The sequence below is a fragment of the Neobacillus driksii genome (genome assembly GCF_013409995.1).
GTDB lineage: Bacteria > Bacillota > Bacilli > Bacillales > Cytobacillaceae > Neobacillus > Neobacillus driksii.
Window position 1 is genome coordinate 1 of the sequence record NZ_JACCBX010000017.1, and the last position, 57,671, is coordinate 57,671.

Below are 57,671 nucleotides of genomic sequence, written 5' to 3' on the forward strand. Positions count from 1 at the left end.
GAAATAAAGGATGTATTTATTCGAGGAGACATACGAAAGCTAATTAATCGTGATCATACTTATCCTCATAAAGAAATGAGATGAGTCTGGCGGACCGCCAGGCTTTTTTTACTATATTCTTTCTCTTCTTCTTCGGTTTTGCCATCATTTGGTGGTTTCTCGCCTTTTCAAACATAATTTGCTAATGGTTTATTTTTGTCATCCTATCAAAATTGGAACTACATTAGGTGCAGCTGAAGGGGGATTATTTATTATGTTAGTTGCACGTTTGAAGCAAATCAGAACAAAAAAGAAAAACCGTTCAGTTGTCTGAACGGAGAAAGTTTAATTAGGTATGTTAATAAATGAAATTTAAATCCCTGTTTTAATGCCAAAACCTACTAACATTAAGCCAGTTGATTTTTGGAATACTTTCTGGAATTTGGAGTTATTCAACCATTTTTTTGCGTAGTCAATTACATAAACAAGGGTTAGAAACCACAATACAGCAAGTAAAGTAAGGATTGATGCTAACACAATCAATTGCTGATTTACATTTCCATTCAAATCGATAAATTGAGGCATGATCGTTATATAAACCAAAACAGTCTTTGGATTAAGAACATTACTAAGTAATGCTTGCATAAAGGACTCTTTATTATGCCGACTTGAAGAATTGGTAGGTGCATTCGCTTGTGCTTGAATTTCCTCTAAAGAAAACACACTTTTAGCAAAAAAACTTTTTATCCCCAAATAAATTAAGTAAGCAGCTCCCAAATATTTGATTGTACTAAAAAGAATTACTGACTTTGCAATGACAACAGATAATCCAAGAATAGCAATAAGCGTCCAAAAAGAAAGTCCCGTTGCCATTCCGAGAACCGTATAACGTCCGGCTTTTGGACCATAGCTGAGCGTGTTTTTCACCAGGAGCATAGTATCTGCTCCTGGTATAACAACCATCATTGCAGCAATTGAAATGTATGTTATTAAGCTATCCATGTTGTTTCTCCCTTCCTTTTCCAATAGTGACTACCAAAGTAACTACTTATATGAGTATATCAGATGAATTTGGAAATAATCAACAGATTTTGATAAAATATTAGTTACTAAGGTAGCGACTAATATTATGTTGGAGGGTTTATGAAAGAAACCATTTTTGAAACATTAAAGAATCTAAATTTTACCGAATATGAAGCGAAAGCGTATCTTACCTTATTGGAGGAATCTCCATTAACTGGATATGCAGTAGCGAAAAATTCTGGTGTACCACGTTCGAGAATATATGAAGTTCTAGATAGTCTCACCATACGAGGAGATATTCTGGTTAGTCCTGGAAACACACCACAGTATACTCCTGTTCCTGCAAAGGAGTTAATTAAAAACCGTCGAAGGGAAGCAGAAGGGAATTTTGAACTAGCAGAAAAATCATTAGCGGAGTTCGAACGTTCTGCACATGACCGTGAAAATATCTGGAATATCACGGGACGTAATGAAATACTCGATAAGGTAAAAGATTGTATATTATCTGCAAAAAAAAGAATTCTCTTAGAGGTTTGGAAAGAGGAATTCGAAGAATTGGAGTCTGAACTAAGACATGCAGCAAAAAGAGGGGTCAACGTAACAATTATTGCTTATGGGGAAATCGCCTCCGATTTTGCTAATGTTTACCTTCATTATATGGGTCATGAAATTACAGAAGAGTATGGTGGACGATGGCTTGTTATTAGTGCAGATGATTCAGAAGTAGTAGCAGGTATTGTCTCGTTGGGCAAAGATAGCCGTGCAGCATGGACAAGGCATGTAGGTTTAGTAATGCCAATTACAGAAGTCATGATTCATGATTTATATCTCATGGAAATTATGGAGAAACATAGAGAACTTTTAGAGGAAAGTTTTGGGGAAAACCTCGTGAATTTACGCCATAAATTTTCTATTCACCCAGATTTTAAAAAACATTATGTAAAATAAATTTGTACTATTGTCTGTTTTATACAACTTAAGAAGAACAGCATTTCTTCATAGCAAATAGGCTGTTCTTATTCAACAAACGGGTAGCAAGAGTTAAAGATGGGGATTGCTGCGGCGATCCTTTTTTCTTGTTGTACTAACGTGGCAGCATTAGTTGAAGAAGAATTCCCCAATTATTGGTTGATTAGGTGTATAATTTAAAAAATGGAAATTGTAAGGGAGGATGGCTAGTTTTGACAGAACTTCAAGAATTAGTTAGTAAATTAGACATCGAATTCGATATAAAAGCTTTTGGAAAAGATCCTTCTTTTAGTCGATTTATACCTAATGCATATGACCCTTTAGGATTTGATTGGAAATTTGCTTTTGAAAAGGAATTTGTTGAACTTTTTAATGGTCTAATGTTAAGAGGTGCTTCAAAAGTTGAAAGAGTTTTTTTGGCTGTTTTTCCAAATGAATATGTCTTGGGAAGATTTCTGGAAGAAGGTAACGAGGGAGATTTATTGTTTATGCATCATCCCTTGTTTATGGAATGTGGAGACCCTAAAGGTAAATGGGGACAAGGATTTCTTCCCATTAAAGAAAAATACATTATGCAAATGAAAAAGAAAAAACTATCCATTTACACCTGCCATATACCTATGGATTGTCATAAAAAATTAGGCACGAATGTTGCGATTGCCAGAGCATTAAAAGCTGGAATTATTGAGAGAGAATTATTAACTGAAATTAATAATGATTTTTTACTAGTATGTAATATTGAAAAAACAAACACTGATGAATTAGTGTCAACATTGAAAGGTATTTTTGAAGTTCCCTATGTTGATTTTGAAGGTAAAAATCTAAATGAAATTCAAAGAATAGCAATTGTTGCTGGTTGTGGGGACAAAGTTGATTGGATGAAGGAAGCAGAGAGAAATGGCGTTCAAGCATATATTACAGGTGAAGTTCATTGCCATATTGATAACGATTATGGAAAACAAAGATACAAAGAAATGATGGAGTATGCTTCAAAAACATCAATGTCGCTTATAGGTGTTTCCCACTCTGCTTCAGAATATCTTGTTCATAAAACTTTGATGAAAAATTGGTTTGAAAATAACTTTGATATTAAAACGGTTTTAATTCCACAGGAAAAATGGTGGTTATAAACAATGTGGAAAATGTTTAATACAAGGACTTTTTTTCATCTTTAGCATACGAGTGATTGAGTTCAATATATTAGGGTCCTACGGCAGCCATTTTTCTTCTTGAACTAAAGTGGCAGGTTAGTGTAAGAATGAAGGGTTTTTATAGATAAGTATAGAACTGTAAAATTATGAGAAAGTTTCTAATTTAATTCATCTAAAAAATCTATAATTTTTATTGGAGGATTTCAAATGAGTAAGAAAAAATTCTATTTAATAGGTTTTTTAATTACTATTGCTTGTGCTTTTATCCCTTATCCTTATGGGGAGAAATTAGAATCCCAACAATCAACTGGTTTTCCAGCACAAGTATTCGATTTTTATACTATTGATAAGTTTCAATTTGGTTTTCAACTGTTGGGTTTTATATTTAACTTTTTCTTTTTTTACTTTTTTTTTTTTTTATTAGTGAAATTATCTTCAAAGTTTTTCGGCAAAAAAAATTTATAATCTCTAGTCTATAAGCTAAGCTGTTGCAGCGGCAACATCTTGTTGCTTTTGAGCTAACGAAGCAGGTTAGTGGAATAAAAAAAGTGAATTAATCCCTTATTATCTGTATTATGTTAACTGCATAAAGCAGTTGTATAGGGATAATAAAGCTGTTTAATTTGCAATTATTTTGCGGTAAAGAAATTAAATATCAAAAATAAAGGAAATATTTTCTTGACAGTCGAATATTAGGCAAGAACCATAATTAACTATTCCGATGAGGAGGATTCTTGTGCGTCCACGACCATTATTTATTGAAAATCCAGAGCATGCTAGGTTTGTTAGTCTTGTGCCAGATGGAGATATTGAAGAAATTCTTAGTAAGCAACGAACTAAGACCATTACCCTCTTAAGCAGCGTATCAGAGGATTCAGCGAGGAAGGCTTACGCACCAGGTAAATGGACTTTAAAAGAAGTGATTGGGCATATGACTGACTCGGAACGTGTGATGTCGTATCGAATGCTTGCCATTGCACGAAATGAAAGTGCACAACTCCCAGCAATGGAACAGGATCAATACGTTTCTGCGGCAAACTTCAACAAATTATCCTGGGAGCAGTTACTAGCAGGTTTTGACACGGTACGCTCCAACACGTTAAGCCTTATTTCAACCATTGATGATGCAGCGTGGGTTCGTAATGGAACTGTAATGAACAGCCCAGTTTCGGTAGGTACCATTGCATATGGCATTGCCGGGCATGAGTTACACCATATGAAAGTGATTAGTGATAAATACTTATAAGTCTTTTTCTATTAATGAAAAAACCTAATTTCTCATTTTATGCTGAAAAATTAGGTTTTTTAATATTGAAACTTCATTAACGTTGTATAACTGCATTTTCCTGACGCTACCCCTTTTAGCGAATTTACTATACTATCAATCAGAACAAAGGAGATAATTTATGTTGGATTAAGAAAAAAAAGAAAAAATCATTGCCTTAGTTGAGTCAGATGGTAAGAAGCATTGAAATGATGACCGCCGCTTATTTAGAAATGGCAAAAGACGGAACAGGTGACTTTATAAGCGATAAATGTGTAGATGAACTAATAAGATATTAAATAATATCCCTGGACCAGATATACTAAAAGAGATGTATAAGAAATAGCAACAAGAGAATTAAATAAAACTTCTTCTTCAACTAACGGGGGCGATGCTTCAATAACGAAGGATCGTTTTTGCCCTATTGAAGTAGCGGGTGAGTTTAATGAAAAAAGCAAAAATCTAAGGGATATTTGATAACAAAATTTCCTTTGTTACAACTACCATGTTGACAAATATCTATTTCACATATAGCATTAATAGTCCTGTCAACAGAATGTTGACGTTTAGGGAACTTTGAAAAGTTCATTCTTAAAAAAAGGGTGGATAATATGAATAAAGAGCTATTAATGGAAAGTGCACGTCAGATGAAAGCCAAAGCATACGTACCTTATTCCAAGTTTCCAGTTGGAGTAGCATTATTACTAAAAGATGGTACTGTAATTAATGGAGTAAACGTTGAAAATGTTTCACTAGGTGCAACTAATTGTGCTGAGAGAACAGCTATTTTTACCGCAATATCAAATGGTTATAAAAAAGGTGACTTTCAGGCTATAGCTGTTGCAGGTGATACGGTAGACTTTCTTCCGCCTTGCAGCATTTGCAGACAAGTTTTAGCAGAATTTTGTTCACCTGAAATGCCAGTTTATCTAACTAACGAGAAGAAAGATATATTAGAATTGACCTTAAAGGAATTGCTACCTTACGCATTTACAGATTTAGAAATGTAAATGTAAAAATAGAAAATGCTTATTGAACTAACTCATTGGTGGCAGAGTCTAATTTAAATAGAAAAGTCGATTCCCTGTGATGACTGGGAATCGGCTTTTTTATAGGTTAAAGCCTCATTATTTTTGTAAATCTGCATTTTCCTGACCTATCCTTAAAGAGAACACAATTTTATCAGTAAAACTTTAAGTTTGTGATTAAATTCACTTAACCTAAAGGGTGTGTTAACGAAAGATCGGAGCTGTCATTTTGACAACTTTTACTTATTGAGCTAACGGGGCAGCATTCCTGTAATAAAGGATAATTTTAAAGGTTGTGAAGTTATTCACTTAAAGAAACGGGGGCAAGAGTTTAAGAACTGGCTGCTGTTCCAGCTGGTCTTTTTTCTTCCTCAACTAAAGATGCAGATTAGTGGAAGATGAGTTGCTTAACCTCCCTCCTTTATCTGTACCTTATAAAAAATAAAAAACTGTCATTTTAATGCAGGACAGTTTGTTTATATAATCGTACCAAAGAAAAAAGGAGAGAAGAATTATGGAGATAACACCAGTAGTATTAATAGGAGATAGAGTAAAGATACAACCTATGGAGGATTATCACGTACAGGAATTATTTGATGCGGGAAACAATCCAGATATATGGGCACACATGCCAATGAAAGTTCAATCGATTGAAGATATGAAGTATCTTGTGAATGGAGCACTTCAAGCGAGAGAGCAAGGAAGCGAATTTCCTTTTGTTATCTTCGATAAGGATTAGGGAAAAATTGTGGGTAGCACTCGTTTTCTTAATATATCCATACCAAACCGTAACTTGGAAATTGGGTGGACATGGCTGTCTCCAACTGTTTGGCGAACTAGAATAAATACAGAATGTAAGTATCTTCTTTTGAAACACTGCTTTGAGACACTTGAGACAATTCGTGTTCAGTTAAAAACAGATAGTCGAAATGTGCGGTCTCAGCAGGCAATTGAACGGCTGGGTGCGGTAAAAGAAGGAGTGCTTCGGAATCATATGGTTATGCCTAACGGTTATTTAAGAGACTCTGTGTATTACAGTGTAATCGACCAAGAATGGGTGCTAGTGAAGGACAAATTGGAGAGTATGCTACAATAATCCCGTATCTTCGAAGTGTTGCTTATCAAACTAAAGGGTGCTTTAACTTAACAACGGAGGTAGCTGCGGCACCTCCTTTTTCTTATTGAACAAACGGAGCAGTTTTCTTGAACAATTACGACCCTAAAAAATATACATATAATAATAATTGTAAATGGGGGATGTAATGGGCTTGCAAGGGAAAGTCAGTTTAAGTGTTGGTTGGATAACTTTGTTTCTAATGGGTACAGATTTGTTTGTAGTATCCCCGTTACTGCCGTTCATTTCGGAAGCGTATAGTGTTAGTTCAGCGATGACAGGATGGATGGTAACTGTTTTTGCTGTAACATATGCTATTGCAGCACCTTTCTTTGGTTGGGCTTCAGATAAAAATGGAAGAGGGATTTTTATTACATTTGGATTATTGTTATTTTCCTTTTCTAATGCCTTAACTGCTTTTTCACCTTCTTTTACCTGGTTAATCATTAGTCGTATTTTAGCTGGTTTGGCGGTTGCTGCAATCACTCCTTTAATTTATGCCATTATTGGGGATATTGCACCATCAAATCGGAGAGGAACTTGGCTTTCTATTGTTGTTTCAGGACATTTAACAGCTCTTTGAGCAGGAGCACCAATCGGTACGTTACTAGAGAATTTTCTTGGTTGGCGTTCAGTATTTGTTGTAATGGCTATTATAGGGACTTTATTGGCGGCAGTAAATTTCAAAGCGTGGAAATATGTTCCTGGAAGGAATGTAACAAAAAATCTATTAGAAGGAAATCTGCCAAGAATACTTGGTTCAGTAAGTGTTACCACCATTTGGGCGATTTCAATGTATGCTCTTTATGTTTACTTAGGTGCGGCTCTTTATTCCGAAAATAGATTCACATCATCAGAAATCGCATTAGCTGTTACTTTTTATGGTATTGGTGCTGTTTTAGGAAGTCTTATAAGTGAACAATTCACAGACAGGTTTGGAGAAAAGAAGATTTCTAAAGCTACGCTAATTTTATTAACCCTTATACTCGTTTGTTTAGGAATATTCTTCTCATCTGGGGATTGGATTTATTTCTTTCTGTTTATATGGGCTTTGGTTGGGTATGCAGGATTTACATCATACCAAGCACGATTAACAGTCGAATATTCCAAGGAACGAGGAATTGTTATGGCGTGGAATAATACGGCTCTGTATATTGGTATTACCATTGGTTCAATCATTGGTGGTTATGTCATATCTAATTGGGGTTATCCTTTCCTGCCATATGTTTGTAGCATTGCAGCAATTATTAGTTTTGTCCTTAGTAACCAGAAAGTCCAAGAAACAAAAAAGGAATCAGCTTTTTCAGATACATGACCTCAGTAATGAAGCTTTTTGTGGAACGAACGGGTGCAATACTTAAAGATGAGATCGCTGCGGCGATCTTTTTGCTTGTTCAGCTAACGGAGCAGTATAGTTTAACAAGGAATACATATGGATTTATTGAATAATTATAGATATTTAAAAGTAAGGGGGAGGGCAAATGAGACGGTATTTTAGCCTTTTTTTGCTTACGATATTAGTAGCTGTTGTATTATTTTTTACATTACCGTTGTTGGTTGGCGGTATATTTGGTGAAGTTGAGATTATTGTAGGAACAATTTTAATATTATTAGGATCTTTTATAATAACCCAGTTATTTTACATTATTGATTTATTAAAAAACAAAAGTAGATAGCTTATTGAAGTAAGGTTGCTTTCCTTCTAGAAGGAGTAACCTTTTTTATTGAACTAAATGGCAGGATTATTGAATAAGCAAGCGGTGGGTTTTATTAAGGTAGATATTTCTAAATCGTAGAGTTCTGGCAGGTCAAAAAGGCTTCCTTGTCGAAACTTAGACATATGAAATTCATTAAATCGGAGGAAAAACGATGGCAGAAGTTTTGTTGTTACACCATGTTTTAGGCCGAACAAAGGGTATTGAAGCAATCGCCGATCAACTGAGAGATGCGGGGCATACTGTGCACGTGCCAGATTTATTTGACGGCCGCATGTTTACCTCGCTGGAGGAAGGCTTGGTATTTGTGAAGGAAATCGGATTTGAAAAAGTGACGGCGCGCGGCGTTCGGGCAGCCAGCGAGCTTTCACGCGATGTCGTCTATGCTGGTTTTTCACTCGGTGTCCCGGCAGCGCAGCAGCTCGCTCAAACTCGTGCAGGCGCCAGAGGGGCACTGTTTTTTCATGCATGCCTCCCGACCTCGGCGTTCGAATCTCAGTGGCCGGCCGACTTGCCTGTGCAAATTCATGCCATGAGTGCAGATCCTTTTTTCGTTGAAGATGGCGACATCAACGCGGCCCGTGAGCTTGTGGCGTCGGCCAATCACGCTGAACTTTTTCTGTACGAAGGCAAGGAACATCTCTTCACCGACAGCAGTTTACCGTCTTACGATGCGGACGCGACGAAACTTGTGATCAAGCGGGTTCTTGACTTTCTCGCATAGTTGTTAACGAAAAAACTTTTGCAGAGTTTGTTTGGAGTGGTCTAAAAATCAAAATGCAACATCATTACATTTAAGCATCTGGGAGTTCAACAAGAAAGCCATTTCTTTTTATCAGAGTTTTGGAATGGAAACAATCAGTAGAAAAAAATGACTTTGAGAATTGAGTAATCACAATTTATTAAATGAAAGATTTTTTACTTATGAAGTAATATATGTTTTAATCGGCCCCTCTCAAATAAATGGGAAGGGCTTATTTTCAATAAGAATATAACTTCTTCATCTATCGAAGCAGAATACTTAATAAGAAGTAAAGAAAGCACTTGAAAAACAAGTGCATTCTTAATCAATTTAGCGAAATAGATTTTTGTGTTAAAATCTTCAAGGATGAATAAAAGGAGAGTTTTACATGAATTTTTTAAAAAATACCTTATCTTATTTGGTTATGCTTCCTGCTATCTTAATAGGAACTTTTGCAATGGTTTCAAATGGTGTGGCGTCAAGCATTTGGCTTCAAAACATAGTGATCTGGTGATTGGGGACTGTTTTGGGTTCTATTTATTTAATTCGGAATAAGGAAAAAACATTAAGTAAAGGCAATTTTCTTCAAAACGTCGTAATAATAGCCTTATTAGTTTTTCCATTCTTGTTTAATGGTTCAGATGGAGTCCATCGCTGGTTAACGATTGGACCTATAAATGTCTATATAGCAAGTATTATTTTGCCACTATTAATTATTCAGTTATGGAAATTAGCATTAAATAACATCTATGCAATAGGATTATACTTTATTACTTTAATTATATTGCTATTTCATCCTGATGCAGGTCAATTAACTGCATTTGCATGTGCAACTACTATTATGTTGTGGAAAAAGATTAGTAATGGGATGATGAAGTATTTTAGTCTTATTCTTACTGTTACCTTTGTCATCATGTCGTGGGTTTTTCTCGATGATTTAGCACCAGTTCCTTATGTAGAAGATATAATCTTTTTAGTTGCAGACCTTGGAAGTGTTTGGTTCGTTTTAGGTATTTTGTCTTTACTATTATTATTATTAAGTCTATTCTTTTACTACGGTAGAAAAAATATCATTTCTTTAACTTTAGGAGTTTATTTCTTTATGGCGATGATTGTAACTTTATTTGGTAATTTCCCTTTACCAATCATGGGATATGGAATATCACCGATTATTGGTTACTTTTTTGCTATCAGTTGGCTTAAAAAGAATACTTAAAAGATTGATTACGAACGGAGTCAATCGTGAAGAGGCAGTGGAGTATCCGCTGCCTTTTTCCATCTGTAATGAAGTCATTACAAAAAGAACATTTATATCCAGATCCACTAAGTTGGTCAATTAATGCACAGGTTAAGATTTTTTGGAAGTTTGAGGGATTATTCTTTTACAAGCCTTGGATTTTTGAAACAGGGAATAAACGGAAAGGATGAAAATGTTTAAAACAGTGAAAGTTGTGGTAAACATCCAATGAGATAGGAGATGATCAAATGGATGGACAAAAACAAAGTTATTATATCAATATTCAATCCAATGAAATTTTCAGAGGACCTTACGAGGGAGAGTGGAGTTTTAAAATTGAAGCGACAGAATCTCAAATACATGTCCTGGAAAGACTTTTTGATAAAAATGACGAAACAGACTGGGAAAGTTATTTTCGATCACACATTCCCTATCTAGAATATCACCATCAGCCTCAAAATAGAGAATATGACCAGCGAATACTATTGATCTATACGATGCTCTTTTATTTAGGTGATGAAAAAGCCCGTGCACACATTATAAAAATGGGAATCCTAAAAGAAGATAGTGCAACTATTCAGCACAAAAGTTTTTAACTTACTGGAACCCTAGCGTAACATTATTAATATAGCTAATTTGTGTTTAACTTACAAAAAGCAGTAAGCGCAGTCAGTCCTATTCCTTGGGAAACTGGCCGCGTTTTTTTTGAATAATAAAGCTTTGGTTGAAGACTTAACACTTCTGGGAAATAGGCTTGGTTCAGCAACCGGTATATATTCCAATGATACGATCTTGTAGTGCCAGGTACTTTTAATTCGTTCAAATAAACCCTCTCCCTTATTTTAAGCCGTTCTCTTTTAGTACCCGCAAAGGAAATAGTATATTTAAAAACAAGTATAAAAGCAGTGCGTTTAGCAGTTCAAATCGCACTGCTTTTAGCATTTTTCTGAGTAAAAATATGGTAAAATCACAAAGAGGCTCATACCAGGGTATTTCTACAAATCTATGCAGTATAAATTTATTTACGGAGGAAAAAAAGAAATGAATGATAATAAGAAAATCCATTATGAACGTGGTACTGAGGAACTTAGAAAGAAAAATTTCCGTGCTCATAAACTTGTTCTGGAATATAACCATTGTGAAATTGAAGATTCCACAAAGAAAGAGGAAATTATAAAGGAACTGTTTGGAGGTGTTGGATTGAATCCTAGCATCGAACACAATTCCTTTGTGATTTAGGCTACAATATTTACGTTGGTGGATCATTTCTATGCTGGATATAAATGCACAATTTTAGATATGGCAGAAGTTAAGATTGGTCATTACTGGATGATAGGTCCTAATGTAGGGATTTATACTTCTGGCCATTCAATCGAACCTAAAGATAGGAACAAGAGTGGATATGGGAACCAATTACACTTTGAAACGAAGCATGGATTGGTGGAAGTTGTGTTATCCTCCCTGGAGTCACTATTGGCGATAATTCAATTGTTGCTGCTGGTTCTGTTGTTACAAAAGATGTTCCTGCTAATACAATAGTGGCTGGAAACCCAGCAAAAATACTGAAAAATATATAACTAACTAAGTCTTATGCGCAATAAGTAATGTTACATCGACATAAACTTACATGTCGTTTTTTTAGTAATTGCATTAGTAATGCCAATCACATAACAAATAGCTAGTAGCATAATTTTTAATATGCTCGTTGTTATTTAACTTGCGATTTATGGTGCCAATTTTGGAATAAAATCTTCAAAAATGCCTTTAAACTAATAAAATAGCAGAGCGAATTCATATTCGAATTACTTTGCTATTTTGGATGCTTTTATATGTTTTTTTAAGTTGCGCGTTCCTCAAAAGAGAACGGCTTACCCTTTTTTGAGCTAGTTTTCTATTTTTTTCCTAACTTTTGTGTAAAATAGAAGTGAAACTAAAAGAGAATAGGTGAGAACATGAGTCAATTATCCGATTTTGTATCCAAGCAGCATCAGCAAAATGTTGAAGAGCTAAAAGAATTACTTCGCATTCCAAGCATCAGTTCCTTGTCTGAGCATAAGGAGGACATCCAAAAAGCAGCTTCCTGGATTGCCAAAAAGTTAGAAAGCATTGGAATGGAGCACGTAGAAATTGTACAAACAAAAGGTCATCCGATTATTTATGCTGACTGGCTTCATCAGGAAAATGCGCCGACTGTATTAGTTTACGGCCATTATGACGTACAGCCCGTTGACCCGATTCACTTATGGGAAACCCCTCCGTTTGAACCAGACATCCGAGATGAAAAGATCTACGCCAGAGGGGCAACAGACGACAAAGGGCAGACATTCTTACATATTAAAGCTGTAGAAGCACTACTAAAATTAGAAAATAAATTACCTGTTAACCTTAAATTTTGCATCGAAGGTGAAGAAGAAATCGGAAGTCCCAATCTTCCACAGTTTTTATCTGAAAATAAAGAAAAACTAGCTTGTGATGTGGTGATTATTTCCGATTCGGATATGTGGGATCGAGGAGTTCCTGCGATTACATATTCTTTAAGAGGTCTGGCTGCTCTCGAGTTTTCCCTTAAAACGGCTAATACCGATTTGCATTCAGGTATGTTCGGCGGCGGAGTTCAGAACGCTAACCATTTGTTAGTTCAGCTGCTTTCTACTCTTCATGATGCAAACGGAAAGGTAAATGTTGAAGGGTTCTACGATGATGTATTAGAATTGACAGAATTTGAGAAGGAACAAATAAAAGCACTGGGCTTCGATGAAGAAAAACTAAAAAAACAGTTGGGCTTAGCGGAGCTAACAGGTGGGGAAAATAATTATCCATATCCTGAGAAAATCAACTCGCGGCCAACATTAGAATTAAACGGCATATGGGGTGGTTTCCAAGGGGAAGGTACAAAAACCGTCATTCCGAACGAGGCACATGCCAAAATCACCTGCCGTCTAGTCAATAATCAAAATCCGGAAAAAATTCAGGGCTTGATCAAAAAGCATTTAGAAGAAAAAGCACCAAAAGGATGCACAGTAAAAGTGACGCTTCAAGATACAGGTAATCCATTCTTAACACCAATCGATGATCCAATGATTCAAAAAGCGGCGGAAGCGTATGAAAAGGTATATGGAAAAGCACCTGTTTATAAAAGAGAAGGGGGTTCCATTCCGATTGTATCGGATTTCAACCATACCCTAAATTCTCCGGTTGTCTTAATGGGATTCGGCTTGCCAGATGAAAATCTCCATGCTCCAAATGAACATTTTAACTTAGAAAACTTTGATAAAGGGATCTTAACGATCTGTTCATTTTTAGAATTAATCTGAATAGATAGGTAAAGGAGGGATCGCATAGCATCCCTCTTTTTTGCCGATAAAAGTGCCAGGGTCCTTCTAAATTTTGGACGGTACCGGCACGTTTTTTATGTGGGTCTGGTGGGTTCTATTCCCACGCAGTCCCGCCAACCTTGATATATAAGGGTTATTGAGGATTTTTAATGAAGTTCGAAAAGGACAAAATTGTTCGCGAACAAGTGAAAATTTTTTCTTTGATCACGCTTTGGCACATTGATTTTTTGGTCACTTCTTAGTTTATTTAACGAGCTGCTCAAATTGATGAGCGGCTTCTTTTTGTAAATTTGGTAACAAGAAAATATGGTAGACAGCAAGAGTCTGTTAATGTAATATAAAGAAAATCATATACATATTTTAAACAGGTGTTATGCATGTAAGAATGTATAGCTTAATAGGGAAGTTCGGTGAAAGTCCGACACGGTACCCGCCACTGTAATCCGGAGCAACTTGCACAATGTCACTGCTTTATTTAAAGCGGGAAGACGCAAGGAGCATCGATGGTTAGTCAGGAGACCTGCCTGTTTAGAAAGTACGACGTGACCTACGGGATATAGGGATGTGTTTACTGAGACGGAAGTATGCTTTTTTATTAATAAAGCAGAACATACCAGTGTTTTTTGTGAGCATTTAAACCCACCAGGTTTAAATGCTCTTTTTAGTTTGGTCACTATTTTATACGATGGAGGTAAGTTTAAAGTGAAAAAAAGATCATTATGGTTTTCATTTGTTGTACTGTTAGGTTTAACAAGCTATTTTTGGACGAATTCTTATCGTCCAGCCTATGCGATGCATATTATGGAAGGATTTCTACCATTGGGTTGGGCTATTTTTTGGTGGGGGATCACCATTCCATTTGTTGCCATTGGAATACGATCGATTACCAAGAAATTAAAAGAAAATCCTGAATTGAAATCAATGCTAGGTCTGTCTGGTGCATTTGCATTCGTATTATCTGCGTTGAAAATTCCTTCAGTCACAGGTAGTTGTTCCCATCCAACGGGTGTAGGATTGGGGTCAATTTTATTCGGTCCAACGGCGATGAGTGTTTTAGGAACAATAGTCCTTTTATTTCAATCACTATTGTTAGCACATGGTGGTATTACTACTTTAGGCGCAAATGCATTTTCGATGGCTGTCGTTGGACCTTTACTTTCCTACGGAATATACAAGTGTGGAAGAAAAATGAATGTATCCGTCGCCGTTTCAGTCTTTTTAGCTGCAATGTTAGGGGATTTGGGTACATATTTAGTGACATCGGTTCAATTAGCTTTAGCTTTCCCTGCTGAGATAGGTGGATTTGTGGCTTCATTTGTAAAGTTTGCTAGTATCTTTGCTTTTACACAAGTACCCTTAGCGATTAGTGAAGGCTTGCTTACGGTGATTGTGATGAACTTACTCCAAAAATATAATATGACAGAATTAAATCAATTACCTACAATGAAGGAGGCACGGTAATATGAGAAATGGAGTATTATTTTTATTCGTAATTCTATTAACAATTATTCCTTTAATTTTTATTGAAAATGCTGAATTTGGTGGGGCTGACGGGCAAGCGGAGGAAGCGATTACCGAAGTGGCACCTGACTATGAGCCTTGGTTTCATGCGATATGGGAACCACCAAGTGGAGAGATTGAAAGTTTACTATTCTCGTTACAAGCGGCTCTCGGAGCCATCATCATCGGGTATGTCATTGGATATGGAAAAGCTAGAAAAAAGTATTCTTCAGCCAAAGAATAGCAGAATGAAGTGAAAACTATGATGAAAATTGATGATTATGCTTATATCAGCGGATTAAAAGATGTTCATCCCGTTGAGAAGGTCAGCTTTGCGCTGATCTTTCTCTTTTTTACAATTCTCTCAAAAAATATTTCGGTGGCTTGTTTTACCTTTACTGTCATGAGTATTTTGGTGCTATTCAAGGCGAAAATCCCGTTTATGGCATATATGAAACTTCTTTTCGTCCCTTTTATATTCTTAATGACAAGCTTGGTTGCCATACTATTTTCCCTAGCCCCTATTTATCAAGAAGGTCTAGAGGTGCTTTGGATGGCTAAAATAAGTTCATGGCAAATCTATATTAGTTCAAATAGTATCCAACAATCATACGAACTAGCTGCAACCATATTAGCAAGTGTGAGCTGTTTATATTTTCTTGTTTTATCAACTCCTCTTAATCAATTAATGTGGATATTAATAAAAGTAAAACTCCCCACCGTTTTTGTAGAATTAATCGGGATTACATATCGATTTATCTTTGTTTTATTGGAAAAGATGAATGAAATTTATATTGCACAATCTAGCAGACTGGGCTATCAAAATTATAGAAGCTGGTTTTCCAGCGTAGCACAGCTTATTGTCAGCCTTTTCATAAAATCGATGTACGCAGCAAAAGAACTTCAAATCGCAATTGATAGTCGAGGTGGAGATGAACATTTGTATGATGTGGATTTATCCTTGGGCTACAATCGTGGGCATTTTGTCATTATTATTATTTCGTTTGTAACACTTTTCATGATTTATGTTATGACAAAATCATGAAAGACCTATGAAAAGGAAGTATGTAGAGTGAGTGAACAAATTATAACGTTTGAACAAGTTTCTTATCAATATGCAGATGGAACAATGGCATTGAATCAAATAAATCTTTCAATTGAAAAAGGGAAGAAGATAGCCTTATTAGGGAACAATGGCGCCGGGAAATCGACACTATTTCTTCTTATGAACGGGATATTAAAGCCAACAAGTGGCAGCATTTTATACAATGGAAAGAAGTTGACATATAAACGGAAAGAGATTCAGCAATTAAGGAAGCAAGTCGGTATTGTGTTCCAAAACTCTGAAACCCAACTTTTTTCATCTACTGTCTATGAAGATATTAAGTTCGGTCCAAAAAATTTAAATTTACCCACCGATGAAGTTGAGAGGCGTGTAAAGGAAGTCATCACACTAACAGAAACGGAATCGCTTAAAGATAAACCCCCTCACTTTTTAAGTATCGGACAGAAAAAAAGGGTAGCAATTGCTGGAATTGTTGCCATCGATCCTGAATTAATGGTATTAGATGAACCAACAGCTGGGCTCGATCCTTACTATTCAAAAAGAATGTTGAATCTATTGGAAAAGATTCAACATCGAAACCGGACGATTCTATTGTCTACACATAATGTAAATCTTGCTTATGAGTGGGCAGATGAGGTCATCATCTTAAACAATGGGCATTTGCTAGCTCAAGGAACACCGGTTGAGGTTTTTAGTAAAAGAGAAATACTCGAAACAAGCCATTTACAAAAACCTTGGATTATGGAAGTGTTTGAAAAATTTCAAAGAATGAACTTATCCAATAAAAAGTATCCGAGGTCGAAAGCAGAACTGTTTGAAATGATGGAATCATGTTTTAATGGGACCAGCATTCAAGTTTAAGGTGGAATTCTGACGAGTGATCTCAGTTTATTGTGCATAATTTTTTGAAAGCACCATTTCAACCTAAGAAGGAGCTTTTATTAAATTTTCAAACAAATAGTTTGTTAACTTTCGAGATTATATGATATAGTTATAAAAAATTTAATAATACTTTAAATAAGTGCTCACATTTGTGAGGTAAAAGGGAAACTAGTGAAAGTCTAGTACAGCCCCCGCTACTGTAAGAGCTGATGAAATTACAATGCCACTGAGAAATCGGGAAGGTGTAAGAGTAAAAAGAAGCTTAAGTCAGGAAACCTGCTTATTTAAACGACACTTGCTTTTCGGAGGGAGAAGTATAGGCGGGACAATTATTCCAATTGTTTTTGTATTTCAGTATGCTTTTTTTATACTGCGATTTCACATGCCTGTATTCCTTTTAAAAGGGGTACAGGCATTTTTTATTTGGAGGTAAGCCTATGAAAAATGGAAAAATTTTTGTTGTTGGCTTCGGTCCCGGTGATCGTGAGCATATTACAAATCGAGCTGTAGTGGCATTGCAGCAAAGTGATTGTATTATTGGCTATAAAACATATGTGGAGCTAATTGAACCTTTCGTAACAGCAAAGTCCATCGTCAGTACGGGTATGACTGAAGAAGTGTCTCGTGCACAGGATGCAGTAAAGAAAGCGGAAGCTGGCCATATTGTCTCAGTGATTTCCAGCGGAGATTCAGGCGTTTATGGTATGGCTGGATTAGTGTATGAAGTGCTGATTGAGAAGGGCTGGACTGAAAAAGAAGGAATTGCGGTAGAAATTGTTCCAGGTATTTCAGCCATTAATTCTTGTGCAAGTTTATTGGGTGCGCCTGTCATGCATGATTCCTGCACGATAAGTCTAAGTGATCATTTAACGCCTTGGACCGTAATCGAAAAGCGCATTGAAGCAGCTGCGATGGCGGATTTTGTTATAGCTTTATATAATCCGAAAAGCGGCCGACGGACACGCCAAATTGTAGAGGCACAAAATATTCTATTAAAATATCGTTCTCCTGAAACACCGGTGGGACTTGTGAAAAGTGCCTATCGTGAAAATCAAAATGTAGTGCTGACAACACTGGCTGAAATGCTTGAACATGATATAGGAATGCTAACAACAGTTATTATCGGAAATTCTTCTACATTCTTTTATGACAATAAAATCATAACCCCTCGAGGTTATCAGCGTAAATATACGTTAGGGGAAGAGAAGCAAAGCTTAAAACCGCATCAGCGTTTAAAAAAGGAAGCTGAACCATGGGCATTAAATCAAGAAACAGGGGAAGCGCAAGCAGGTTATGAGCAAATTGAACGAAAAAAACAAGAAGTTAGCTCATTAGATTTGGCTTTAAAGGCTTTATCTATGGTGACTAAAACTGAAATAGTAAATCCATTGTTAGTACAACAGTCAGTCGAAAATATATTTGAATTTGCTGTTTCACCTGGTGTTGCCAATAAATTTATTACGCCAGAGCAAATGCGTGTATTAGCAGAAACCATTGGCGAGACAGGCACCATGGAATATACACCGGATCATCGTTTTTTACTAAAGATACCAACAGATCAGCCTGAATCGATTGTTGAAAAGCTTGAACAAAATCATTTAATCGTCATGCCTGTGGGCGATGTTTTAAATGTAAAAGCTTGTGATTTTTGCAACGGTGAAAAAGCAGAATCAATTCCATATGCAGAAGAAATAGGAGCAAAATTGGGGGGCTTAAAGCTTCCAAAAGAATTACATATTGGTTTCAACGGCTGCGGTATGGCCTGTTATCGGGCAGTATTCGATGATATTGGGATCGTTTACCGCAAGAAAAAATTTGATTTATTTATTGGCGCAAAGCCGGTTGGCCGTACAGCCCATGCTGCACAGCCAGTAGCAGAAGGAATTGAACCAGATCAACTGCTGCCGTTATTAACGAAAATTATAGAAGAATACAAACAAAATGCCCATCCAAATGAACGCCTTTTTAAATATTTTAAACGGGTGAAAAGAATTCAGTATTTTAACTATCAGGATATGAGCTCCAAAATTGAAGTCGAGCCGGCACCATGTGGAGATTAGGAGGAACACATGATTTTATTTTTAGCAGGCACAAGTGATGCGAGAGCACTAGCCATTCAATTGCAAAATCAAGGCTATCCTTTATTAGCAACAGTAGTCACAGAATCTGCAGCCGAAAGTTTAAAAGCCCACCATATTCCTTATCAAGTCGGTCGGTTAACAGTGGATGACATGATGACGCTTATTCAGAAGCAAATGATGACCAGTGTCATCGATGCCAGCCATCCATATGCGGAAGAAGCATCGAAAACTGCAATGGCAGCAGCAAAAGCATGTGATATTCCTTATATTCGTTATGAAAGGCCAGAAGAACAGTTTATTTCTCCATTCATTACAGAGGTTGAAAGCTATGAAGAGGCAGCCAAATTAGCTCAATCTCATAAAGGAACGATCATGTTAACAACAGGTAGCAAAACGTTGGAAATATTTACGAAATATTTAATGCGTGATGAGATCCGGCTTATTTGCAGAATGCTTCCAAATATAGGGAACATGGAAAAGTGCAATCAGTTAGGTATTAAACAAAAGGACATTATTGCAATCCAGGGCCCATTTTCGGAATCATTAAATAAAGCACTATGTGAGCAATACAATGTAACTCTAATGATCACAAAAGAAAGCGGCAAAGTGGGATCTGTAGATGAAAAAATGACAGCTGCCCTGCAATTAGGGATTCCTGTTATTTTAATAAAACGGCCAGCGATTGAATATGAAAATTTTTGTACTTCTTTCGAAGAAGTAACTCAACTATTAGGAGGTTTTATTCTTGGCAAACATGAACTTTAATACAAAATTTATACCCGTTACGGTAGATCCAGACAAGATTTATGATTACAGTTTCGCCATTATTAAAGAAGAAATGGGCGAACATTCATTTACTGATGAGCAATGGCTGGTGGTTCGGCGGGTGATTCACGCTTCAGCAGATTTTGAGTTAGGCCGAAGCATGATCTTTACACCTGATGCCATAGAGGCGGGGGTTCAATCCATTTTAGCGGGCCGTCATGTAGTGGCGGATGTACAAATGATCGAAAGCGGTTCTGGACGGAAACGATTCCAAAAGCATGGCGGGGATTTACATTGTTATATTGCCGATGATGATGTCTCAAAGGAAGCGAAGGCTCAAGGAACAACACGTGCGATTATTTCCATGCAAAAAGCAACGAGTTTACATGAAGGAGGGATCTATGCCATCGGCAATGCGCCAACCGCCTTGCTGGAGTTAATTCGTTTGATTAAAGAAGGTGTGGCAAAACCGGATTTAATTATTGGAATGCCAGTCGGCTTTGTATCAGCAGCAGAGTCGAAAGCGGAGTTAGCAGTGCTTGAAGGAATTCCATTTATTACGAACGTTGGGAGAAAGGGTGGCAGTACAGTGACAGTCGCTGCACTTAATGCCATTTCGATTATGGCGGATGAGCGTGCAAAAGAAACAAAATAAAAAAGATCCTTCACAAATGCGTCATGGCTACACGACAGGAGCTTGTGCAACAGCGATGACAAAGGCAGCACTGCAAGCTCTTGTCGTGGGAAAAGTACCTGATGAAGTCACGATTTATTTACCGGTGGGCCAGTATGCAACATTTAAAGTAACCGCATTTGAAGTGTCAGAAGGCAGGGTAATGTGTGAAACGATTAAAGATGCAGGGGACGATCCTGATGCTACACACCAGGCACGAATTCAAAGTACCGTTCGTTATTCAAAAGAAAAAGGTATCCATTTAGATGGCGGGGTTGGTGTAGGGCGAGTGACAAAAGCGGGACTTCCTGTGCCGGTAGGTCAAGCAGCGATAAACCCTGTACCGCGTAAAATGATTTGTGGTGTTGTACAAGAAGCCATTGATAAATATAAATTGGATTGTGGAATTGAAGTGGTCATTTCCGTACCAGATGGTGAAGAGATTGCTGAAAAAACATTGAATGGGCGTTTAGGCATTATTGGCGGAATTTCGATATTAGGTACACGGGGAACAGTGGTTCCATTTTCAAGTTCTGCTTATATGGCAAGTATCGTACAAGCAATCAATGTAGCAAAAGAATCAGGATGTGAGCATTTAGTCATTACAACGGGCGGACGCAGTGAAAAATATGCAATGCAGCAGTATCCTCATTTACCAGAAGAAGCATTTATCGAAATGGGCGATTTTGTCGGTTTTACGTTAAAGAATATTGCACGGAAGAAGATTCAGAGAGTCTCGTTAGTAGGGATGATGGGGAAGTTCTCAAAAGTAGCCCAAGGCGTTATGATGGTTCACTCAAAAAGCGCACCAATAAGCTTTGAGTTTTTAGCAGGCATTGCCAATAAAGTGGGTGTTGATGAGAAGACGCAGCGAGAAATTTTACAGGCGAATACGGCTTCACAGGTTGGTGAAATGCTTCAGGGAAACGAGGCATTTTTTGCAGCACTTTGCAAAAACTGCTGCTACTATGCATTGAATCATATGAATACTGACATGAAAGTGTCGACAACCTTGTATGCCATGAATGGTGACTGTTTAGGAAAGGCTGAGAATATTGACAAATTGGATGAAGATGATTGGTATAGGGGATAATGGCGCGGAAGGATTGCTCCCCCAATATACACAGTGGATCAATGAATGCGATGTACTTGTAGGCGGAGAGCGCCATTTGCAATTTTTCCCAGAATTTATAAAAGAGAAAAAAGTTATCAAAGGCGGTTTGTCGGCGTTAACAGCTGAATTACAGCAAGAAACACGAAATGTTGTTATTTTAGTGTCCGGTGATCCACTATTTTATGGACTTGGCAATGTACTTGCGAAAAAGCTACCGTTAGAGATTTATCCGTATACCAGCTCGGTACAGCTTGCTTTTGCTAAAATGCAGGAAAGCTGGCAGGATGCGTATATTGTCAGCTTGCACGGCCGTTCCATTAAAGGGTTTGCACAAAGAATTGATGGGCGTCAAAAAATTGCTGTTTTAACAGATGAAACGAATTCTCCGCAGGCCATTGCAAAATATTTAAAGCGTTTCGGCATGACAGAATATGATGCCTTTGTTGCTGAAAATCTACAAGGTGAAAAGGAGCGGTGCCGCTTCTTCACATTGGACGAAATGGAGCAAAGCTCCTTTTTTCCATTGAATGTTGTGGTTTTAAAACAGCGAGTGGCAGTCGAACGCGCCTCTCTTGGAATTCCGGATGATGCTTTTCTTCAGCGAAAGCCAGATAAAGGATTAATTACGAAAAGAGAAATTCGGACTCTTTGTCTGCAGGAGTTAGGACTTAAGGAAAATAGCATCGTTTGGGATATCGGAACCTGCACAGGTTCAGTTGCGATTGAAGCAGCGAAAATGGCTCGTGAAGGTGCCGTGTATGCAATTGAAAAAAATGAGGGTGACCTTGAAAACTGCCTGGAAAATCAATTAAAACATCGTACAGATTTTGTTGCAGTGCTGGGGAAGGCACCTGACCGTCTGGAAGAATTTCCAGATCCTCATGCGATTTTTATTGGCGGCAACGGTGGAAATATGGAGCATTTATTGCAAATATGTATTTCACGCTTACAACCAAATGGACGCCTTGTTATGAATATTGCAACGATTGAAAATCTGGCAGAAGCGCTGCGGCATCTAAAAGCATTAGGCTGTGAAGTATCGATATTACAGGCACAAATTTCAAAGAGTAAACCAATCTTAAATTTAACGCGTTTTGAACCGTTAAATCCAATCTATATTGTGACAGCAAAGAAAGGAAATGAATAATGAGAATGGGAACCTTATTTGGACTAGGTGTAGGGCCGGGAGATCCAGAATTAATCACAGTAAAAGCATTTCGCAGATTGCAGGAAAGCCCGGTCATTGCTTATCCAAAAAAATTAAAGGGCAGTAAATCTTATGCCCATCGTATTGTTGAAGTGTATATTAACCCGGCAGAAAAAGAGATGCTTGGTTTAGTATTTCCCATGACAAAAGATGAAGATACACTAAGAACTGAGTGGACAAAATCAGTGGAAGCTATTTATAGCTTTTTAATTCAAGGAAAAGATGTAGCTTTCGTGACTGAAGGGGATCCAATGCTGTTCAGCACATTTATTCATTTAATGAACTTAATGAAATCGATGTACCCTGATGTCCCGATTGAAACGGTAGCGGGTATTTCTTCGTTTAATGGTTCTGTTAATCGCTTAGGGATTGCTTTGGCTGATGGTGATGACCATGTCGCCATGATTCCTGCTACGGAGGATATGGAAGAAATGCGCCGAGTAATTGAAAACCACGATGCAATCGTCTTTATCAAAGTAGCAAAAGTTATAGACGCAATGCTCGATCTACTGGAGGAAATGAATTTATTAGAAAAAGCACATGTCGTTACAAAAGTTACATCTGATGAAGAGGTCATTTGGAAGATTAATGAACTTCGAGGTTCAGAATTAAATTACTTGTCATGTATGGTGGTGCGCAAATAATGAAGAAAATTTGGATTATCGGAGCAGGTCCAGGAGATCCTGATTTAATCACGGTGAAAGGTTTAAAGCTATTAAAAGAAGCGGATGTTGTGATGTATACTGATTCACTTGTAAGCGAAACGTTAGTAGCGGAAGCAAAGGAGTCGGCCGAAATTATCCGCACAGCAGGGATGCATCTTCAGGAAATGGTGGATTGTATTGTCGAGCGTGTCAATTCAGGCAAAAAGGTAGTACGTTTACATACAGGCGACCCGGCGATGTACGGGGCAACGATGGAGCAAGTGGCACTGCTGAAGCAGCATGAGATTAGCTATGAAGTTGTTCCGGGTGTAAGTTCTGTTTTTGCATCTGCAGCAGCAGTTGGAGCAGAATTGACGATTCCTGATTTAACCCAAACGCTTATCTTAACACGTGCTGAAGGACGAACACCAGTGCCTGAGCGTGAAAAATTACAGGCGCTGGCAAGCCATCACTGTACGATTGCCATGTTTTTAAGTGCGACATTAACAAAGAAAATTACCAAAGAATTGCAGGCAGCAGGCTGGGCAGACGATACACCAGTTGCGGTTGTGCAGCGTGCTTCGTGGCCAGACCAAAAAATTGTTCGGACAACACTGGCTGAATTAGATGAAGCAATGCGTGTCAATGGTATTCGCAAGCATGCGATGATTCTAGCAGGCTGGGCATTAGACCCGCATATCCATGAAAAAAATTATCGTTCGAAGCTATATGACAAAACCTTTACTCATGGCTTCCGCAAAGGTGTGAAGGAGAATGATTAGTTTACGTGAAGGTGAAATTCCTGTAATAGAAAAGCGCAAACCATATGCTCTCGTCGCCATAACGAAACATGGGGTGGCACATGCAAGAAGCTACGCGGAAAAATTTCCGTATGCGGACGTTTATTATATGAAGAAATTCGAACAGGGCGACGAAGACACGCGAAAAATTCAGTTATTTGATGGTACGGTTCGCCTATTATTGCCCGTTTTGTTCCAGCAGTATAAAGGAATCATTTGCATCATTTCCCTCGGTGCTGTTGTTCGTATGATTGCTCCACTTTTGATTGATAAAAAGAAAGATCCTGCAGTGTTAGTGGTGGATGATAAAGGCCAATATGTCATCAGTGTTTTATCAGGTCATATTGGCGGTGCCAATGCCTTAACCAATGAATTTGCCAATGCGATTGGGGCGGCACCCGTTGTTACAACCGCGTCAGATGTTCAAAAAACGATTCCCGTTGATTTATTTGGCGCCCAATTTGGGTGGATGTGGGATAGTGAAGAAAAATTAACACCTGTTAGTGCATCGGTTGTCAATGAAGAGCATGTTGCGATTGTGCAGGAAACGGGAGAAAAGAATTGGTGGATGTATGATCGCTCAATGCCAGACAATTTGAAAATTTATCCTACGATAGATGAAGCAATCATGGCAAAGCCACAAGCTGCACTGCTTATTACAGATCGTTTAATTGAGGAACATGAAGAGGTGCTGCTCGAGAACGGAGTTATGTATCGCCCAAAATCAATTGTACTTGGCATTGGCTGTAATCGTGGTACGGCAACGGCAGAGATTGAACAAGTCATAGATGAAACATTAGCGGAGCTGTGTTTAAGTAAAAAAAGTGTCAAAGCAGTTGCGACCATCGATTTAAAGAAAAACGAAACAGGCCTGCTTGAATTAACGGCTAAACATAACTGGCCGTTTGTAACTTACACACCTGACGAGCTAAATGAAATACCGATGCAAAACCCATCGGAAACAGTCTTTAAATATACAGGTGCATATGGGGTCAGTGAGCCGGCCGCATTGCGTTATTCGAATGCGAAAGAGTTACTGCTGGAGAAAAAGAAAAGCGGAAATGTGACTATATCCATTGCACGTGTCAACTTTGAGGAGGAAGTACGATGAATCGATTTGTTCTAGCCGGTACTGGAAGCGGTGTTGGAAAAACAACGTTTACAATCGGCATCATGCGTGCGCTTATGAAGCGTGGTTTAACAGTCCAGGGCTTTAAATGCGGCCCAGATTATATTGACCCAACATATCATACTGCTGTTACACAACGCCTTTCTCGTAATATTGATAGTTTCATGATGTCTCATGATACGGTCCGTGCCATTGTCGCTAGAGCGAGCCAAGATGCAGATGCAGCTATTATTGAAGGAGTCATGGGCTTTTATGATGGCAAATCGCCATTATCAAATGAAGGATCTGCTGCTCATATTAGTGAGATTACAAAAAGCCCCGTCATTTTAATTGTCAATGCGGCAAGTATGGCAAGAAGTGCGGCTGCGATTGTCAAAGGATTTCAACTGTTAGATGAAAATTCAAATATTGTTGGTGTTATTGCCAATCAATTAGGAAGTAAAAGCCATTTTGAAATTGTCAAAGCAGCGATTGAACAAGAATGCGGAATTCCCGTCATTGGTTATTTGCCGAAAGGAGCAGTACCAATGATGTCAAGCCGTCATCTGGGTTTAGTGCCAGCCATTGAACGTGGTGATCTAGATTCCTATTTTGATAGTCTTGCAGAAGCAATCGAAGTAACAGTGGATATGGAACAGCTGCTGGAAATTACAAAAACACAATCATTGGAAGTCATTGCATCTATTTTTGATGCAGAGGCGCAAAGTCAAGAAGTACATATTGCAGTTGCAAAGGATGCGGCTTTTAACTTCTATTATGAAGAAAATTTAGAATTACTCCGTGCATATGGTGCCACATTACATTATTTCTCTCCATTACAAAATGAGGAAGTTCCAGAAAAAGCGCAGGGGCTGTATATCGGCGGCGGTTTCCCGGAAGAGTTTGCAGAAAGCTTGGCGAAAAATGAGGAAACGAAGCAATCTATAAGAACCGCGCTTGAGCGAGGGGTGCCAACGTTAGCTGAATGCGGCGGTTTTATGTATTTAACAGAGGAAATTGTGAATCGTCATGGACAGGTATTCCCAATGCTCGGGATCATTCCAGGACGTGTGCGGATGCAGGATAAATTAGCGGCACTTGGATACCGGGAAATTACAGGTGTTCCCGGCAACTTTTTAATCAATGAAGAGGAGCAGGCAAAAGGGCATGAGTTCCATTACTCAACGTATGAGGGAGAGCATACATCACCAGCTTATTTTAGTAAAGGCCGTTTTCGTGCTCAGCAGGAAGGTTATCTACATAAAAATATTGTTGCGGGTTATACACACTTTCATTTTGCTTCGAATCCTCAGCTTGTGAAAAATTGGCTGACAGCATGTTTGGAGGATAAACAATGAATTATTTCCCACTATTAATGAATATTGACTATAAAAAGGTTGTTATTGTTGGGGGCGGACAAGTAGCTCGTCAAAAGGCAGAAGCGCTGCTGCCAACAAAAGCACTAGTGACAGTGATAAGCCCGGCGGTAACCGAAAAATTGCAGCACTACATCAATGAAGGGCTTGTGACATGGAAAGAAAAAGCATTTGAACCTGCTGATTTAGATGATGCAGCACTGATTTTCGCCGTTACAAATGACGAAGAGGTAAACAATGCAGTGGAAGAAGCGGCCCAGCATTGGCAATTACTCAGCCGTGCGGATGCAAAAGGACGTGTTGATTTCATCAATCCAGCAGTCGTTCGTCGTGGTGATTTCGTATTGACAGTATCGACGTCTGGAGCAAGTCCAGGTCTGACACGCCAAGTAAAGACGGATTTAGAAGAGCAATTTGGAGTACATTACGCGCAGTATGTTTCATTTTTAAAGGAAGCGCGTCAGCGAATTTTACAAGTATTTACGGGCGATGTGAAAAAACAGCTATTGGCAGAGCTCCTGGATCCACAGTTATTAAACTGGATGGAGCAAGGTGAAAAACAAAAATGTGAAGCGTGGCTCAAGCAGCGTATAGGAGAAAAACGGTGAGCGGATTTGTATATATTGTAGGAGCTGGCCCTGGTGACCCAAAACTATTAACGATTCGTGGATTAGAGTGCATTCAGCAAGCAGATGTGATTTTATATGACCGTCTGGTGAATGCTGAATTATTAAAACATGCGAAACCTGACGCCGAGCTGATTTATTGTGGAAAAGAACCAGGCAGGCATGGACTGATTCAGGATGAAATTCATCGTGTGCTAGTGGAGCAAGCCAATCTTGGCAAGCAGGTTCTACGCTTAAAAGGCGGTGACCCATTTGTCTTTGGACGTGGTGCAGAAGAAGCCGCGATTTTACGGCAAGCCGATATTCCATTTGAAATCGTGCCTGGTATTACAGCGGGGATAGCTGTGCCTGCTTATGCAGGGATTCCTGTAACACATCGTGATCATGCTGCAAGCTTTGCGATCGTTACAGGTCATGGGTGCCAAGAAAAGGAGCAGGACTTTTTAAATTGGTCCGCGCTTGCTCAAATTGATACGGTGGCCTTTTATATGAGCATAGGCAATATCGCGCATATTACGAAAAGCTTAATAACCTATGGCAAAAGTGAAACAACCCCTGTTGCCGTCATCGAATGGGGCACAACCAAAAATCAGCGTACGATTACAGGCAATCTCTCCACGATTGCCCAAGATATTCAAAAACATCGTATCTCTAATCCATCCATGATTTTAGTTGGCGAGGTGGTTAGTGTACGGGATCAAATTGCCTGGTTTATAGAAAAGGAGCATGAATTATGTTAGAGGCATTAAAAAAACGCCGTGCGATTCGCCAATTTGAAACGCGCGAAGTGGAACGTGACAAAATTGAGACATTATTAGAAGCAGCAACGTATGCACCAAATGACCGTATGCGTGAGCCATGGCATTTCTATGTATTACAGGGAGACAGCTTAAAACGTTATGAGCAGGTGGCGCGTGATTATTTACAAAAACGCTTCCCAACAAAACTACATTTGGTGGAAAGCTCAATGGAAGCCATCACAAAAACACCGCTTATCATTGTGGTGACATCTGCCATTGTCGAAGCTGATGAAGGTGCAACCAAAGATAATACCTTTGCAGTCAGCAGTGCGATTATGTCGATGTGGTTAATGGCCGAACAGCTGGGTTTAGGCATGGTATGGCGTACACGCGGTGTTGGCTTAGTGCATGAGACAGCTTTACATGATTTTATTGGTGCATCGGATGGGGAGCAATTAGTAGGGACGTTATGCATTGGTTACCCTGCAGAAGAATTCACTTCCGCGAAAAAGCGTACACCATTTGCAGAAAAAACAACTTGGCTATAAGGAGGCTTGTACATGGTTCGACAGGGGATGCTGTTAGTTTATACAGGTGAAGGCAAAGGAAAAACAACCGCTTCACTTGGTGTCGCATTACGCGCAATTGGCCGCGGCATGAAGGTGAAATACTATCAATTTATTAAATCACCTGAACGTACATATGGTGAACAAATTGCCCTCGGAAAACTTGGTGTTGAAACATTGCAATTAGGTATTGGTTTTACTTGGACGAAAACACCGGAGGAGCATCGCAAGGCACTTGCGAAAGCCTGGCAGATTGTAAAAGAAGAGCTAAATGATGAAACAACAGATGTTTTAGTTCTGGATGAGTTGAATAATGCGTTAGCTATTACACGTTTTCCAATCGATGATGTATTGCCATTACAAGAGGTGTTAGCGGCCATACAAAACCGCCCTAAAACAATGCACCTTGTCATCACAGGCCGTTCTGCACATCCATCTCTACTCGCTATAGCTGATTTAGTGTCAACGATTGATGCCACAAAACATTATTATGCTGATCAGGATGTCAAAGCGATGAAGGGGCTTGAGTTTTAAGCACCAAGTCGCCTTGAAGTACAGACCAAACAGCATAAAAAAATGTGAATGAAGTAGGGGCAACTGTTGCTATTGTGCAAGAATTGTCCATTTGTGTTGTGGAAATTGAGGAGAAAATTCAATGATAAAAGGAACACCTTTACAATTTGATTTTGAAAAACTGTGGAAAGAAGGCATGTTAGATTGGCATGGCAAGATGCCAGAACGAATGGTCGATGATGTGCTGGAAGAAGCATATTGGGCTCAGTCCATGAAGAAAAAAACATACAAGCAAACAGATAACTATTCAAAAATAATTTACGAAAAAATGAAACAACATATCCCCCAAAATTCAACTTGTATTGAAATTGGGCCGGGATGGGGCAACTATACCTTCCAACTCCGTCAAGATGTCAAAAGTTTAACGTTAGTGGATGGTTCTGAAAGTGTGCTTGCTTATTTATTTCAATACTTTGAAAACGATACAAATCTTCAGTACGTTCATAGTAAATGGGAAGAAGCGCAAATTGAGCAGCATGATGTTGTTATTGGGGTGAACTGCTTTTATCGTATGTATGAAATGAATGCAGCGTTGAAAAAAATGAACAGTCTTGCCAAAAAGCGTGCCATCATTGGTTTAACAACAGGACCTATTCAACCGCATTACGTTATTTTAGATGAGCAGTTTGGCTATGACATTAAACATCCTCGGCGTGATTATATTACCATCGTCAATATGCTGTATCAGTTAGGAATTTATGCAAATTGTGAAATGCTCAAGCTGGAGCGTGAGTATCGTTATGATACATTGCAGCAATTATATGAAGCACAAAGCAAAAAAATCTTATCACCTCAGTTAGATATGGCACATGTGAAAGCATCACTCGAACGCTTTATAGTAATGGAGGATGGCCAGTATGTATACCGTTACCCATTCTATGCTGCGATTATTAGTTGGGAGCCTGTGAAATTACATGACTACGTTACGTTATGACATTACTAATAGGGGCTTTAATCGGGGGCACTGTTGACATAACAAATAGGACTTAGTGGTTACATGATGATGGGAGAGGGGGAGGTCACTTTATGACAACATGGAATTTAACGCAAATGCAGCGTCACTTACTCATTTGCAATGGGGCAACCTGTATGGGAGCAGGTGCTGAGGAGGTCACGCAGCAAATTCGTGACGAAATCCGGAAAAACCGTTTAGATGAGCATATTCATACATCACGTACACGATGTAACGGCCGCTGTAAAGATAAATGCGTCGTAATTGATTACCCAAAAGGGACATGGTATTCGGTTCAAGATGAAGAAACAGCACGTGATATTGTTCATGAAGCAGTTGAACAAGATGCGATTATTTATTCAATGGAGCACGGTGTGCGGAAACGCAGCGAAAATCGAATGAAAGGAATCGATAAATACAAGAAAGGTAAAGGACCAATGAAAAAAGCTGTATTATTTGTTGGACATGGCAGCAGGCTCGAGGCAGGGAATATAGAAGTTCGCGAATTTATCGGGCAAATGAAAGAATACATTGATCCGGCCCTTTTAGTAGAAACATGTTTTTTAGAATTTGCATCACCAAATATTGAAGATGGGATTCAGCTGTGTGTTGAACAAGGTGCGGATGAAATCCATGTAATTCCTATCATATTATTACATGCAGGACACTCAAAACTGCACATTCCTGCTGAAATTGAACATGCTAAAGAGCATTTCCCAGATGTTCAATTTACCTATGGCCAAACGATTGGTGTTCATGAGGAAGTTTTTGAAATTTTAAAAACAAGACTGACTGAAGCAGGGTTTGACGTGGAACAAAAGCATGAGGATACGGCCATTTTATTAATTGGACGAGGCGGCAGCGATCCATATGCTAATGGTGATTTTTATAAAATCAGCAGATTATTGTGGGAAAAATTACATGTACCTATTGTTGAAAGTGCCTTTATGGGAGTAACGACGCCAACTGTGCAGGATGGGATGGAACGCTGCATTAAATTAGGCGCAAAAAAAATTATTATGCTGCCGTATTTTTTATTTACGGGGATTTTAATGGAAAGAATGAATAAAATGGCCGAACAGTTTAAAGAGTCATATCCGCATATATCAGTTGATATTGCTCAGTATTTTGGCTATCACCCAAAGTTAAGAACGGTACTCTTAGAACGAATGAATCAGGCCATAAACGGTACTTCGACTGGAATGCAAGATTTAGAGAATTTCCGTAAATATGCGGAAGAACATGGGTATCAACATCATCACCATCAACATAATTAGAGGATAGACAACCAGAAATGTAAGGAGTTCAAATAAAATGGCTGAGGCTCTTAAATTGATGTTTCAAGGTACCAATTCGGATGTCGGCAAAAGTGTCGTCGTGACGGCCTTTTGCCGTATATTCGCCCAGGACGGATATAAAACGGTTCCTTTTAAGTCACAAAATATGGCGTTAAACTCTTATATCACAGTGGATGGAAAAGAAATAGGAAGAGCACAAGGGGTCCAGGCCGAAGCGGCAGGGATTCAGGCGACAACAGATATGAATCCGATTCTGCTCAAGCCGAATCGGGATAACCAATCCCAAATTGTGGTCCATGGAAAACCGTATAAAAATATGGAAGCCAGTGCATATCGCAAGGAATTCTTTCAAACGGGTATTGAGCTGATTAAAGAATCGCTTGCTGTTCTGGCAGAAAAGTATGAACGGATTGTCATTGAAGGAGCGGGCAGTCCTGCCGAGATTAATCTGAATGACAGGGAAATGGTCAATATGCGGGTCGCAAGAATGGCTGACGCCCCTGTGATTTTGATTGGGGATATCGAAAAAGGCGGAGTTTTTGCCAGTTTAGTAGGAACCCTTCAGCTCATGGACCCTAATGACCGTGACCGAATCATCGGCGTCATCATCAATAAATTCCGCGGTGATATACGGCTTTTGGAATCTGGATTAACATGGTTTGAGGAATATACAGGAAAACCGGTTCTGGGAGTGATTCCTTATTTGGAGAATTTAAACATCGATGCCGAGGATTCCATGATATTAAATCAATATACATCGGTCCGAAATACCGAAAAAGAACTTGATATTGCGGTGATACAGTATCCGAAAATCTCCAATTTCACCGATGTCGATCCTTTTTTTACCGAACCTGATTGCCATGTCCGGTTTATTACAAGAGCAGACCAATTACACAGCCCAGATTTAGTGATTCTTCCTGGGAGCAAGAATACGATTGAGGATTTGCTGTTTTTAAGAAAAAGTGGTATCGCCGAGAAAATCGTGGAATTGCAGCAAAAGCACGAATCCCTTCTATTTGGAATCTGCGGCGGCTATCAAATGCTCGGTGAAAAAATCGAGGATCGGTTTGCTATTGAGTCACTTCACCATGAAATCGAAGGTCTCCGCTTACTGCCCATCAGGACGACCATTACAAAAGACAAGACGACCGTGTCATCAAACGGACTGTTACACCTTAACGGCAAACATTTCAACGTGTCAGGTTATGAGATTCATATGGGAGAAACGTGGACGACCCGAGAATCCCGGGGACTAATTGATACACAAGGACGATCAGATGGCTGTAAAACCGCAGATGAAAGAATCATTGGTACTTACTTTCATGGGATTTTTCATAATGATGAATTTCGTAAGGAGCTGTTGAATCAGATTCGCCAAGCAAAAGGATTAGAGCCGATTCATCAGCGTGGATCCTTCAACCAATTGCGTGAAGAAGCATTTGATCTGTTAGCGGATCATGTAAGGTCGCACGTAAAGCTTGATTTGATTGAACAAAAAATGAAGGATTTCCCAAAAAGGCGGATTAGCCAATGAAGGGTGTCCAAACAGTTATCACTCCCTTGTTGGTTAAACTGTGGATGAAATAGGAGCTTTCACAATGAAAATAGGTAAGGGAAGTTGCAATGGAACATTTGGAGAACTTGTTCAAGGGATAATAGACGAACGGCCTTTTTTAATCACTTTTCCAATCCAAAGTTTGAGAAGTGAGGCAAGCTTTATCCCAGATCCAACTTCACCAGAATTAACAGGTGTGACTTCAAAGGTGAAAGCAATTAAAGCTGGAAAATTGTTATTAAATCAGTTTGATTTGAATGGTGGCGGCAAGCTTGACATTCGGTCAAATATTCCAATTGGAAAAGGGATGGCGAGTAGTTCTGCAGATATTGTAGCATCTATGAAAGCAATTGCTCATAGTTACTCTCTCCCCCTAACACAAGATATAATTTCTGCAATTGCCGCTAAGATTGAGCCAACAGATGGTGTTATGTATGATGAGGTTGTGGCTTATGATTATATACACGGTGATCTTATTGAAAGATTTGGAGTTTTACCGCCTTTCATCCTCGTTGGGATAGACCTCGGAGGAGCCGTAAATACAATTGAATTTAATCAATTTAAAAAAGCATATGATCGATATGATCAACATCTATTTTCAGAAGCATATCATTGGGTCAGAGAAGGGTTCAGTAAAAACGAGTTTTCTCTTATTTGTAAGGCAACAACGATTAGTGCACGAGTGAATCAAAAAATATTAAGAAAACCTTATCTTTTTGAAATGGAAAAATTAGCTCATGCATTTCAAGGCGGAATTGTTGTTGCTCACAGTGGAACAGTGGTGGGAATTTTAATAGACAAAAATAGACTGAATAGTAACGAGATTGTTTTCCAGTTATCAAAGCATTTGTCACATCTTTTCAAGAACCTGAAAAAAACCCCTTTCTATTATTCCAATGTTACTAATGCTAAAAATATCAATTTTATTAATTAATGTAATTCTCATCCATCTATACGATTCTTCCGCTTTGGTTATTTTTATCGTTACCGTCAGAACCGCAAATCCCAAAATCATCAAAGGGTTTGCAAAAAGAATGTTCGCTGAGATCAAGAATCGTTCCATAGTTGGAAACAAGGATGAGAGACAGAAGCAAAATAGATGGAATCCTATCCAGAGAAGCACCTTTCGTATTTAGAGTGGTGGACAGTGAAGGTCAAGGATGTCTCTTGGCAGGAAGCTTAAAAAAGATATAATTACTATATACAGCATGGACCCACTTCTTTTGCGTTTGATTTTAAGCACACATTTGATGAAAAAGGTGAAAAGTGTGTGGTTAAGTAGTTGGTGTTCTCTTGATTAATTTTAATTAGGTCTTCAAAAAAAATATTGTTTCCACACCTGGGAATGATCGTGCTAAACACTTTGTTAAGCAGTGAATTTGTAATGAAATTCACTGTTTTTTTATGGAATATATAAATTGTATTTAGCGGACAGGGGAATGGTTTTTACCTATACCACGTCTATCTTTAAACCAGATAATAGATTGTCAATAATAAATAGTGCAACCTAAAAGGTTTATTCCCAAAAACTATGATTCACTGTGTAGCCAATCATACTACATGACTTCGCCTGTTCCGAGCACATAGCGTATCGGCTGACTATCACCACCTTCAAATAATTGTTTGAGTAAGAGTTCTTTTATTTTGTTGGTAACAATTCCGTAAAAGAAGGCAATTGGTTTTAATACGGATTTAGTAGATTTCAGTTTACGAATCAGTTGCTTAAAGGACTGAATCGCGATACTGAGAATGTCATCTGTATGTTGATCAAATTCAAATCGAAAAGCAGCGATTTGGACCATATGCCAGTATTCTTCAATCGTTTTAGCATCAGAAAAAAAGTATTTTACGGTTTGAACAAATGCTTGAGGAACTTTATCACTAACAAAAGTGTGATCGAGTTCAATACGGTTTTCGTTACGTTTATTATTCTTTTGATGATTTGTTTTTAAAAGATTATTAGTTTCTTTAGGCTGGTTCAATTTTTTCGACTTGGGTGGTTCACTTTGTGGGAAACGATTAAAGCTATAAAGGTTACTAGACTGGGATCCATTTTTCCGTTCTGTTTCATAGATGGTGACGATCCCTAAATCCTTCGCTTTGATGATCATCCGTTTAAAAGTAGAGCGGCAGATTCCATTACCTTGATACTCTTCATTAATCGCCTTTAGCAGAGTTCCAATTTTTGCATTACAAACCCCAGGGACCTTTGCAGAAAAACGAACCAGACGTTTTAATCCGACGAGCTCCCCCTTCGAGAACTCATCCTTCTTCACAGCTAACCACATTTCTACATGCGTATTAAACTCCTTCACACTTTTAAACTGAGAATACCCTTCAAACCCTTCAATTCTGCCAGATTTCAAATTCATAAAAATGCACCACCCCATTCTACCCTCTAGATAGGAATTTAGAGGGCAAAAGGACATGGTGATTTGCAAGGAGTTGTTACAGTATTGTGAACTGTTTATGAGTCAGGGTAATACCACTAATAGAGGTGCCTGGCACTTGTCGGGGTGACTAAATTGACTAGTGACACAGGTGGCTTTTTAAATGGCGGATACTTATTTTCTATGATAATTTTCATAGAAAAGGGTAATCTGAAGCCCCATATAAAAATATACAATATAGGAAATCTTTACCTTATAATCCTAAAAAAAACAAATTAAAATTAAATAAGTTAATTATTGGCTATGGTTAATCCTATGAACGAAAAAAACCAAAGGAGCTAGACGATAATTTACCAATTAAACATGACCGAATAGCTCGTCTGATTAAAGATGGACGATTCAGCTACGCCATCACCCTTTTAAGAAGCAGTAAGACAATAGGATGACACGGAGAAGCTTGCGCTATTTTCACCATCCGAGCTAGAGTTCCTAAAAGAGCAACGCTAACCTTTGCTTTATGACTAGACCGAACTAAGGAATGTTGGCCAAGAGACATGGGAGGGCACATCACCATAAGCCGCACAGAGATCTATTGTGCATCACATACTGATCCACCCACCACAAACCAAGTTTATCCGAAGGCGTTGGCGTAGCGTACATAGCTACTGTAACAGTTTCACAGATTTATAAAATACAGTTGATCATGTGTCGAAAAATATTATTTTAATACCACTCCAACGTGGAAAACCGTTGATAGATTAATATTTATAGAGGGAGGTGATTTAATGCCATAATATCAAGGATTTTGACCGTTTTTTTCGGATAGGAAGCACTATACCGTTTGCTTCGATCATTAAACCAATTAAGTTTTATATGTACCCACCATAGTAAATGCATGCAGTTTCTCTCAATATAGTTTTTTTTTTGGGGTTAAATGAATATTTTTATAAAGGAGATTACATGTTGAAAAATAAAGGAAAAAGTATGTTGAGTTATTTATTGAGTTCTGCTATTGTTTTCGGCGGAATTGGGCAAACAGTGGCGGCCGAGGGTAATAACGATGCTAATCAAGGACAACAAAAGATATCTAGTGAGGAAAATGTAAAACAGTGGTTAAGTGAATATGAATTCTATGAGGATACCAGAAATGGATTAATTTATGACAAGGTTGCAATAAATGAATTAAAGCGTTTCGTAACAGTCATAAAAGAAAAGAATGCTAAGTTAGGTGCTAATACACTAGATAATCTGAAGGTGGAATTGGATAAGAACGGTGACTTAAAGCAAACAGAGATGAATGAACTTGAAATGTTTGAACAATTGATTAACCAATATGAACAAGCCGTTCAAGTAGAGTATATAAAAGAGGTGGCTCTTAAAAGTGATCTGCTCTTGGATATCAAACATAAGTTAACCATCTATCTATGGGGCTATGCAACAAATAACGATTTTAATGAACCAACGGAAGTATTACTAGCTGATATACTCTTTAATTTTTATTTATCGGGTAAAATTGTCAATAAAAATGCGATCGGCATCTTAAAAGATATCTCAGATCAATTGGATAAAAACGGAAATAAAATAAATGCTCATTTGAATAACGCTGTGAAAATGACTGAAAAAGCTAATGAGTTTCTTGATAAAGATCTAGGTATCCCTGCAGCAAAGTCCTATGAAAATGCATATAAACAAGTGTTACACGGACTTGAAAAAGCAGGCTATACATTAAACACAGAATTCTTTGAATCTACTACTGACACGGACGGTGACACGATAACAGATGGAATAGAATTCCAAGAGGGAATGAATCCTTTTAAAAAGGATACAGATGGAGATGGATTAGAGGACAATATTGAATATGAGATAAAATCAACTATTTCCCCAACAAAATCTGATACAGATCAAAATGGCATCAGTGATGCAGATGAAGATAGTGATGGAGACGGCCTGAAGAATAAAGATGAGCAGGTTCATCATACAACTTTGATTAAGAAAGATTCCGACCAAGATGGTTTAACGGACGGGTTTGAAGTACAACAGTTTGATTCATTACCTACTAAGGATGATTCAGATAGCGATGGATTAAGTGATGGAGATGAATTGGCTTTAAAGACCAATCCGAATGCTGCAGACAGTGATAATGACGAGGTCACGGATTCACAAGAACTCCACAAACAAACGATTCGTCAATCCTTTAATCAGCCGGAAAAATCAGAGATTACTAGTGTAGAAGTTAGTTTTAATGCAACGAATAATGTGAATAAAACGACTAGAATTACAACAAACAAAGGCAATATGAAAACAGCTAATTTATACGGTCTCATTGGTTCTCCTGTAAGGATCAATACTCAATCAGAATTTGATAAAGCAAGCATTATCTTTACTTATGATGAAGCACAGCTTGGGGACACATCGGAACAAGAGTTAGGCGTCATTTGGTATAATGATGAGAAGGAAATGTTTGAAAGCCTTACCTCTGTGTTAGATACAAGTAAGAATACAATCAGTATAGAAACTACTCAGCTTAGTGAATATATGATTGTTGATAAGAAAAAATGGCTGGAGCTTTGGAATAAGGAAACGGACTCCTCCAATAAGCTTGATGTTAATAGAGATGACCCAGGTGATGGAGAGCTAGATTCAGATGGGGATGGCTTATCCGATACTTATGAAATAGAAGGAATGAAAACACCATACGGAATCATCTACACGAATCCTGGCATGAAAGATACTGACGGAGATGGATTATCCGATGGGCAAGAAATGGGTCCATTGAGAACATTCACGTTTGAGTTTTTTGGAATTACGATTCATTTTGAAGGTTTCTTTCCAACCAGTTTACCTGACCAAAAAGATAGTGATGGAGATGGGATTTTTGATAATGAGGATTCAAGACCGTTGACCTCTGATTTATCCGATTTAGTCATTTTTCAATCAGATAGACCAGAAGGCCATGATGAAAATGGAAATGTAGCGAATGATATGAAAACGGATGATTATACAGGAGATGAAATGACTGACATTAGCTGGATGTTCCATCTTCAATTACTTGAATCATATTTCCCAGGTATATTATTTGATGAGTTCGAGATGATGTCAACAGACTTATTTTCTACGGGAGAAATGGAAGATGTAGTTTTAGATATGATTGATCATTTTGAGGAGGGAACTGGTGCAGATTATAGTAATCAGACTTTAACGCAACAAGCTAGTGAGCATGAGACAACTAAAGCCTATGTTGACTATGTCAAAAATGCTTTAGTGGATGAGCTAAAGAAAAATGGAGGAAATTTGGGAGCACTTCGGTTTGATAATAGTACAAAAGCAACGAATACATTTTATCAAAATATACAGGATAATGCTTCTTACCCGACGTTTAGCAGCTGGGGTGATAGAATAGGCGGGCTTACAATTACTGTAAATGATACGTGGGGGAATACGATATCCGTAAAAGATTTTTCAGTAGAGAACAATCACTTTGAAGGTGTTATGCATGTTCGTTTATATGATCATTTTGGGTTAGATCAGCCAGACGTGGAGAAAATGTATGTTAACTTAGCAGGATTTCGTGCTTGGTTTGTCTTACAGCACCATGAAGATTATGATGGCGAATATAAACCCTTTGTTAGTTTAATGGAAATGGATATACCATTTGAGGGGGAATTGAGCAATTAAAGTTAATTTAAAGATTCTAGTTTTGATTATTGGTACATTCTTCATTTCATTCTACATAATTGGATGTACAAAAAATGAAGGATCAAGCGGGGAAACAAAGATTTTCGAAATTGCCAATACAGAACAGGTCGTTGGTAAAAAGGATGAAGAAGTGATGACTCTTAGAAAGCATTACATGATTCTGAATCCACCAAAAGATTTAAAAGATTTGAAAGAATTAGTTGAAAAATACATTGAGAATCATCCAGTTGAAGGTGAAATGAACGTAATAGAAGGAAAAAATAGGATTTTTTATATGTCCTTCTATAGGGAAAGTGACGATTTGCCAAGAGACTGGCAGCCTGATGAAAGTTACATGAATACGGATCGGATGGAACATCATAAACATGATCTCATTGCATCGATCATTTGGTCAGATGTTGAACTACAAAAAGAGTACAATGTTTATGATAAAAGTAAGGAAGGAAAGGTCCTGAAGCGGATGCATTTTATTGAGGATAAGCTTGTTGAATGATACACTATCCATAGACTAACATATAAAACAGAGGTGCTAAACACAGACCACCGGTACATTTGTACGTTATATAGGACATACAATAACACGAGAATATGCCATAATAACAAGTGTTTTCTACTTTGGTAGAAGGCGCTTTTTTTCATTATTTATTCGTTATCTTACCAGAATGCGCTGCTGTTTTATATGGTATCCCTTTGATGGTCCCTTGCACCTTTTTTTCTCTAGTTATTCCCACCAATAAATAAAATCAGAAAATTGACATTTCTATTCAACGTGCTAATATTATCCATGTAGGGTAATTATCTCAAATGAATAGATGAATCAAATCCGCTAGAGGTGCCTTTTTAAAAGGCTGAGATTGAAGTGTTACTTCGGGACTCTATGAACCTGATCTGGGTTATACCAGCGTAGGGAAGTGGGAAATTCGATACTTGGAGAGCGAATGCTCTATTTCAAATTTTTCGACCACTTTCTTATTAGTAGGAAGTGGTTTTTTGTTGTTTACTTGATTTCATTAGTAGAATCTTCAAATAGGAGGGACTTGTATTTTAACGAGTATTAAAGGGAAAGAGTTACATATTATATCCAATGGTAAAATGGCAATCGAACGGTTAGGGGAAATTGTCAAGGATATACATCCATATATTACTGCCATTCATATACGAGAAAAACAAAAAACTGCTAGGGAACTAATTCAAATAGTCGAACTTTTAACAAAAAATAACATACCACTATCAAAGATCATGATTAATGACCGGGCAGATGTTGCACTAGTAACAGGGGCCAGAGGCGTTCAATTAGCCTTTCATAGTTTAGATGCTGCCAGTGTAAAAGAATACTTTCCTCAGCTTAGGATAGGGAGTTCTATCCATTCCTATCATGAAGGTCTAAAAGCAACAGAGAAGGGTGCAAATTACGTTATATACGGACATGTTTTCCATTCTCAATCAAAACCAGGTAAGATCCCAAATGGCCTTGAGGAATTAAAAAAGCTATCAAATATAGATATTGATGTGATTGCCATCGGAGGGATAACACCTGATAATACGAGGCAGGTTCTACAGGAAGGGGCAAATGGGATTGCTGTCATGTCAGGTGTTTTAGAAGCGCGTGACCCATTATTGGCAGTAAAGGCTTATAGTAAGGCATTAAATAATGGAGGTGGATAAATTGGAAAATTCATTTGATGTTGCCATAATCGGAGGAGGAATTAACGGAGCCTCGATTGCCTATCAGCTATCAAAAATAGGAAGAAAAGTAATCATTATTGAGAAGAATCAATTGGCTTGCCAAGCTTCAAGTGCAGCTGCGGGAATGCTGGCAGCACAAGCGGAGCTGGAACAAGACGGTCCCTTATTCCAGATGGCTTTAAAAAGTCAGAAGATGTTTTCTGATCTCTCTTGTGAGTTATTTGAATACAGCGGAGTCGATATTGAGTATGTGAATAAAGGAATGTTAAAAATTGCAGAATCCGAAGAAATCGCATTAGAAGTAAAAAAACAGGTCACCTTTCAAAGGAAGTGGGATCCAGCAATAAAATGGCTGGATACAAAGGAATTAAGAGAAATGGAGCCATCCCTGTCACCTAGTTTAGCTGGTGGGATGTATCTCCCTAATGATGGTCATGTGCAGCCAGCAAAGTTAACACAAGCTTTTGCAAAAGCAGCTGTCAATTTTGGGGCGGAAATACGCCAAAATACGGAGGTTCTGTCTTTTAAATTTGAAAACAGTCAGGTGAAAGGCGTTATAACCACGAATGGCATCGTAAACTGTGATCAAGTTGTCGTTGCCACTGGAGCTTGGGCTGCAAAATTAATGCGTGAATCAGGAATTCATATTAACGTGTATCCAGTGAAAGGCGAATGCTTTTCGGTTAGGACGGAAAAGCCGATGATCAACACTACGATTTTTTCAGATAAACGATGTTATCTCGTACCAAAACGGAATGGGGAAATTTATATTGGTGCGACCATGATTGAAGATACATATGATAACACAGTTACACCTAAGGGTATCGCGAGTTTAATAGAAAGAGCTACTCAACTGGTTCCGCAGATTAAGGATGCGGCATGGGGGCGAGTGTGGTCGGGAATTCGGCCTCAGACAGGAGATAGACTTCCTTATATTGGTGAGCATCCAAGATGGCAGGGGTTATTTGTTGCTGCTGGGCATTTTAGAAATGGGATTTTATTAAGCCCTATTACAGGGAAACTAGTAGCTGATTTAGTAGCAGGCAATTTGCTAAATGATAATCTACTCTCAGCTTTTCAATTAGAAAGACACAAAGAAACCGTACAATAGGAGGGTAAAACATGAGGGTAGTATTAAATGGGGAGTTAATCCAATTACCAGAACATGTAGTATATATTTCCGATGTTCTGGAACATTATGAAATCCATAATAAGGTCGTTATTGTGGAAGTAAACGGTGAAATCGTAAACAAGGTAGAACACCAAAGTACTAGATTATCAGATAAAGATCGAATTGAAATAGTCCATTTTGTAGGAGGCGGTTGATATGTTAAAAATAGGTTCATTATCCTTTCAATCTCGTTTGTTACTTGGAACGGGAAAGTATCCAAGCTTTGAAATCCAAAAGGAAGCGGTGGAAGTTTCCGAAGCAGAAATTCTTACGTTTGCGGTTAGACGAATGAATATTTTTGAAGCAAGCCAGCCGAATTTTTTAGAACAGCTAGATACCAATAAATATAGGCTGCTGCCAAACACTGCAGGAGCGAAAACAGCAGCAGAGGCTGTCCGGATCGCAAAACTAGCGAAAGCTTCAGGCCTATGCGATATGATTAAAGTGGAAGTGATCGGCTGTGATAAAACCTTACTTCCTGACCCGATTGAAACCCTAAAGGCAACGGAAGAATTGGTGAAGGAAGGCTTTATTGTCCTCCCCTATACCTCGGACGATGTAGTTTTAGCTAGGAAACTTCAAGAAGCCGGCTGTCATGCTATCATGCCAGGTGCCTCGCCAATAGGTTCTGGTCAAGGTATCATCAATCCTGTCAACCTTAGCTTTATTATCGAACAAGCGGTTGTTCCAGTTATCGTGGATGCTGGTATTGGCTCACCAGCTGATGCCGCATTGGCTATGGAATTAGGAGCCGATGGTGTGTTATTAAATACGGCTGTATCAGCAGCTAAGGATCCTGTAAAAATGGCAAAAGCAATGAGATTAGCGATCGAAGCTGGACGATTAGGCTATGAAGCCGGTCGAATCGAGAAAAAGAGATATGCTGCAGCAAGCAGTCCAAAGGAAGGAATGAGTATCGGGTGAATAATCGGTACTCACGACAAGAACTATTTTCACCTATTGGAAAAGAGGGACAACAACGAATTTTCAATAAGCATGTACTTATAATAGGAGCCGGGGCACTTGGAACAGCAAGTGCCGAAGCACTCGTCCGTGCTGGAATTGGTAAACTAACGATTGTTGATCGTGATTATGTAGAATGGTCAAATTTACAGCGGCAGCAATTATATACAGAGGATGATGCCCATAATCGAACTCCAAAAGTAATCGCTGCTAAAAGTCGTTTAACAGACATTAACTCTACTGTGCACATTGAGGCAATCATTGCGGATGCCTCAGTCGTAGAGCTTGAAACTTGGCTGAAAATGTGAATCTTATCATTGATGCCACTGATAATTTCGAAACAAGAATGATCATAAACGATGTTTCACAAAAGGTCGGAGTCCCATGGATCTACGGTGCTTGCGTTGGAAGCTACGGAATATCCTACACCATTATTCCAGAAAAAACGCCTTGCCTTTCATGTATACTAGAAACCGTTCCGCTAGGAGGATTAACGTGTGATACAGCAGGAATTATTCATCCAGCGGTTAACATGGTTGTTTCTCATCAAATAAGTGAAGCATTAAAAATTTTGGTCGGTGATTGGGATTCATTAAGAAACAAACTGGTTTCTTTTGATTTATGGAAAAACCATTATACTTCCATAAATGTGGATAAACTGAAAAATGAGGATTGCCCTACTTGTGGAGTAAAACGCACTTATCCATTTTTATCCTTTGAAAATCAAACAAAGTCAGCTGTACTTTGTGGAAGAGATTCTGTCCAGATACGACCTTCCGTTCCTGTTGTACGTAATTTGGAAGCTTTAGAAAAACTATTAATCAATCAAGGGGGAACGGTACAGCGAAATCCTTACCTATTATCTTATACAGTGGATACTCACCGATTAGTCATTTTTAAAGACGGAAGGGTTTTAGTGCACGGAACAAAGGATATTACTGAAGCAAAGTCGCTATACCATAAATACTTGGGTTAATTAGATTGAACAACTGCTGCCTATGGAGGGATCGTAGTCATTTTTTTATATTTTGATATGTACAGCAATGTTAGTAATTCTACTCTCGGCCGAAAATGAAAAGAGCAGAATATCATACGAAATCATGAGATGGAGCTAGTCATTAGGCCGTGTTGGCAAAACTTGCTGATTTCCTTAATAAAGGTGCCTGTCACTTGTCAGTGTCTTAATGGGATTCGGGTTGCCAGATGAAAATCTCCATGCTCCGAATGAACATTTTAATTTAGAAAACTTTGATAAAGGGATTTTAACGATCTGTTCCTTTTTAGAATTAATCTGAATAGATAAGCAAAGGAGGGATCGGATAGTTCCCTCTTTTTTTCGATAAAAGTGTCAAGATACTTCCGAATTCTGGTTAATACTGGCGCTTTTTTCTATGGGAGGAGCGTGTAAAAGGACATTCTAAAGGTTTTTCTAAATTAATTCATGCCTAAAAGCAGGAGATCCTTTTAAGAATTCAGCACAGATGAATTAAAATATTTAGTAGGAGAAGAATTAGCTACTGTTTGTCCGAATAACAGATTTTGAAAGGAAGAACAGGGTTGGAAAAGTAAAGGACTAACCAATCGAGGTTAGTCCTTAATTTCTAGCTATATTAATTTTCTTTCAGTAATTTAATTACTTTCATTCTAGAGATTTTGAAATTTATTCAACGCTCTTAATCGTTTAATAAAATTTTCTAATGCTTCACCTTCAGTTTGGAATTCTTTCTCTGAGATCGGGTTTGCACGCTCGTCTGAAGTATATACTTTCCATTTATTTGCTTTTTCGCTAATGCCAACTTCTTTGGTTTAATATTATGGTGATCGAACCAATTTAAATTCTGTAATTTCTCATTTTGGATGATTTCTAAAGCATTCTCTCTTGTCAACGTATTCACACCTTATTTTATTTTTTCTACTAAGCCTAAAGCCTTCCAATAAATCTACTGGTAATGGCATTTCATACTGAATGCCGCCGCCGGTTGAACCAAAACCTGGTGCAATATCACCTTTTTGAATCTTTAAATCATCATAAGTTAGGTCATAAGCATCCATGAGTGTTGTTACTTTTTCCCTAAGGACAGCGTCTGGCGTTTGATTAACATAAGATTCAATGTTATTGAAATCTCCCGTTATTCTATACTGATGATATTTTGAAGGATCCTCCGACAAAAGGTAATGACCGCTGATCATAATTATACGGTTCACCATCTATAACAGGTGAAGTATATCTGCCATTTGCAGGTCCGTATCGGTCAATAACTTCTCCTTGGTCTGGAATATGAGTTTCTTTCATTGCATTTCGAGTACGTAGCCGCCCTTTGGAACTTCATCCCAGTTGATGGAGCCGTCAGGATTTAATACGCCAGGGTCTTTCGGTAACTGAATATGTTCAGGCCACTGTCCGGTTTCTGCATATTTTTCTGCAAGATCTTTATCTATCTTTTGCAAATAATTATTCAGATCGGTCGGGGAACAATTTGTTTTTTTCATAATTGCATCAATACATTCAACAACTCTAACCCGGTTCGTTATCAGCAGAACAATATATTAAAATAGCCTTACCTTTTATAGTAAGGAAATAAATCATTTTAAAGGATATTGACCATGTATTTTTAAACAATATCGGTTTATCTTAGTAAGCGTTACTAAACAATCGACGCTTTTCTTTAATAAGAAGGCGTCCTTTTCTAATCAATCAGATTATGGAGCAATACATTTAAATTGGAGTTATGGAAGAGATTGTGAAGGATTTTACTTAAACTAAACCAGCAAATCGAAGCTAGGATATCAAGTATATAAATACTTCAACGATATGAGTAAACCTTGAAAATTATGCATCTAGGAATTTTATTTTGATATTTCTTAAAGTTTATAGCGTATTGTAGTAATTATCTGTTTGTTAGTCTTCTTCTTATGGAAAACAAGAAAAAAAGGACCGGTATGTATAGGAAAACAAAGTAAAAACTTAATTCGTTTGTTAGATTCCCTAAGGTATCTACCATTGCTTGATTTTCAATAAAGATCGAGACAATGTATATGAATATCATAAGACAGGGTAAAGATAGTTTAGGTCTCATTTTATACATTTTCTTTAATAATCGTGTACATGACCAAATCGGAATGCAAACCGTAGGGAGGATCACTAAAAACCAAGTGAAAATGAAGATATACTCAAACCTTTCTATAAAGGGTAATTCAATGATTTTTGTCATCGAAAGTGTTGGCCAAAGTGTCTCCTGTAACTGTCCCTGGCTATAGTACACTAATGTAACGAGAGTGATTACTACATATAAAAACGTTGTATATAAAAGAGCGATATGAGCCCACTTTTTTGATTTTTCGGGATTCTTAATATAAGGATGATAGACCACCAAAGTTTCAAAACCAACAAATACTAGGCTTGCTGATTTTGAAGACTTTAATATATCAATAAAAGAATGATTAAGTATTGGTATTAGGTTATCTAGGTGTGCATACCTGAGTGGAAAATAAAGAGTGAAAAATAAAATACTTGGCAGTACTACACCAAAAAACGCTAACCCGGTTAATTTACGAAATCCTCCAGACACAAAGTAATAAATAATAAACCCAATAAATAAGCCCAGCTCCCAAGTACTTATCCATGGAAATATCCAAAGTTGGATAATTTCTATATAGGTTCTATATACCACAACAGACATTAGAAGAAAATACAATACGAGACCAGTTGAAATTACTTTACCAAGAATTCTACCCAAACATAGGTCATGAATAGCTAAAATATCATAGGAGGGTAACAACATCTTATAAATCATCCACACAATAAGATGTGTGCTTAAACCCATAATAATAACAGATATCCATGCGTCTTGTTCCGTATATTGGGCGACAAGCCTTTGAAAGTTCAACATACCAATACCAGTTTGAGAAGCATGGATAAGGAAAAAAACATAAAAGGTTGAAACTAAATATTTTTCATCTATCTTCGTGACATTCACTTTCCTACCCCCGATTGTAGTAAATTAACATGTACGTTAACTTTGAATTTAATGTCGGGATAAATCCTATAAAATTGTTTCTCGTTCCAATTTCGATCTCTTCCTCTAAATAAGTCCCCAAAACCAAAGGGGTCTGTATTTTTGGACTGTAAGCTGATAATTAAATCTTTCGTTTTTTTGGAAACCCTTTTTTCTATTTGGTTCTGAATAGATTTCATTCTTTTGGGGTCACTAAGGTCAATATCTTCAGGTGCATCTTTAATAAAGCAACTCAGTCTTAATGTAACATTAACTTTTGGTTGTTTGGATGTTTGATCACTTATTGTGAATTTTGTTTTACCTTTCACCATTCGAATATCTAATATCCTTTTTTCACTGCTAGCTGAATAGGGGAACTCAAAATTTCCATTTTTCTTTTTACTTTTTAATAATTTGAAGAATATCGAGTCCTTTTGGCTAACTTTCATTTTCATTTTATCCTGTTTAAAAATAGCTAATCCATCCAATTCAACTATCTTATGCTTGTTTATCTTAATAAAAGGTATATAGACATCTTGTCCGGTTCCGTAATACTGATAAAAAACTGAATGGAGGTTTGTTGGAGGTGTATTGTTGTTTTCCTCATTCTGCTTTATTAGATTAGATAGATAAAATGGGGTTTTATCAACTGATACAGCTAAAATCTGATCAGCCCTATCTTTTGAAATGACCAAATAAGTATTACTTCCAATAATAGGGTCTCTCTTAAGGGTAGTAATTAAATCTCCGATTCCTTTTTGAGCTAATCGTTCATTGATTACAATTATCCTTGTTTGACCAACCTCCATTGGAGAAGCGGATTGGTTGTTAAAAGAAGTTAATATACCGGTATTAGTACTAGCAATACCATGAACAACATCTGGTCCCTTATGGCCTGGTATAAATAAACTTGGATAAGTTGCGCTTCCAAGAATTTTTCCGTCTTCTAAATCAAATCCCATATCAGAGATAACTATAATTTCATCTATAACCTTGTCGCGTGTACATCCTGTTGATGAGAATAACAAAAGTATAATCAGAAAGCACACACAAAAATTAGTTTTATTCATCGTCAAATTCATCCTTACCCTCGTTAACCTGATACCTACGTTTCTTTTGGGGGCGTAAGAAACTAGGTCTTGTAGTTGTATATCGAAATGGAGATCTAATAAAGCCATCCTTGAAGTCAGTAATTCTAAAAGGGTATATTGGAGCTAAGTATGGTGTGCCAAATGATTTTAATCGCATTAAATGACCCAGCATCAATGTAAAACCAGCAATTATTCCAAATCCACCCCACCCGGCTGCTAATAATACCAATGGAAATCTTAGTAGCCTAATCGTGTTTGCCATTTTAAAAATGGGCGTGGTAAAAGAGGCTAAAGCTGAAAGTGCAACAATAATCAGAAGGACATTGCTTGACAATGCTGCTTCTACTGAAGCTTGTCCTATAACGATCCCACCAACAATCCCTAACGTTTGACCTACCTTAGTAGGTAATCTGGCCCCAGCCTCACGTAGTAATTCAATTGTTATTTCTAGAAATATCACCTCTAAAAAGGGAGGAAATGGTACATTTACTCGAGACTCAATGATTGGACCGAGAAGATCCTTTGGAATAATAACGTAATGATGTGTGAGAATGGCGACATATAAAGGTGTAGCAAAGACAGAAAAAAACACTCCAAATAAACGGATGATTCGAAAAAAAGACCCCACAATCCAAGGTAAGTAGTAATCCTCTGGAGAGATAAAGAAATCAAAAAAAGTGGAGGGACCTGTAATGACATAGGGTGAGCCATCACAGATAATAATCACTTGACCTAAAAGTAAGGTATACGTCACCCTATCTACTCTTTCTGTGGATAAGAATAAAGGAAAAGGGGTATTCGAATGATCTGAGATCGTTTGGTCTATCAGGGCACTTTCGACAAAATCAAGATCCAGGTCACGTAGTCTTTGCCTAACAGTATTTACATGTTCTGAGTTTGTTATATCTTCTATATATCCAATAACAACACGTGTGGTAGTCATGGAACCCATTGTCAACTCTTCAAATATTAATTTTGAGCCTGAAAATTGTTGTCTTAATAATTTCATATTCGTTTCGATATCTTCAATGAAGCCAAGTTTTGGTCCCACAACACTAAATTCATTCTCTGTATCGTTGCTTTCTCTAAGCCCACGTTTGCCGTTCTTTACATTAACAAGAGCAAAATTTGTATTATCACTTTTTAACCGAATTAAAATGTGACCTTTGCGAATCTTTTCTCCCGCTTGTTCAGGGTTTTCTGAACATAGGTGAATTTCACTAATCGGTATATATTTAATTACATCATTTATGTTCTCGAAAGGTGAATGCTCTTGTAATGGTAGTAATAGAAAATGATTAAGTGTTTCTTCATCAATTAATGTGCTGAAAAAGAATAATTCAATATTAGGTTTATCTAAATGAAGTGTTTTGAAATCACTAGATTTTGATGCTTGTATCAAAAACCCATCTATATTTCTTATTAGTTTATTCTTATGATTTTGTTTTCTAAACAAATAAAACCACCCCAAGAAAAGCAATAATAATTTAGTTTTTGAGGGAAATAGAATATCATTCATAATTTAATTTTAATCGAACAGTCGTTTATATTTTCTTAGTGCCTATATTTCATTCTGAAAAGCACTATGATTAAATTAATTTACCTTTATGTTATCTTTTGTAAGTCTCTGAATTATATACTCGCTTACTTGACATTAATCGAATGGTCGTTTCTTATTTTTTTCATGAGACATAAAGATGAAAATAAAAATGAAAGTATATTCAAAGCAGCAATAGATCTTTTAATGAGATTGGTTTAGCTGAAACATTAAGGTCAAAGATCGCCAAGAATGCCATTGTTTCCATATTCGTTGACTCATCTTTTTTTTAACGGTCAAGTACAATTTATTAAGCATATCCTCATTATTTTCTCCATGGTCTTCAAAACTGCTTGAGATCTGCGTGCCAGGTCTGGTGGGTTCGATTCTCAGTCGGTCCAAAAAAATTGATACTATTACAAATAAAACCGCACAGTGAGTTTTTCACTCGTGCGGTTTTTCGTTTATTTTCGGTAGACTGAGGAAGACCGATGTCCATGACCGTTGGTAACCGTCTGTAAGACCGCACACGTCGGATTCACAGATTTTAGACCGATGAAAAGTAGTGCATAAACCACTATGATAGAACAAAAGAAAGTAAGAAAATTAATGTAGGAGACATCGATTCGAACAATTCATACAGCAAATCTAGATACCATCACTGGGTTATATATGAACGTTATTATAAATACAAGCAGACAGAAGGATTACATAGTGCAAGGTACCATCCACAAAAATTGGGATATGCCTGCACTATTTTTGAAAACTACAATGGAGCTTGAAGAATTGAATAAATAATGACCTCTCAATGCTGGAAGTCATTTTGGTGTAGAATAAATGTATGATAATTTATACATACACAAACAGGGGTGTGCGAAATGCAAATAACACAAATGGAATTTTGAGAATTAGATGACTTTGCAAATACATATTAGATGATATTACCGTTTACACCTTTCCTGATATTTGTAAAAGAGATTGAAGAAATGAATACCTGTAGAAACACTAGAATGGAGAATAAATAATAGAGGTGAATGAGATCAAAAGGATATTAGATTGTAGAGGTTCTGATTTTCGACAAATGGGTAGAAAAGAATTAAAGCAGGCTATCACAGCAGCAGAAGGAAGAACGATAATGGCAGAAACGGTAGTGACATCGCAACCCTTACTTCCAGAGGTATCCAACCCGGAAGTGATGAAGGCATTCGGAGCGGATATGATTTTATTGAACCTGTTCGATTTTTTCAACCCTGTAGTAAATGGGATTGAGTCATACAGCATATTTCAACCAAATGCTGCAGGCAGCGAAGTAGCTGAAAAAATTATACAAAAAATAAAAGAACTAACTGATCTGCCAGTCGGCATTAATCTTGAACCTGTTGATCACAATGCTCATTCCTTAGAAAAATTGCATTCATTGCCGGAAGGTCGTACAGCTACTGAAAATTCACTAGCGATGGCAAAGAAATTGGGATGTGATTTTGTTTGTTTAACTGGTAACCCAAAATCAGGGGTAACCAATGAGAAAATTGAGCAGGAAGGTTAAACGTGTTCAGAGGTTGCTGAAATATCGAACTTCAATTCAAGATTCATATTAAATATCTAATTGTTTATTATTAATAGGGGAAACACACATAGGATTATATCTTTTTGAACAATAAAAATTTTGGTTAGTCGAACAGATGTAAGTGAATTATAATAAAAACATTGAATGTACTAGAATATGGAGGAAAACCGAATGAAATTTCCCAATGATGCTGATGGAGAGGCTTTACATAGTCTATATAAAGATGGATTAGATTTTAAGAAACAACAATCAGTGGACTTTTTTGTTGCCGTACCTGATAAAGCAACAGGTGAAGTATTATCGCAAGTACTAAAGAATGAAGGGTTCAATTGTTTCTTAGAGCAAGACGACGAAACGGAAGAGTGGGCATGTTGTTGCTCTAAAAGAATGTTATTAAATTATAATGAATTAATTAAAATACAGAGTAAATTAAATAACCTAAGTAAACCACATGGTGGTTATTCTGACGGTTGGGGCGTTTTTGTAGATTAAAAGGATTGAAGGAATCAAAAAGAAGCATGTGCTTGAACCGTCCTTTGATGTATTATTTCAAAATAGTGCCAGGTATCACCCGAGAAATTGGGGGTATCTGGCATCTTTTTTTTGAATGATTGAATACCGTTATTAATCAAACCTTTCACTCATTAAGAGTCGATAATATAGAAATGTCACATTTCTGCACTGACGGGATTGATTCAGATTGATGAGATATGGTCATATGTTGGAAAAATAACAAAAAGGGCAAGACTCGAGAAAGTGTAGAAAAAGTCTTATTATTAGATTTAAGAATATATATGATATGAGGCCTTTTGCGAATCTAAGAGACTGACTTCCTTTAGAAAATTGAGTGAGCTTGTAAATGGGGAGGAACTTTATGAACGTTGATTGCCATTTTCATGTGGATGAAACAATGTTGACCCTCGAAAAAATGATAGAGGGTATGGATAAACATAATGTATCTAAAACAGCCTTGATTGCCCCCATGAATGAAACCATGTTTGAAGTAGATAGTACTTTTCAACATAATTTACAAAGCTTTTTCCGTTTTCTAATACTGAATGCACCACAAATTGGACTCAAAATTTATGATGGGCTAGTCAAAGATGGCTATTTCAAACTTTATGGGAATTCATACAAAATTTTTACCAAGCCGAATAATGACATTGTTGTTGCTGCCATTGATCGGTTTCCAGACCGATTTCTAGGCTGGGTTGCAGTGAACCCATTGATTCCTGAATCAGTGGAAGATGTAGAGGTTTATCTTAATAAACCCGGATTTATCGGAGTAAAAGCTCATCCGTTCATGCATGGATATAGTATTAAGGCACTTGATCCTGTTGCAGCTATGTGTGAATCAAAAGCAATACCTATGATTATACATCTATCTTCAGAACCAGACTCGTTTAAATATTTGCCTGAAAGATATCCGAAACTTAAAGTGATTTATGCTCATGCCGGTCTTCCTTTTTGGAAACAACTGTGGAAATTCGTTAAGGATCAACCAAATGTATATGTTGATACATCAAGTGATTATCTTAATCCGTCTATAGTAAAGAATGCAGTGGAATCTCTAGGGTATCGTAAAGTGCTTTATGGTTGCGACGGACCATATGGAATGAAAAAATTTAATGAATATGACTATTCAGCTAAGAAAAGTTGGATTGAGTCACTTCAAATTCCTGATAACCAAAAGGAATATATTCTTGGGAAAAACTTTTTAGGATTGATTAATTGAAAACGAATGTGTTATTCCCAAAAAGGATCCCTTAAGTGTAATCATAGTAAAGGTTCAAGGCTAATAGTCATTTTTCTAGCAAATGTAATTGCTCCTTACATAGAGAACGCCAAAGGAGGGATACTTGTTGAAAAAAGAATATAGTAAGCTCATCCAAAAGTTATCCAATCCGAACCTAAATGGACGAGTACCAGGAACAAAAGGGCATGAGGTTGCAAGAAAACTTATCTTGGAACAGTTTGAGAAGTTGTCGTTAACTCCATTAGTAGAGAAAGAATGGGAACAAACCTATACCGCTTTTGATGGTAAGATCGGACGAAATCTCCTTGCCAGAAGAAAGGGACACGGTGATAAATGGCTGCTTTTAGGAGCCCACTATGATCATATAAATGGCTGTCCAGGGGCAAATGATAATGCTGCTGCCATCGGAATACTACTGTCTGTGCTTGATTCATTAATGTCATCAAACTTAAATATAAATATTGTTCTAGCAATTTTTGATATGGAGGAACACAGATACTTTTTAACCAAAAGTATGGGTAGTATACATTTTTATCGCGATAGTCAAAAACGATTAAATTACGATCATTTTCTTGGGGCATTTATTTTAGATTTGTGTGGTCATTCTGTAGGTGTAAAAGACCGTGAAAACTCTTTGTTCGTGATTGGAGCAAATACATCCCCATTCCTATCGCAATCTATTGAAATCACACAAAATCATATAAAAAATCTTCAAGTATACCGGTTAAGAAGCAGAAGAATATTTCATTTATCCGATAATTATATCTTTGAACGTAACAGGAAGCCCAACCTATTTTTCACATGTGGTCTTGATCCCAACTATCATACCCGGAAAGATACATTTGAAAAATTAAATCTTGTGAAGATATCAAATATCTCTACCTATATCACACACTGCATTCTAACAATAAACAGGAAATTTGGTGATAATAATGATGAATTTTTACTTACCTCTGCTGAAAATCCTCCATTCAATCATGAATCTGAAACAGCTGAACTAAGCCGTTTTTTTAAAGCTGAAATAGGACCTCATCATAATCTTGACCGCATATGTGATTTCTTGATTAGTGAATTGTCAAAAACTCCAAATAATGATTTAGTAAAAATCAAATCAACTTTGAAAGACTTGGGGATACTTTAATCCAGCCGTGTGCTCTCTTTTTCGCCTTTTCTAAATATTACATTTTAAACTACCTTTTTAAAGTAGTTCATTCCTAATCTTGTTTATTTGACTACATAACGAGATGAATTCCAACGTTTCTTCTGCAGGAACGTGGCTTTTTCTTGTTTTGAAGAATCCGACGATTTCCTCAAGAAGACTAGCATAGAAAGGTTTAATATCTTTTTCAATATCTCCATTATGAAAGCCTTGGTCTGTATGAAGAGTCACTCCAAAGCGAGGGTGCCATTCATATTCTCCGTGTATGACGGCATGTCTACCACCGTTCCATTCAAAAACAATCGTGTCATACCACCAGAATTCTCAACTGCTGGACTTGCGCCATCCACCTATTTCTTAGGTAACCTGGAGCAGGTTCCAACAGATGCAAAAATCAGCTATGCGGATGCCTATAAAACCCCGGCTATGAAGGAATTGACGACAACGTTTCAAACGATGTTTGAAGCCAATAAGATGTATATCAATCCATCTATCGGTGTAATCTCCGAAACAAATTCTTAAAAAGGTGCTGAATTGACACAGTTCTTAATCAACGAACAATCCAAGATGATTGCTGGAAATGCCCTGTTTCTGATTGGGATAACTTGTGGATGAGTACATGCAACGCGGTGGAAAAGATGTTATTAAAGAAATAAATGAAGGAATCAAAGGTAAAGGCTATAAGGATAGACAGTGGGAATAAGAGATAAGAATAGGTTTTTGAATAAATAACTTTCAATAAGAGGCTAGGACAAAACCTTCCTTTAATAGAGAAAAGCCTGTGAATTTTACTATAAGTAAAATATCACAGGCTTTATATTTTTTACAATAATATAAGGATCACTTTTGATAAATTAGGTTAGCACATCTCAAACAAAGGACAATTTGGCGATGCAACAGTAAGAGTATGTGACACAGTAAAGATGACAGACTTGCTAATTCATTTACTAAAAGAAAAACCTGATTTATTTTCTTGATTTAAATCGGACAACGTTAAATCTAATCCTGCAGTATTTCATAATTGTAAAAATAGTCTAAATTTTATATAGTTTATACGAAGGTCCTTTACTAATTATCCAGGGAGGTATGATTTGGATGAAATACAGACGTTTAGGGAATAGTGGGTTAAAGGTAAGTGAAATAAGTTTAGGCAGCTGGTTAACATATGGGAAAACGGTGGAAGATAACACGGCTGAGAAAACCATACATAAAGCATATGAACTAGGGATTAACTTCTTTGATTCTGCCAATGTTTACGAGCGTGGTGAAGGTGAACGCGTTATGGCTGGGGCTTTAAAGGAATATCCACGTGAATCCTATGTCATTACGACAAAAGCGTTCTGGCCAATGGGTGAAGGTCCGAATGATCGCGGATTATCTAGGAAACATGTGATTGAACAAGCCAATGCGAGCTTGAAGCGAATGAACTTAGATTATGTGGATATTTTTTATTGTCACCGCTATGATCAAGAAACGCCAGTGGAAGAAACGTTGAGAGCCATTGATGATTTAATTCGTCAAGGGAAGATTCTTTATGCTGGTGTAAGTGAATGGAGTGCCGCTCAGATTGAAGAGGCAGTCTCTGTGGCTGATAAATTCCTTTTGGATCGAATAGTCGTGAACCAGCCTGTATATAACATGTTAAACCGCTATATTGAAAAGGAAGTTATTCCGGTGAGTTCTAAGCATGGGATCGGACAGGTGGTCTTTTCTCCTCTCGCTCAGGGGATTTTAACAGGAAAATATAAAGGAAATACCATTCCAGAGGATAGCCGTGCCTCCAATGCAGAAATCAACAACTTCATGAAGGGGATGTTGACGGAGACTACCTTTACGAAGGTGGAACAGTTAGAGAAGATCGCCAAGGAATTAGAAATCAATCTACCTAGCCTTGCGTTAGCATGGATTTTACGCCAGCCAAATGTTTCAAGCGCATTAATTGGTGCAAGTAGACCAAGCCAAGTAGAAGAAAATGTCAAAGCCGTTGAAATTGAACTTACGAATGAGGTTATTGAAAAAATTGAGGGGATTTTGGCATAGAGACACTCTTAGATTGAATGCTGAAAAGTAAGTAGGTCAATTTGTAAGGACAAAATGAACATAACATAATAAATAGAGTGCTACAGCTTCAAAGGCTTTAGCACTCTATTTTTGTTGTTATTAATATTTTACAGTACGGCATGATTTTTTATCTCAATAGCACAATCGTTTAATGGTTATTTCCTAGAAAAACAAGAACTATTCCTATTTTGGTACTTCCAAAAGAGAACCGTTATTTTTAGATAAGAGTTTTTTGTTTCTTTAAGAATTAATGACATCAGTGACTTGACTCAGGTAAAGCTTCAGATGATTTTTGGAAGATGACCGTATAGCATATGTTAATTGGCGACATTTTTTTAAAAAGTGGAAACAGATAGAAAAGACACCTTCATTATTTGAAACGAAAAGAAGGAGACAACGAAAATGTAGTCACCTTCTTTTTTCTTTCAGTGAACACTGGATAAAGTTGCTTTAATAATCAGAGTATTACTAGATTTTTTTTAGGTCAAATTCAAAAGTAATTGGTAGAATAAAGTGGAATCCAATATGAATAAGTCGGAAGCTAAAGTGCCTGTCATCGATGTTATAAATATCGACTAGTGTCAGGCACTTTTTCTATTGTGTCAATTATTTTTTACTCATTTCCAATTTGTATAGTTTTTGATAATATAAGGAAATTTAACTTTATACATGAATTTTAAGGAGGAGGCTGTGGTGATTCGAATTAGAAGGGGGCCTTCAAGAAAAACAACGAAGGCACAAAAGGCACCCAAACAGGCATCACAGGACATCCCGTTAACCCAAAAGATTGAAGAAAATATTGAATTCTTCTCCTCTTTATACCAAGAAAGTTCAGATGTGATTTTTCGTTCTTTTGTTGTTGGTGAAAAAGACGCCTGCATTATTTATATAGATGGTTTAAGTGATACTCAAAAGCTAGACCAACAAGTACTAGAAACATTATTAGATAAAACCGAGTTTGATGAAAGTGACTTCCTTCTTTCTGTTAAAAACAAATTACCTATTTCCAATATAAAAAATATTTCTACGTACTCCGCATGTATCGATTCCATTGGTAACGGTAGCCCCATTTTGCTTTTTGATGGGTACGAAGAGGCACTCTCACTGGGGTTGGTGAAATATGAAAAGCGCTCGATCGAAGAGCCTCAGGCTGAGACCGCCATTCGAGGACCGAGAGAAGGTTTCACTGAATCACTCGGTGTCAATATCTCTTTATTGCGTCGGATTATCAAAGATCCGGCATTAAAAATGAAAACCATCCTTGTTGGCAAGTATACGAAAACCAAGGTTGTGATCTCTTATATTGAGGGATTGGCAGACAATACATTAATTGAAGAAATCGAAAGGCGCCTCCAAACCATTAATATTGATGGGGTATTAGAAAGTGGATATATTGAGCAATTCATTGAAGATGATCCGTATTCTCCCTTTCCACAAGTATTGTATACGGAACGGCCAGACGTTGTTTCCGCTAACCTGCTAGAGGGCAGGGCGATTTTAATGATTGAGGGGACAC

Annotated in this window: 57 protein-coding genes, 3 pseudogenes and 3 riboswitches (1 of these 63 running past the window's edge); of the genes and pseudogenes, 51 read left to right on the plus strand and 9 right to left on the minus strand. The window is 37.5% G+C overall.

Annotated features, from left to right (window positions below; translation table 11 throughout):
• Positions 1 to 351 precede the first annotated feature (351 nt).
• The gene (locus F4694_RS27560; RefSeq protein WP_179603126.1) at positions 352 to 981 is read right to left on the minus strand and encodes a homoserine/threonine efflux transporter; all 630 of its coding nucleotides are present in this window, start codon (positions 979 to 981) and stop codon (positions 352 to 354) included.
• 141 nt (positions 982 to 1,122) lie between these two features.
• Between F4694_RS27560 and F4694_RS27565 the strand changes: the two genes are divergently transcribed.
• The 13 genes and pseudogenes from F4694_RS27565 to F4694_RS27620 all read left to right on the plus strand — a co-directional run bounded on the left by F4694_RS27565 (position 1,123) and on the right by F4694_RS27620 (position 10,818).
• On the plus strand, positions 1,123 to 1,950 hold the full coding sequence (locus tag F4694_RS27565; RefSeq protein ID WP_179603127.1) for a TrmB family transcriptional regulator: 828 nt from the start codon (positions 1,123 to 1,125) through the stop codon (positions 1,948 to 1,950).
• Positions 1,951 to 2,183: 233 nt separating this feature from the next.
• Complete coding sequence (locus F4694_RS27570) at positions 2,184 to 3,101, plus strand: Nif3-like dinuclear metal center hexameric protein (RefSeq protein ID WP_179603128.1); 918 nt, start codon at positions 2,184 to 2,186, stop codon at positions 3,099 to 3,101.
• 228 nt (positions 3,102 to 3,329) lie between these two features.
• A complete protein-coding gene (locus tag F4694_RS27575) occupies positions 3,330 to 3,587 on the plus strand; it encodes a hypothetical protein (RefSeq protein WP_179603129.1) in 258 nt (85 codons plus the stop codon).
• 271 nt (positions 3,588 to 3,858) lie between these two features.
• Positions 3,859 to 4,368: a DinB family protein gene (locus F4694_RS27580; protein WP_179603130.1), complete on the plus strand. Its 510-nt coding sequence runs from the start codon at positions 3,859 to 3,861 to the stop codon at positions 4,366 to 4,368.
• A gap of 629 nt (positions 4,369 to 4,997) precedes the next feature.
• Positions 4,998 to 5,396, plus strand: a complete 399-nt coding sequence (locus tag F4694_RS27585) for a cytidine deaminase (protein WP_179603131.1) — start codon at positions 4,998 to 5,000, stop codon at positions 5,394 to 5,396.
• Positions 5,397 to 5,928: 532 nt separating this feature from the next.
• Positions 5,929 to 6,510: pseudogene (locus tag F4694_RS27590) on the plus strand (GNAT family N-acetyltransferase).
• Positions 6,511 to 6,676: 166 nt separating this feature from the next.
• Complete coding sequence (locus F4694_RS27595) at positions 6,677 to 7,111, plus strand: MFS transporter (protein WP_179603132.1); 435 nt, start codon at positions 6,677 to 6,679, stop codon at positions 7,109 to 7,111.
• A gap of 63 nt (positions 7,112 to 7,174) precedes the next feature.
• Positions 7,175 to 7,843, plus strand: coding sequence for an MFS transporter (locus tag F4694_RS27600; protein ID WP_179603133.1), 669 nt, complete (start codon positions 7,175 to 7,177; stop codon positions 7,841 to 7,843).
• An 8-nt stretch (positions 7,844 to 7,851) separates the two neighbouring features.
• Positions 7,852 to 7,977 carry a hypothetical protein gene (locus F4694_RS32500; RefSeq protein ID WP_257029427.1) on the plus strand — a complete coding sequence of 42 codons (126 nt, stop codon included), beginning with the start codon at positions 7,852 to 7,854 and terminating at the stop codon, positions 7,975 to 7,977.
• A 32-nt stretch (positions 7,978 to 8,009) separates the two neighbouring features.
• Positions 8,010 to 8,204, plus strand: coding sequence for a hypothetical protein (locus F4694_RS27605; RefSeq protein ID WP_179603134.1), 195 nt, complete (start codon positions 8,010 to 8,012; stop codon positions 8,202 to 8,204).
• Between the two features lie 193 nt (positions 8,205 to 8,397).
• Positions 8,398 to 8,967 (plus strand): dienelactone hydrolase family protein, encoded by a 570-nt coding sequence (locus F4694_RS27610; protein WP_179603135.1) that lies wholly within the window; start codon positions 8,398 to 8,400, stop codon positions 8,965 to 8,967.
• Between the two features lie 544 nt (positions 8,968 to 9,511).
• A complete protein-coding gene (locus F4694_RS27615; protein ID WP_257029429.1) occupies positions 9,512 to 10,201 on the plus strand; it encodes a hypothetical protein in 690 nt (229 codons plus the stop codon).
• Between the two features lie 269 nt (positions 10,202 to 10,470).
• Complete coding sequence (locus F4694_RS27620) at positions 10,471 to 10,818, plus strand: hydrolase (protein ID WP_179603136.1); 348 nt, start codon at positions 10,471 to 10,473, stop codon at positions 10,816 to 10,818.
• A gap of 35 nt (positions 10,819 to 10,853) precedes the next feature.
• On the opposite strand, the gene F4694_RS27625 is transcribed toward F4694_RS27620, so the two are convergent.
• Positions 10,854 to 11,045, minus strand: a complete 192-nt coding sequence (locus F4694_RS27625; RefSeq protein WP_179603137.1) for a hypothetical protein — start codon at positions 11,043 to 11,045, stop codon at positions 10,854 to 10,856.
• A 218-nt stretch (positions 11,046 to 11,263) separates the two neighbouring features.
• Here F4694_RS27625 and F4694_RS32505 point away from each other — a divergent pair, with 218 nt between their 5' ends.
• From F4694_RS32505 to F4694_RS27740, 24 genes are all read left to right on the plus strand, one after another.
• Positions 11,264 to 11,461, plus strand: a complete 198-nt coding sequence (locus F4694_RS32505; protein WP_257029431.1) for a maltose acetyltransferase domain-containing protein — start codon at positions 11,264 to 11,266, stop codon at positions 11,459 to 11,461.
• Between the two features lie 215 nt (positions 11,462 to 11,676).
• Positions 11,677 to 11,799, plus strand: a complete 123-nt coding sequence (locus F4694_RS32510; protein WP_308806818.1) for an LbetaH domain-containing protein — start codon at positions 11,677 to 11,679, stop codon at positions 11,797 to 11,799.
• A gap of 375 nt (positions 11,800 to 12,174) precedes the next feature.
• Complete coding sequence (locus tag F4694_RS27635; RefSeq protein WP_179603138.1) at positions 12,175 to 13,536, plus strand: dipeptidase; 1,362 nt, start codon at positions 12,175 to 12,177, stop codon at positions 13,534 to 13,536.
• Between the two features lie 370 nt (positions 13,537 to 13,906).
• A riboswitch (cobalamin riboswitch) is annotated at positions 13,907 to 14,099 on the plus strand.
• Between the two features lie 160 nt (positions 14,100 to 14,259).
• Positions 14,260 to 15,018 carry an energy-coupling factor ABC transporter permease gene (locus tag F4694_RS27640; RefSeq protein ID WP_374757449.1) on the plus strand — a complete coding sequence of 253 codons (759 nt, stop codon included), beginning with the start codon at positions 14,260 to 14,262 and terminating at the stop codon, positions 15,016 to 15,018.
• Position 15,019: 1 nt separating this feature from the next.
• Complete coding sequence (locus F4694_RS27645) at positions 15,020 to 15,301, plus strand: energy-coupling factor ABC transporter substrate-binding protein (RefSeq protein ID WP_179603139.1); 282 nt, start codon at positions 15,020 to 15,022, stop codon at positions 15,299 to 15,301.
• An 18-nt stretch (positions 15,302 to 15,319) separates the two neighbouring features.
• The gene (gene cbiQ / locus F4694_RS27650) at positions 15,320 to 16,102 is read left to right on the plus strand and encodes a cobalt ECF transporter T component CbiQ (protein WP_179603140.1); all 783 of its coding nucleotides are present in this window, start codon (positions 15,320 to 15,322) and stop codon (positions 16,100 to 16,102) included.
• Positions 16,103 to 16,129: 27 nt separating this feature from the next.
• Positions 16,130 to 16,984, plus strand: a complete 855-nt coding sequence (locus F4694_RS27655) for an energy-coupling factor ABC transporter ATP-binding protein (RefSeq protein WP_308806792.1) — start codon at positions 16,130 to 16,132, stop codon at positions 16,982 to 16,984.
• Between the two features lie 141 nt (positions 16,985 to 17,125).
• Positions 17,126 to 17,303: riboswitch (cobalamin riboswitch) on the plus strand.
• Positions 17,304 to 17,442: 139 nt separating this feature from the next.
• Complete coding sequence (gene cobJ / locus F4694_RS27660; protein WP_179603141.1) at positions 17,443 to 19,065, plus strand: precorrin-3B C(17)-methyltransferase; 1,623 nt, start codon at positions 17,443 to 17,445, stop codon at positions 19,063 to 19,065.
• A 9-nt stretch (positions 19,066 to 19,074) separates the two neighbouring features.
• Positions 19,075 to 19,851 (plus strand): precorrin-6A reductase, encoded by a 777-nt coding sequence (gene cobK / locus F4694_RS27665; RefSeq protein WP_179603142.1) that lies wholly within the window; start codon positions 19,075 to 19,077, stop codon positions 19,849 to 19,851.
• Positions 19,841 to 20,506 (plus strand): precorrin-8X methylmutase, encoded by a 666-nt coding sequence (locus F4694_RS27670; RefSeq protein WP_179603235.1) that lies wholly within the window; start codon positions 19,841 to 19,843, stop codon positions 20,504 to 20,506. Before cobK ends, F4694_RS27670 begins: the two co-directional genes overlap by 11 nt.
• A gap of 16 nt (positions 20,507 to 20,522) precedes the next feature.
• Entirely contained in the window at positions 20,523 to 21,617 is a 1,095-nt protein-coding gene (locus F4694_RS27675) for a cobalt-precorrin-5B (C(1))-methyltransferase (RefSeq protein ID WP_374757453.1), read from the plus strand.
• On the plus strand, positions 21,592 to 22,785 hold the full coding sequence (gene cbiE, locus F4694_RS27680) for a precorrin-6y C5,15-methyltransferase (decarboxylating) subunit CbiE (protein WP_179603234.1): 1,194 nt from the start codon (positions 21,592 to 21,594) through the stop codon (positions 22,783 to 22,785). Before F4694_RS27675 ends, cbiE begins: the two co-directional genes overlap by 26 nt.
• A complete protein-coding gene (cobI, locus tag F4694_RS27685) occupies positions 22,785 to 23,489 on the plus strand; it encodes a precorrin-2 C(20)-methyltransferase (protein ID WP_179603144.1) in 705 nt (234 codons plus the stop codon). The genes cbiE and cobI overlap by 1 nt, the downstream gene beginning before the upstream one ends.
• The gene (cobM, locus tag F4694_RS27690; protein ID WP_179603145.1) at positions 23,489 to 24,271 is read left to right on the plus strand and encodes a precorrin-4 C(11)-methyltransferase; all 783 of its coding nucleotides are present in this window, start codon (positions 23,489 to 23,491) and stop codon (positions 24,269 to 24,271) included. The genes cobI and cobM overlap by 1 nt, the downstream gene beginning before the upstream one ends.
• On the plus strand, positions 24,264 to 25,400 hold the full coding sequence (locus tag F4694_RS27695) for a cobalt-precorrin 5A hydrolase (protein ID WP_179603146.1): 1,137 nt from the start codon (positions 24,264 to 24,266) through the stop codon (positions 25,398 to 25,400). Before cobM ends, F4694_RS27695 begins: the two co-directional genes overlap by 8 nt.
• Positions 25,397 to 26,755 (plus strand): cobyrinate a,c-diamide synthase, encoded by a 1,359-nt coding sequence (locus F4694_RS27700; RefSeq protein WP_179603147.1) that lies wholly within the window; start codon positions 25,397 to 25,399, stop codon positions 26,753 to 26,755. Before F4694_RS27695 ends, F4694_RS27700 begins: the two co-directional genes overlap by 4 nt.
• A complete protein-coding gene (locus F4694_RS27705; protein WP_179603148.1) occupies positions 26,752 to 27,381 on the plus strand; it encodes a precorrin-2 dehydrogenase/sirohydrochlorin ferrochelatase family protein in 630 nt (209 codons plus the stop codon). Before F4694_RS27700 ends, F4694_RS27705 begins: the two co-directional genes overlap by 4 nt.
• The gene (cobA, locus tag F4694_RS27710) at positions 27,378 to 28,139 is read left to right on the plus strand and encodes a uroporphyrinogen-III C-methyltransferase (protein ID WP_179603149.1); all 762 of its coding nucleotides are present in this window, start codon (positions 27,378 to 27,380) and stop codon (positions 28,137 to 28,139) included. The genes F4694_RS27705 and cobA overlap by 4 nt, the downstream gene beginning before the upstream one ends.
• Positions 28,133 to 28,687: a nitroreductase family protein gene (locus F4694_RS27715; protein WP_179603150.1), complete on the plus strand. Its 555-nt coding sequence runs from the start codon at positions 28,133 to 28,135 to the stop codon at positions 28,685 to 28,687. The genes cobA and F4694_RS27715 overlap by 7 nt, the downstream gene beginning before the upstream one ends.
• Positions 28,688 to 28,699: 12 nt before the next feature.
• Positions 28,700 to 29,239: a cob(I)yrinic acid a,c-diamide adenosyltransferase gene (locus tag F4694_RS27720; RefSeq protein WP_179603151.1), complete on the plus strand. Its 540-nt coding sequence runs from the start codon at positions 28,700 to 28,702 to the stop codon at positions 29,237 to 29,239.
• A gap of 121 nt (positions 29,240 to 29,360) precedes the next feature.
• Complete coding sequence (locus F4694_RS27725) at positions 29,361 to 30,212, plus strand: methyltransferase domain-containing protein (protein ID WP_179603152.1); 852 nt, start codon at positions 29,361 to 29,363, stop codon at positions 30,210 to 30,212.
• 92 nt (positions 30,213 to 30,304) lie between these two features.
• The gene (locus tag F4694_RS27730; RefSeq protein ID WP_179603153.1) at positions 30,305 to 31,507 is read left to right on the plus strand and encodes a CbiX/SirB N-terminal domain-containing protein; all 1,203 of its coding nucleotides are present in this window, start codon (positions 30,305 to 30,307) and stop codon (positions 31,505 to 31,507) included.
• Between the two features lie 37 nt (positions 31,508 to 31,544).
• A complete protein-coding gene (locus F4694_RS27735; RefSeq protein ID WP_179603154.1) occupies positions 31,545 to 33,062 on the plus strand; it encodes a cobyric acid synthase in 1,518 nt (505 codons plus the stop codon).
• 64 nt (positions 33,063 to 33,126) lie between these two features.
• Positions 33,127 to 34,017, plus strand: coding sequence for a GHMP family kinase ATP-binding protein (locus tag F4694_RS27740; RefSeq protein WP_179603155.1), 891 nt, complete (start codon positions 33,127 to 33,129; stop codon positions 34,015 to 34,017).
• A 622-nt stretch (positions 34,018 to 34,639) separates the two neighbouring features.
• On the opposite strand, the gene F4694_RS27745 is transcribed toward F4694_RS27740, so the two are convergent.
• Complete coding sequence (locus F4694_RS27745; RefSeq protein ID WP_179603156.1) at positions 34,640 to 35,455, minus strand: hypothetical protein; 816 nt, start codon at positions 35,453 to 35,455, stop codon at positions 34,640 to 34,642.
• A gap of 978 nt (positions 35,456 to 36,433) precedes the next feature.
• On the opposite strand from F4694_RS27745, the gene F4694_RS27750 reads away from it, so the two are divergent.
• From F4694_RS27750 to F4694_RS27780, 7 genes and pseudogenes are all read left to right on the plus strand, one after another.
• Complete coding sequence (locus F4694_RS27750; protein WP_179603157.1) at positions 36,434 to 39,148, plus strand: DUF3289 family protein; 2,715 nt, start codon at positions 36,434 to 36,436, stop codon at positions 39,146 to 39,148.
• 22 nt (positions 39,149 to 39,170) lie between these two features.
• Entirely contained in the window at positions 39,171 to 39,662 is a 492-nt protein-coding gene (locus F4694_RS27755; RefSeq protein WP_179603158.1) for a hypothetical protein, read from the plus strand.
• Positions 39,663 to 39,987: 325 nt separating this feature from the next.
• Positions 39,988 to 40,096, plus strand: a riboswitch (TPP riboswitch).
• A gap of 165 nt (positions 40,097 to 40,261) precedes the next feature.
• On the plus strand, positions 40,262 to 40,834 hold the full coding sequence (locus F4694_RS27760) for a thiamine phosphate synthase (RefSeq protein WP_179603159.1): 573 nt from the start codon (positions 40,262 to 40,264) through the stop codon (positions 40,832 to 40,834).
• Between the two features lies 1 nt (position 40,835).
• Positions 40,836 to 41,966 carry a glycine oxidase ThiO gene (gene thiO / locus F4694_RS27765; RefSeq protein ID WP_179603160.1) on the plus strand — a complete coding sequence of 377 codons (1,131 nt, stop codon included), beginning with the start codon at positions 40,836 to 40,838 and terminating at the stop codon, positions 41,964 to 41,966.
• A gap of 11 nt (positions 41,967 to 41,977) precedes the next feature.
• Positions 41,978 to 42,181 (plus strand): sulfur carrier protein ThiS, encoded by a 204-nt coding sequence (gene thiS / locus F4694_RS27770; protein WP_179603161.1) that lies wholly within the window; start codon positions 41,978 to 41,980, stop codon positions 42,179 to 42,181.
• Between the two features lies 1 nt (position 42,182).
• Complete coding sequence (locus tag F4694_RS27775; RefSeq protein WP_179603162.1) at positions 42,183 to 42,950, plus strand: thiazole synthase; 768 nt, start codon at positions 42,183 to 42,185, stop codon at positions 42,948 to 42,950.
• Positions 42,947 to 43,965, plus strand: a pseudogene (locus tag F4694_RS27780) (thiazole biosynthesis adenylyltransferase ThiF). Before F4694_RS27775 ends, F4694_RS27780 begins: the two are co-directional and overlap by 4 nt.
• 872 nt (positions 43,966 to 44,837) lie before the next feature.
• Here the strand turns inward: F4694_RS27780 and F4694_RS27785 are convergent.
• From F4694_RS27785 to F4694_RS27805, 5 genes are all read right to left on the minus strand, one after another.
• Complete coding sequence (locus tag F4694_RS27785) at positions 44,838 to 45,197, minus strand: TNT domain-containing protein (RefSeq protein WP_218895869.1); 360 nt, start codon at positions 45,195 to 45,197, stop codon at positions 44,838 to 44,840.
• A gap of 81 nt (positions 45,198 to 45,278) precedes the next feature.
• The gene (locus tag F4694_RS27790; RefSeq protein WP_179603164.1) at positions 45,279 to 45,437 is read right to left on the minus strand and encodes a hypothetical protein; all 159 of its coding nucleotides are present in this window, start codon (positions 45,435 to 45,437) and stop codon (positions 45,279 to 45,281) included.
• 440 nt (positions 45,438 to 45,877) lie between these two features.
• On the minus strand, positions 45,878 to 46,966 hold the full coding sequence (locus tag F4694_RS27795; RefSeq protein ID WP_179603165.1) for a GerAB/ArcD/ProY family transporter: 1,089 nt from the start codon (positions 46,964 to 46,966) through the stop codon (positions 45,878 to 45,880).
• The gene (locus F4694_RS27800; protein WP_179603166.1) at positions 46,963 to 48,054 is read right to left on the minus strand and encodes a Ger(x)C family spore germination protein; all 1,092 of its coding nucleotides are present in this window, start codon (positions 48,052 to 48,054) and stop codon (positions 46,963 to 46,965) included. The genes F4694_RS27795 and F4694_RS27800 overlap by 4 nt, the downstream gene beginning before the upstream one ends.
• Complete coding sequence (locus F4694_RS27805) at positions 48,047 to 49,594, minus strand: spore germination protein (RefSeq protein WP_179603167.1); 1,548 nt, start codon at positions 49,592 to 49,594, stop codon at positions 48,047 to 48,049. The genes F4694_RS27800 and F4694_RS27805 overlap by 8 nt, the downstream gene beginning before the upstream one ends.
• Positions 49,595 to 50,651: 1,057 nt before the next feature.
• Between F4694_RS27805 and F4694_RS27810 the strand changes: the two are divergent.
• From F4694_RS27810 to F4694_RS27825, 4 genes and pseudogenes are all read left to right on the plus strand, one after another.
• Positions 50,652 to 51,143, plus strand: a pseudogene (locus F4694_RS27810) (DUF7916 family protein); the annotation flags it as partial.
• A gap of 207 nt (positions 51,144 to 51,350) precedes the next feature.
• A complete protein-coding gene (locus tag F4694_RS27815; RefSeq protein ID WP_257029434.1) occupies positions 51,351 to 51,671 on the plus strand; it encodes a ribonuclease E inhibitor RraB in 321 nt (106 codons plus the stop codon).
• A gap of 382 nt (positions 51,672 to 52,053) precedes the next feature.
• A complete protein-coding gene (locus tag F4694_RS27820; protein ID WP_179603170.1) occupies positions 52,054 to 52,914 on the plus strand; it encodes an amidohydrolase family protein in 861 nt (286 codons plus the stop codon).
• A gap of 127 nt (positions 52,915 to 53,041) precedes the next feature.
• Entirely contained in the window at positions 53,042 to 54,076 is a 1,035-nt protein-coding gene (locus F4694_RS27825; RefSeq protein ID WP_179603171.1) for a M28 family peptidase, read from the plus strand.
• A 57-nt stretch (positions 54,077 to 54,133) separates the two neighbouring features.
• Here F4694_RS27825 and F4694_RS31900 read toward each other — a convergent pair whose 3' ends face one another.
• Positions 54,134 to 54,325: a hypothetical protein gene (locus F4694_RS31900; protein WP_218895871.1), complete on the minus strand. Its 192-nt coding sequence runs from the start codon at positions 54,323 to 54,325 to the stop codon at positions 54,134 to 54,136.
• A 42-nt stretch (positions 54,326 to 54,367) separates the two neighbouring features.
• Here F4694_RS31900 and F4694_RS27830 point away from each other — a divergent pair, with 42 nt between their 5' ends.
• The 3 genes from F4694_RS27830 to F4694_RS27840 form a co-directional block, all read left to right on the plus strand.
• Positions 54,368 to 54,616 (plus strand): hypothetical protein, encoded by a 249-nt coding sequence (locus F4694_RS27830; RefSeq protein ID WP_218895872.1) that lies wholly within the window; start codon positions 54,368 to 54,370, stop codon positions 54,614 to 54,616.
• Positions 54,617 to 55,189: 573 nt separating this feature from the next.
• Positions 55,190 to 56,134 (plus strand): aldo/keto reductase family protein, encoded by a 945-nt coding sequence (locus F4694_RS27835; RefSeq protein ID WP_179603173.1) that lies wholly within the window; start codon positions 55,190 to 55,192, stop codon positions 56,132 to 56,134.
• A gap of 690 nt (positions 56,135 to 56,824) precedes the next feature.
• Positions 56,825 to 57,671: the 5' portion of a spore germination protein gene (locus F4694_RS27840; protein ID WP_179603174.1), read on the plus strand. It continues 734 nt past the right edge of the window; only the first 847 of its 1,581 coding nucleotides appear in the window; the start codon lies at positions 56,825 to 56,827; its stop codon lies beyond the right edge, outside the window.

What these genes read in the sequence shown, in the direction of transcription:
- F4694_RS27675 (WP_374757453.1), top strand. Translation starts at nt 20,523, where the DNA reads ATGCGTCATGGCTACACGACAGGAGCTTGTGCAACAGCGATGACAAAG.
- F4694_RS27600 (WP_179603133.1), top strand. Translation starts at nt 7,175, where the DNA reads ATGGCTATTATAGGGACTTTATTGGCGGCAGTAAATTTCAAAGCGTGG.
- F4694_RS27635 (WP_179603138.1), top strand. Translation starts at nt 12,175, where the DNA reads ATGAGTCAATTATCCGATTTTGTATCCAAGCAGCATCAGCAAAATGTT.
- F4694_RS27585 (WP_179603131.1), top strand. Translation starts at nt 4,998, where the DNA reads ATGAATAAAGAGCTATTAATGGAAAGTGCACGTCAGATGAAAGCCAAA.
- F4694_RS32500 (WP_257029427.1), top strand. Translation starts at nt 7,852, where the DNA reads ATGAAGCTTTTTGTGGAACGAACGGGTGCAATACTTAAAGATGAGATC.
- F4694_RS27815 (WP_257029434.1), top strand. Translation starts at nt 51,351, where the DNA reads ATGAAATTTCCCAATGATGCTGATGGAGAGGCTTTACATAGTCTATAT.
- F4694_RS27760 (WP_179603159.1), top strand. Translation starts at nt 40,262, where the DNA reads ATGGCAATCGAACGGTTAGGGGAAATTGTCAAGGATATACATCCATAT.
- F4694_RS27785 (WP_218895869.1), bottom strand. Translation starts at nt 45,197, where the DNA reads ATGGTGAACCGTATAATTATGATCAGCGGTCATTACCTTTTGTCGGAG.
- F4694_RS27800 (WP_179603166.1), bottom strand. Translation starts at nt 48,054, where the DNA reads ATGAATAAAACTAATTTTTGTGTGTGCTTTCTGATTATACTTTTGTTA.
- F4694_RS27605 (WP_179603134.1), top strand. Translation starts at nt 8,010, where the DNA reads ATGAGACGGTATTTTAGCCTTTTTTTGCTTACGATATTAGTAGCTGTT.
- F4694_RS32505 (WP_257029431.1), top strand. Translation starts at nt 11,264, where the DNA reads ATGAATGATAATAAGAAAATCCATTATGAACGTGGTACTGAGGAACTT.
- F4694_RS27745 (WP_179603156.1), bottom strand. Translation starts at nt 35,455, where the DNA reads ATGAATTTGAAATCTGGCAGAATTGAAGGGTTTGAAGGGTATTCTCAG.
- F4694_RS27700 (WP_179603147.1), top strand. Translation starts at nt 25,397, where the DNA reads ATGAATCGATTTGTTCTAGCCGGTACTGGAAGCGGTGTTGGAAAAACA.
- cobI (WP_179603144.1), top strand. Translation starts at nt 22,785, where the DNA reads ATGAGAATGGGAACCTTATTTGGACTAGGTGTAGGGCCGGGAGATCCA.
- F4694_RS27695 (WP_179603146.1), top strand. Translation starts at nt 24,264, where the DNA reads ATGATTAGTTTACGTGAAGGTGAAATTCCTGTAATAGAAAAGCGCAAA.
- F4694_RS27575 (WP_179603129.1), top strand. Translation starts at nt 3,330, where the DNA reads ATGAGTAAGAAAAAATTCTATTTAATAGGTTTTTTAATTACTATTGCT.
- F4694_RS27730 (WP_179603153.1), top strand. Translation starts at nt 30,305, where the DNA reads ATGACAACATGGAATTTAACGCAAATGCAGCGTCACTTACTCATTTGC.
- cobM (WP_179603145.1), top strand. Translation starts at nt 23,489, where the DNA reads ATGAAGAAAATTTGGATTATCGGAGCAGGTCCAGGAGATCCTGATTTA.
- F4694_RS27820 (WP_179603170.1), top strand. Translation starts at nt 52,054, where the DNA reads ATGAACGTTGATTGCCATTTTCATGTGGATGAAACAATGTTGACCCTC.
- cbiE (WP_179603234.1), top strand. Translation starts at nt 21,592, where the DNA reads ATGAAGATGATTGGTATAGGGGATAATGGCGCGGAAGGATTGCTCCCC.
- F4694_RS27565 (WP_179603127.1), top strand. Translation starts at nt 1,123, where the DNA reads ATGAAAGAAACCATTTTTGAAACATTAAAGAATCTAAATTTTACCGAA.
- F4694_RS27830 (WP_218895872.1), top strand. Translation starts at nt 54,368, where the DNA reads ATGTCTACCACCGTTCCATTCAAAAACAATCGTGTCATACCACCAGAA.
- F4694_RS27595 (WP_179603132.1), top strand. Translation starts at nt 6,677, where the DNA reads ATGGGCTTGCAAGGGAAAGTCAGTTTAAGTGTTGGTTGGATAACTTTG.
- F4694_RS27670 (WP_179603235.1), top strand. Translation starts at nt 19,841, where the DNA reads ATGAACTTTAATACAAAATTTATACCCGTTACGGTAGATCCAGACAAG.
- F4694_RS27740 (WP_179603155.1), top strand. Translation starts at nt 33,127, where the DNA reads ATGAAAATAGGTAAGGGAAGTTGCAATGGAACATTTGGAGAACTTGTT.
- F4694_RS27705 (WP_179603148.1), top strand. Translation starts at nt 26,752, where the DNA reads ATGAATTATTTCCCACTATTAATGAATATTGACTATAAAAAGGTTGTT.
- F4694_RS27735 (WP_179603154.1), top strand. Translation starts at nt 31,545, where the DNA reads ATGGCTGAGGCTCTTAAATTGATGTTTCAAGGTACCAATTCGGATGTC.
- F4694_RS27775 (WP_179603162.1), top strand. Translation starts at nt 42,183, where the DNA reads ATGTTAAAAATAGGTTCATTATCCTTTCAATCTCGTTTGTTACTTGGA.
- cobK (WP_179603142.1), top strand. Translation starts at nt 19,075, where the DNA reads ATGATTTTATTTTTAGCAGGCACAAGTGATGCGAGAGCACTAGCCATT.
- cobJ (WP_179603141.1), top strand. Translation starts at nt 17,443, where the DNA reads ATGAAAAATGGAAAAATTTTTGTTGTTGGCTTCGGTCCCGGTGATCGT.
- F4694_RS27725 (WP_179603152.1), top strand. Translation starts at nt 29,361, where the DNA reads ATGATAAAAGGAACACCTTTACAATTTGATTTTGAAAAACTGTGGAAA.
- F4694_RS27805 (WP_179603167.1), bottom strand. Translation starts at nt 49,594, where the DNA reads ATGAATGATATTCTATTTCCCTCAAAAACTAAATTATTATTGCTTTTC.
- F4694_RS27620 (WP_179603136.1), top strand. Translation starts at nt 10,471, where the DNA reads ATGGATGGACAAAAACAAAGTTATTATATCAATATTCAATCCAATGAA.
- F4694_RS27560 (WP_179603126.1), bottom strand. Translation starts at nt 981, where the DNA reads ATGGATAGCTTAATAACATACATTTCAATTGCTGCAATGATGGTTGTT.
- cbiQ (WP_179603140.1), top strand. Translation starts at nt 15,320, where the DNA reads ATGATGAAAATTGATGATTATGCTTATATCAGCGGATTAAAAGATGTT.
- F4694_RS27610 (WP_179603135.1), top strand. Translation starts at nt 8,398, where the DNA reads ATGGCAGAAGTTTTGTTGTTACACCATGTTTTAGGCCGAACAAAGGGT.
- F4694_RS27750 (WP_179603157.1), top strand. Translation starts at nt 36,434, where the DNA reads ATGTTGAAAAATAAAGGAAAAAGTATGTTGAGTTATTTATTGAGTTCT.
- F4694_RS27835 (WP_179603173.1), top strand. Translation starts at nt 55,190, where the DNA reads ATGAAATACAGACGTTTAGGGAATAGTGGGTTAAAGGTAAGTGAAATA.
- F4694_RS27715 (WP_179603150.1), top strand. Translation starts at nt 28,133, where the DNA reads ATGTTAGAGGCATTAAAAAAACGCCGTGCGATTCGCCAATTTGAAACG.
- F4694_RS27720 (WP_179603151.1), top strand. Translation starts at nt 28,700, where the DNA reads ATGGTTCGACAGGGGATGCTGTTAGTTTATACAGGTGAAGGCAAAGGA.
- F4694_RS27645 (WP_179603139.1), top strand. Translation starts at nt 15,020, where the DNA reads ATGAGAAATGGAGTATTATTTTTATTCGTAATTCTATTAACAATTATT.
- thiS (WP_179603161.1), top strand. Translation starts at nt 41,978, where the DNA reads ATGAGGGTAGTATTAAATGGGGAGTTAATCCAATTACCAGAACATGTA.